Annotated in this window: 57 protein-coding genes (1 of these 57 only partly in view); 29 read left to right on the top strand and 28 right to left on the bottom strand. The window is 58.0% G+C overall.

All coding sequences use genetic code 11. The features are described from left to right. Window positions 1-294, top strand: partial view of a benzoate/H(+) symporter BenE family transporter gene (locus GOX21_RS18830; RefSeq protein ID WP_170379133.1) — the end only. 870 nt of this gene lie to the left of the window's left edge; the window shows 294 of its 1,164 coding nt (coding positions 871-1,164); its start codon lies beyond the left edge, outside the window; it ends in the stop codon at window positions 292-294. A gap of 33 nt (window positions 295-327) precedes the next feature. Beyond that, window positions 328-660 (top strand): DUF1992 domain-containing protein, encoded by a 333-nt coding sequence (locus GOX21_RS18825; protein WP_170351377.1) that lies wholly within the window; start codon window positions 328-330, stop codon window positions 658-660. Here the strand turns inward: GOX21_RS18825 and GOX21_RS18820 are convergent, their stop codons facing one another. Then, a complete protein-coding gene (locus GOX21_RS18820; protein WP_170351378.1) occupies window positions 661-1,443 on the bottom strand; it encodes a crotonase/enoyl-CoA hydratase family protein in 783 nt (260 codons plus the stop codon). Window positions 1,444-1,573: 130 nt separating this feature from the next. On the opposite strand from GOX21_RS18820, the gene GOX21_RS18815 reads away from it, so the two are divergent. Then, on the top strand, window positions 1,574-2,680 hold the full coding sequence (locus GOX21_RS18815; RefSeq protein ID WP_170351379.1) for a pyridoxal phosphate-dependent aminotransferase: 1,107 nt from the start codon (window positions 1,574-1,576) through the stop codon (window positions 2,678-2,680). On the opposite strand, the gene GOX21_RS18810 is transcribed toward GOX21_RS18815, so the two are convergent. From GOX21_RS18810 to GOX21_RS18785, 6 genes are all read right to left on the bottom strand, one after another. After that, window positions 2,613-3,887, bottom strand: coding sequence for a pyridoxal-phosphate-dependent aminotransferase family protein (locus GOX21_RS18810; RefSeq protein WP_170351381.1), 1,275 nt, complete (start codon window positions 3,885-3,887; stop codon window positions 2,613-2,615). The genes GOX21_RS18815 and GOX21_RS18810 overlap by 68 nt on opposite strands. Before the next feature lie 51 nt (window positions 3,888-3,938). Continuing rightward, entirely contained in the window at window positions 3,939-4,571 is a 633-nt protein-coding gene (locus tag GOX21_RS18805) for a bifunctional 4-hydroxy-2-oxoglutarate aldolase/2-dehydro-3-deoxy-phosphogluconate aldolase (protein WP_170351383.1), read from the bottom strand. 5 nt (window positions 4,572-4,576) lie between these two features. After that, on the bottom strand, window positions 4,577-6,382 hold the full coding sequence (gene edd / locus GOX21_RS18800; RefSeq protein ID WP_170379131.1) for a phosphogluconate dehydratase: 1,806 nt from the start codon (window positions 6,380-6,382) through the stop codon (window positions 4,577-4,579). 2 nt (window positions 6,383-6,384) lie between these two features. Continuing rightward, window positions 6,385-7,830, bottom strand: a complete 1,446-nt coding sequence (gene zwf, locus GOX21_RS18795; RefSeq protein ID WP_170379129.1) for a glucose-6-phosphate dehydrogenase — start codon at window positions 7,828-7,830, stop codon at window positions 6,385-6,387. A gap of 138 nt (window positions 7,831-7,968) precedes the next feature. After that, window positions 7,969-10,212, bottom strand: a complete 2,244-nt coding sequence (gene ptsP / locus GOX21_RS18790) for a phosphoenolpyruvate--protein phosphotransferase (protein ID WP_170379127.1) — start codon at window positions 10,210-10,212, stop codon at window positions 7,969-7,971. A 46-nt stretch (window positions 10,213-10,258) separates the two neighbouring features. Continuing rightward, complete coding sequence (locus tag GOX21_RS18785) at window positions 10,259-11,497, bottom strand: aspartate kinase (RefSeq protein ID WP_170351389.1); 1,239 nt, start codon at window positions 11,495-11,497, stop codon at window positions 10,259-10,261. Window positions 11,498-11,660: 163 nt separating this feature from the next. Between GOX21_RS18785 and GOX21_RS18780 the strand changes: the two genes are divergently transcribed. After that, window positions 11,661-12,014 (top strand): hypothetical protein, encoded by a 354-nt coding sequence (locus GOX21_RS18780; RefSeq protein WP_170351390.1) that lies wholly within the window; start codon window positions 11,661-11,663, stop codon window positions 12,012-12,014. Here the strand turns inward: GOX21_RS18780 and GOX21_RS18775 are convergent. The 5 genes from GOX21_RS18775 to GOX21_RS18755 all read right to left on the bottom strand — a co-directional run bounded on the left by GOX21_RS18775 (window position 12,008) and on the right by GOX21_RS18755 (window position 15,051). Continuing rightward, window positions 12,008-12,646, bottom strand: a complete 639-nt coding sequence (locus GOX21_RS18775) for an SDR family oxidoreductase (protein WP_170379124.1) — start codon at window positions 12,644-12,646, stop codon at window positions 12,008-12,010. The two genes, GOX21_RS18780 and GOX21_RS18775, sit on opposite strands and share 7 nt — an antisense overlap. Before the next feature lie 3 nt (window positions 12,647-12,649). Further along, the gene (locus GOX21_RS18770; RefSeq protein ID WP_170351392.1) at window positions 12,650-13,105 is read right to left on the bottom strand and encodes a DUF1178 family protein; all 456 of its coding nucleotides are present in this window, start codon (window positions 13,103-13,105) and stop codon (window positions 12,650-12,652) included. A gap of 71 nt (window positions 13,106-13,176) precedes the next feature. Continuing rightward, window positions 13,177-13,641, bottom strand: coding sequence for an NUDIX hydrolase (locus GOX21_RS18765; RefSeq protein ID WP_170379122.1), 465 nt, complete (start codon window positions 13,639-13,641; stop codon window positions 13,177-13,179). A 119-nt stretch (window positions 13,642-13,760) separates the two neighbouring features. Next, the gene (locus tag GOX21_RS18760; protein ID WP_170379120.1) at window positions 13,761-14,504 is read right to left on the bottom strand and encodes an EcsC family protein; all 744 of its coding nucleotides are present in this window, start codon (window positions 14,502-14,504) and stop codon (window positions 13,761-13,763) included. Between the two features lie 52 nt (window positions 14,505-14,556). After that, entirely contained in the window at window positions 14,557-15,051 is a 495-nt protein-coding gene (locus tag GOX21_RS18755) for a GNAT family N-acetyltransferase (RefSeq protein WP_170379119.1), read from the bottom strand. 72 nt (window positions 15,052-15,123) lie between these two features. On the opposite strand from GOX21_RS18755, the gene GOX21_RS18750 reads away from it, so the two are divergent. Next, on the top strand, window positions 15,124-15,729 hold the full coding sequence (locus GOX21_RS18750) for a flavin reductase family protein (protein ID WP_170351399.1): 606 nt from the start codon (window positions 15,124-15,126) through the stop codon (window positions 15,727-15,729). 135 nt (window positions 15,730-15,864) lie between these two features. On the opposite strand, the gene GOX21_RS18745 is transcribed toward GOX21_RS18750, so the two are convergent. After that, window positions 15,865-17,499: a SulP family inorganic anion transporter gene (locus GOX21_RS18745; RefSeq protein WP_170351401.1), complete on the bottom strand. Its 1,635-nt coding sequence runs from the start codon at window positions 17,497-17,499 to the stop codon at window positions 15,865-15,867. 206 nt (window positions 17,500-17,705) lie between these two features. Here GOX21_RS18745 and GOX21_RS18740 point away from each other — a divergent pair, with 206 nt between their 5' ends. Further along, window positions 17,706-18,578: an S-methyl-5'-thioadenosine phosphorylase gene (locus GOX21_RS18740; protein ID WP_170379117.1), complete on the top strand. Its 873-nt coding sequence runs from the start codon at window positions 17,706-17,708 to the stop codon at window positions 18,576-18,578. Window positions 18,579-18,584: 6 nt separating this feature from the next. Here GOX21_RS18740 and GOX21_RS18735 read toward each other — a convergent pair whose 3' ends face one another. After that, window positions 18,585-19,448 (bottom strand): alpha/beta hydrolase, encoded by an 864-nt coding sequence (locus GOX21_RS18735; RefSeq protein WP_368040043.1) that lies wholly within the window; start codon window positions 19,446-19,448, stop codon window positions 18,585-18,587. Window positions 19,449-19,675: 227 nt separating this feature from the next. On the opposite strand from GOX21_RS18735, the gene GOX21_RS18730 reads away from it, so the two are divergent. Next, window positions 19,676-20,692 (top strand): DUF418 domain-containing protein, encoded by a 1,017-nt coding sequence (locus GOX21_RS18730; RefSeq protein WP_170379115.1) that lies wholly within the window; start codon window positions 19,676-19,678, stop codon window positions 20,690-20,692. Window positions 20,693-20,744: 52 nt separating this feature from the next. Next, window positions 20,745-21,374: a LysE family translocator gene (locus tag GOX21_RS18725; protein WP_170379113.1), complete on the top strand. Its 630-nt coding sequence runs from the start codon at window positions 20,745-20,747 to the stop codon at window positions 21,372-21,374. A gap of 4 nt (window positions 21,375-21,378) precedes the next feature. Here GOX21_RS18725 and GOX21_RS18720 read toward each other — a convergent pair whose 3' ends face one another. Then, window positions 21,379-21,543 (bottom strand): hypothetical protein, encoded by a 165-nt coding sequence (locus GOX21_RS18720; protein ID WP_170351409.1) that lies wholly within the window; start codon window positions 21,541-21,543, stop codon window positions 21,379-21,381. Window positions 21,544-21,851: 308 nt separating this feature from the next. Here GOX21_RS18720 and GOX21_RS18715 point away from each other — a divergent pair, with 308 nt between their 5' ends. Beyond that, the gene (locus GOX21_RS18715) at window positions 21,852-22,391 is read left to right on the top strand and encodes an adenine phosphoribosyltransferase (RefSeq protein ID WP_170351410.1); all 540 of its coding nucleotides are present in this window, start codon (window positions 21,852-21,854) and stop codon (window positions 22,389-22,391) included. Window positions 22,392-22,439: 48 nt separating this feature from the next. Here GOX21_RS18715 and GOX21_RS18710 read toward each other — a convergent pair whose 3' ends face one another. The 11 genes from GOX21_RS18710 to coxB form a co-directional block, all read right to left on the bottom strand. Next, window positions 22,440-23,858 (bottom strand): FAD-binding oxidoreductase, encoded by a 1,419-nt coding sequence (locus GOX21_RS18710; protein ID WP_170379111.1) that lies wholly within the window; start codon window positions 23,856-23,858, stop codon window positions 22,440-22,442. Window positions 23,859-23,896: 38 nt separating this feature from the next. After that, window positions 23,897-24,715: an MBL fold metallo-hydrolase gene (locus GOX21_RS18705; RefSeq protein ID WP_170379109.1), complete on the bottom strand. Its 819-nt coding sequence runs from the start codon at window positions 24,713-24,715 to the stop codon at window positions 23,897-23,899. Window positions 24,716-24,816: 101 nt separating this feature from the next. Continuing rightward, window positions 24,817-25,401 carry a GNAT family N-acetyltransferase gene (locus GOX21_RS18700; protein ID WP_170351416.1) on the bottom strand — a complete coding sequence of 195 codons (585 nt, stop codon included), beginning with the start codon at window positions 25,399-25,401 and terminating at the stop codon, window positions 24,817-24,819. Further along, the gene (locus tag GOX21_RS18695; RefSeq protein WP_170379107.1) at window positions 25,401-26,663 is read right to left on the bottom strand and encodes a M16 family metallopeptidase; all 1,263 of its coding nucleotides are present in this window, start codon (window positions 26,661-26,663) and stop codon (window positions 25,401-25,403) included. Before GOX21_RS18695 ends, GOX21_RS18700 begins: the two co-directional genes overlap by 1 nt. Then, window positions 26,660-28,048 carry a threonine synthase gene (gene thrC / locus GOX21_RS18690; protein WP_170379105.1) on the bottom strand — a complete coding sequence of 463 codons (1,389 nt, stop codon included), beginning with the start codon at window positions 28,046-28,048 and terminating at the stop codon, window positions 26,660-26,662. Before thrC ends, GOX21_RS18695 begins: the two co-directional genes overlap by 4 nt. Next, entirely contained in the window at window positions 28,045-28,722 is a 678-nt protein-coding gene (locus GOX21_RS18685) for an SURF1 family protein (protein ID WP_170379103.1), read from the bottom strand. The genes thrC and GOX21_RS18685 overlap by 4 nt, the downstream gene beginning before the upstream one ends. 169 nt (window positions 28,723-28,891) lie before the next feature. After that, entirely contained in the window at window positions 28,892-29,707 is an 816-nt protein-coding gene (locus GOX21_RS18680; RefSeq protein WP_170351424.1) for a cytochrome c oxidase subunit 3, read from the bottom strand. A gap of 22 nt (window positions 29,708-29,729) precedes the next feature. Then, window positions 29,730-30,305, bottom strand: coding sequence for a cytochrome c oxidase assembly protein (locus GOX21_RS18675; RefSeq protein WP_170379101.1), 576 nt, complete (start codon window positions 30,303-30,305; stop codon window positions 29,730-29,732). Continuing rightward, complete coding sequence (locus tag GOX21_RS18670; protein WP_170351427.1) at window positions 30,305-30,466, bottom strand: hypothetical protein; 162 nt, start codon at window positions 30,464-30,466, stop codon at window positions 30,305-30,307. The genes GOX21_RS18675 and GOX21_RS18670 overlap by 1 nt, the downstream gene beginning before the upstream one ends. Further along, window positions 30,463-31,419: a heme o synthase gene (gene cyoE / locus GOX21_RS18665; protein WP_170379099.1), complete on the bottom strand. Its 957-nt coding sequence runs from the start codon at window positions 31,417-31,419 to the stop codon at window positions 30,463-30,465. The genes GOX21_RS18670 and cyoE overlap by 4 nt, the downstream gene beginning before the upstream one ends. A 76-nt stretch (window positions 31,420-31,495) precedes the next feature. Continuing rightward, window positions 31,496-32,407 carry a cytochrome c oxidase subunit II gene (gene coxB / locus GOX21_RS18660; RefSeq protein WP_170379097.1) on the bottom strand — a complete coding sequence of 304 codons (912 nt, stop codon included), beginning with the start codon at window positions 32,405-32,407 and terminating at the stop codon, window positions 31,496-31,498. A gap of 176 nt (window positions 32,408-32,583) precedes the next feature. Here coxB and tldD point away from each other — a divergent pair, with 176 nt between their 5' ends. The 5 genes from tldD to GOX21_RS18635 all read left to right on the top strand — a co-directional run bounded on the left by tldD (window position 32,584) and on the right by GOX21_RS18635 (window position 39,573). Next, window positions 32,584-34,005 (top strand): metalloprotease TldD, encoded by a 1,422-nt coding sequence (tldD, locus tag GOX21_RS18655; RefSeq protein ID WP_170351433.1) that lies wholly within the window; start codon window positions 32,584-32,586, stop codon window positions 34,003-34,005. A 228-nt stretch (window positions 34,006-34,233) separates the two neighbouring features. After that, a complete protein-coding gene (gene dprA / locus GOX21_RS18650) occupies window positions 34,234-35,361 on the top strand; it encodes a DNA-processing protein DprA (protein ID WP_170379095.1) in 1,128 nt (375 codons plus the stop codon). A 161-nt stretch (window positions 35,362-35,522) separates the two neighbouring features. Further along, on the top strand, window positions 35,523-38,141 hold the full coding sequence (topA, locus tag GOX21_RS18645; RefSeq protein ID WP_170379093.1) for a type I DNA topoisomerase: 2,619 nt from the start codon (window positions 35,523-35,525) through the stop codon (window positions 38,139-38,141). A gap of 101 nt (window positions 38,142-38,242) precedes the next feature. Beyond that, window positions 38,243-38,947 carry a CoA transferase subunit A gene (locus tag GOX21_RS18640; RefSeq protein ID WP_170362511.1) on the top strand — a complete coding sequence of 235 codons (705 nt, stop codon included), beginning with the start codon at window positions 38,243-38,245 and terminating at the stop codon, window positions 38,945-38,947. Next, a complete protein-coding gene (locus GOX21_RS18635; protein ID WP_170379091.1) occupies window positions 38,947-39,573 on the top strand; it encodes a 3-oxoacid CoA-transferase subunit B in 627 nt (208 codons plus the stop codon). Before GOX21_RS18640 ends, GOX21_RS18635 begins: the two co-directional genes overlap by 1 nt. A 41-nt stretch (window positions 39,574-39,614) precedes the next feature. On the opposite strand, the gene GOX21_RS18630 is transcribed toward GOX21_RS18635, so the two are convergent. Beyond that, window positions 39,615-40,481, bottom strand: a complete 867-nt coding sequence (locus GOX21_RS18630) for a lytic transglycosylase domain-containing protein (RefSeq protein ID WP_170351443.1) — start codon at window positions 40,479-40,481, stop codon at window positions 39,615-39,617. A 352-nt stretch (window positions 40,482-40,833) separates the two neighbouring features. Between GOX21_RS18630 and GOX21_RS18625 the strand changes: the two genes are divergently transcribed. From GOX21_RS18625 to pdeM, 15 genes are all read left to right on the top strand, one after another. Further along, window positions 40,834-41,052 carry a Flp family type IVb pilin gene (locus tag GOX21_RS18625; protein ID WP_170351445.1) on the top strand — a complete coding sequence of 73 codons (219 nt, stop codon included), beginning with the start codon at window positions 40,834-40,836 and terminating at the stop codon, window positions 41,050-41,052. Window positions 41,053-41,142: 90 nt separating this feature from the next. After that, window positions 41,143-41,355, top strand: coding sequence for a hypothetical protein (locus GOX21_RS18620; protein ID WP_170351447.1), 213 nt, complete (start codon window positions 41,143-41,145; stop codon window positions 41,353-41,355). Window positions 41,356-41,507: 152 nt separating this feature from the next. Next, window positions 41,508-42,383, top strand: coding sequence for a Flp pilus assembly protein CpaB (cpaB, locus tag GOX21_RS18615; RefSeq protein ID WP_170379088.1), 876 nt, complete (start codon window positions 41,508-41,510; stop codon window positions 42,381-42,383). 192 nt (window positions 42,384-42,575) lie between these two features. After that, window positions 42,576-43,982 (top strand): type II and III secretion system protein family protein, encoded by a 1,407-nt coding sequence (locus tag GOX21_RS18610; RefSeq protein WP_170351452.1) that lies wholly within the window; start codon window positions 42,576-42,578, stop codon window positions 43,980-43,982. Between the two features lie 16 nt (window positions 43,983-43,998). Next, window positions 43,999-44,628: an OmpA family protein gene (locus tag GOX21_RS18605; protein WP_170351453.1), complete on the top strand. Its 630-nt coding sequence runs from the start codon at window positions 43,999-44,001 to the stop codon at window positions 44,626-44,628. Between the two features lie 195 nt (window positions 44,629-44,823). After that, window positions 44,824-46,056: an AAA family ATPase gene (locus GOX21_RS18600; RefSeq protein ID WP_170351455.1), complete on the top strand. Its 1,233-nt coding sequence runs from the start codon at window positions 44,824-44,826 to the stop codon at window positions 46,054-46,056. A gap of 25 nt (window positions 46,057-46,081) precedes the next feature. Beyond that, window positions 46,082-47,515, top strand: a complete 1,434-nt coding sequence (locus GOX21_RS18595) for a CpaF family protein (RefSeq protein WP_170351457.1) — start codon at window positions 46,082-46,084, stop codon at window positions 47,513-47,515. An 11-nt stretch (window positions 47,516-47,526) separates the two neighbouring features. After that, complete coding sequence (locus tag GOX21_RS18590) at window positions 47,527-48,495, top strand: type II secretion system F family protein (RefSeq protein WP_170351459.1); 969 nt, start codon at window positions 47,527-47,529, stop codon at window positions 48,493-48,495. A 10-nt stretch (window positions 48,496-48,505) separates the two neighbouring features. Then, the gene (locus tag GOX21_RS18585; protein ID WP_170351461.1) at window positions 48,506-49,486 is read left to right on the top strand and encodes a type II secretion system F family protein; all 981 of its coding nucleotides are present in this window, start codon (window positions 48,506-48,508) and stop codon (window positions 49,484-49,486) included. A gap of 49 nt (window positions 49,487-49,535) precedes the next feature. Continuing rightward, window positions 49,536-50,075 (top strand): tetratricopeptide repeat protein, encoded by a 540-nt coding sequence (locus tag GOX21_RS18580; protein WP_226689821.1) that lies wholly within the window; start codon window positions 49,536-49,538, stop codon window positions 50,073-50,075. Between the two features lie 30 nt (window positions 50,076-50,105). After that, window positions 50,106-50,957 (top strand): tetratricopeptide repeat protein, encoded by an 852-nt coding sequence (locus GOX21_RS18575; RefSeq protein WP_170362504.1) that lies wholly within the window; start codon window positions 50,106-50,108, stop codon window positions 50,955-50,957. Between the two features lie 3 nt (window positions 50,958-50,960). Then, a complete protein-coding gene (locus GOX21_RS18570; protein WP_170379086.1) occupies window positions 50,961-51,506 on the top strand; it encodes a prepilin peptidase in 546 nt (181 codons plus the stop codon). A 117-nt stretch (window positions 51,507-51,623) separates the two neighbouring features. Continuing rightward, window positions 51,624-52,931, top strand: coding sequence for an ATPase (locus GOX21_RS18565; protein ID WP_170351466.1), 1,308 nt, complete (start codon window positions 51,624-51,626; stop codon window positions 52,929-52,931). Between the two features lie 40 nt (window positions 52,932-52,971). Continuing rightward, window positions 52,972-55,383 carry a ligase-associated DNA damage response DEXH box helicase gene (locus GOX21_RS18560; RefSeq protein WP_170379085.1) on the top strand — a complete coding sequence of 804 codons (2,412 nt, stop codon included), beginning with the start codon at window positions 52,972-52,974 and terminating at the stop codon, window positions 55,381-55,383. A gap of 41 nt (window positions 55,384-55,424) precedes the next feature. Next, a complete protein-coding gene (gene pdeM / locus GOX21_RS18555; RefSeq protein WP_170379082.1) occupies window positions 55,425-56,087 on the top strand; it encodes a ligase-associated DNA damage response endonuclease PdeM in 663 nt (220 codons plus the stop codon). A 6-nt stretch (window positions 56,088-56,093) separates the two neighbouring features. Here the strand turns inward: pdeM and GOX21_RS18550 are convergent, their stop codons facing one another. Continuing rightward, window positions 56,094-56,843 carry a LytTR family DNA-binding domain-containing protein gene (locus GOX21_RS18550; protein WP_170379080.1) on the bottom strand — a complete coding sequence of 250 codons (750 nt, stop codon included), beginning with the start codon at window positions 56,841-56,843 and terminating at the stop codon, window positions 56,094-56,096. Between the last annotated feature and the right edge of the window lie 262 nt (window positions 56,844-57,105).

Below are 57,105 nucleotides of genomic sequence, written 5' to 3'. Positions count from 1 at the left end.
TCGGCGGTGATGGCAGGCGTATTCTATTGCCTGTTTGGTGTATTCGCGGTGGCCATCACCGGGTTTGCCGTACATGCTGATCCGCTGCTGATGGGCACCCTGACAGGGATTGCGTTGATCGGAGTGCTTGCCAACGCCACCCACGCAGCGCTTGATGTTCCAGCGGAGAGGGAAGCCGCTATTTTGACATTTGCCATCACCGCTTCAGGTATCTCGGTCTTTGGTCTGGGCGCGGCAGTCTGGGGTTTGCTGGCTGGTGGCATTGCGTATCTGGTCACGAAGCGAATTCGCTAGCGGTGCTCACTCGGCTTGGGATATAGTTTGACCATGCTCGGATCGCTTGGAAAACTGATCGAACGCCAGATCAAAAAGGCACAGGCCGAGGGCCAGTTGCAGGGGCTCGAGGGTGAAGGCAAACCTTTGCCGGATCGGTCGGGTGAGGCGCAGAGTGATCCGGCCATCGCCGCTGGGCACCGGATCATGGCGCAGGCCGGTGTGCTGCCGGAAGAGTTCGAGATCAGGAAAAAGCTTGATGCCGCCCGAAAGGATTACGCCGAGTTGACCGATGCAGATGCACGTAAAGCTGCCATGGCGCGCATCGCCGATTTGGAGATGCGGTACAACATGGCCCGAGATGCGCGACGGGCCTTTATGCGCTAGCTACTTGAATTCAGGTTTTCGCCCCTGCATCTGCGCCATCACAACCTCCATCTGATCAGGTTTTCCGATCAGTTCGACCTGTTCGGCGGATTCTTCCAACAGAACCTCGGCGCGGGTCTTGGTTTCGGCCACTTCGATCAGGCGCTTGGCGGCGCGAATGGCCGAGGGACTTTTGCCCGCGATGTCTTCGGCCAGCGCCAATGCCTCGGTCAGTGGATCGTCTGACAGTTTCGTCACCAACCCCCAGTCCGCCGCCTGCTGCGCGCCGATGGGACGCGCGGTGTAGGTCAGCAGGCGCAGTACGTCCGAGCGCACCAGATGTGGCAGTAAAACCATCCCACCCATGTCGGGAATAATGCCCCACTTCATCTCCATCACCGCCAGCTTGGCGTCGGGGTGTGCGATGCGAATATCCGCGCCCAGCGCGATTTGCAGCCCGCCACCATAAGCAACGCCCTGAATGGCGCAGATCACCGGAACTGGAACACGCCGCCAGATCAGGGCAAGTTCTTGCATTTCATTCGCATCCCCGTGGCTGCGGGTCATCAGCCACTCAGTCGGGTCCATATGCGCCATCTTGGCAAAGCTGGCCATATCAAGCCCGGCGCAAAAACTCTTGCCCTCGCCCGACAGGACCACGGCGCGTGCGTCCGAGGCTGCGACCTCTTGCCCGGCAGACAGCAACGCCTTGATCATCGCGTCGTCCAGCGCGTTCATCTTGTCGCCGCGCGTCAGCGTGACATGGGCGATGTGGTCTTTGTACTCGACGGATACGCGGGTCATGCGGGCCTCCTGATCTTGTTGACCCAACCATGCCCGGAAGGTCTGCCAAGTTCCACCTCAACGTTGGGGCACTTCTGGCTGCGCGTCGCAGATGGTTGTCTGACGAGTGGGTATGGGGTTATCTCGCACCATGACTGACCCACGCTATACTCCGCTTGCCCTGTCACTGCCTGCAACCGTGCCCTTTGTCGGGCCGGAAACGCAGGAACGTCAGCGCGGCGCGCCCTTTGTCGCCCGGCTGGGGGCGAATGAAAGCATCTTTGGCCCTTCCCCCCGCGCTATCGAGGCGATGGCAGCAACGGACATCTGGAAATATGGTGACCCCGAAAGCCACGACCTGCGACATGCACTGGCCGATCATCACGGCGTAAAGCCGGAAAACATCGTGGTCGGAGAAGGCATTGATGGCCTGCTGGGTTATCTCGTGCGGTTGCTGGTTGGCCCCGGCGATACAGTTGTGACCTCGGACGGGGCGTATCCGACCTTCAACTACCACGTGGCCGGGTTTGGCGGCGCGTTGCACAAGGTGCCCTATCGTGACGATCACGAGGACCCCGCGGCGCTGTTTGCCAAAGCCGTCGAGGTGGACGCAAAACTGGTCTATCTGGCGAACCCCGACAACCCAATGGGCAGTTGGCATCAAGGCGCGGATATCCTGGCCGCGATGGAGGCCCTGCCTGCAGGATGCCTGCTGGTGCTGGACGAAGCCTATGTGGAATGCGCGCCAGAAGGCACCGCAGCCCCGGTTTCAGCCGATGATCCGCGTGTGATCCGGATGCGCACATTTTCCAAGGTGTATGGCATGGCCGGGGCGCGGGTTGGCTATGCGATCGGCGCGCCGGGATTGATCGAAGCTTTCAACAAGGTCCGCAACCATTTCGGAATGAACCGGGCTGCACAAGCGGGGGCCTTGGCGGCCTTGCAGGATGCCAACTGGCTGTCGCAAGTTCAGGCACAGATCGCTAAGGCACGCGACCGGATCGGCCAGATCGCACGGGAAAACGGCTTGGTACCCTTGCCCTCGGCCACCAATTTCGTGGCGATTGATTGCGGTGGCGATGGAGCGTTTGCCAAAGCGGTGCTTGAGGGGTTAGTGGCACAAGGGATATTTGTGCGCATGCCCTTTGCCGCCCCACAGAACCGTTGTATCCGCGTCAGCTGTGGTACGGTTACGGATCTGGATGCCTTTGCTGCAGCTCTGCCAAAGGCGCTGGCCACTGCGAAGGCCACGATTTGACCCGGGCTTTGGAGGGTTCAGCGGCCAACGCGGCAGCTGCGGCCTCAAGCGCACCCGAGCCGCGCGGGATGTTCAGGGCGGCCATGGCGGTTTCCACCCCTCCCAGCATCGCCATGACCATCTGGCCGTTCACGTGGCCCATATGCCCCAGACGGAAACAGCTGTTCTGATCCTCCATGCCCAGCCCAATGCCAAGGGTCAGGCCCAGCTGGCGCTCGGTATACTGGCGCAGTGGTGTTCCCCGCCCATCGGTCAGACGCAAGGCGGTAACCGCGTGGCTGCGATGGCCGGGGTTGGATACGTTTATCTCAAGCGCGCCACCTTCTGCCCAGACCTCGCATGCCGCCCAGATGGCCTTGGCGAGGTGATCATGGCGAGCCCAGACATTCTCGATCCCTTCAGCATGGATCATGTCGAGCGCTGCCCGCAGACCATACAGATGATGCGTCGGCGCGGTGCCGTTGAAGTATTGGTAAAACACCTGCGGGTTCACACGCGGCTGCCAGTCCCAGTATTGCGAGACGCGCGGCATCGTTGCCCGTTTGGCCTGTGCTTTGTCATTGAAGAACACAAATCCCACGCCCGCCGGGGTCATCAACCCCTTTTGGCAGGCCGACACCATGACATCGACGCCCCAGGCATCCATCTCGAATCGATCACAGCCCAGCGAGGCGATACAGTCCGCCATCAACAACGCCGGGTGGTTCAGATCGTCCAGCAACGCCCGCAACGCCGGGATATCGTTGCGGATCGAACTGGACGTGTCCACGTGAACCGCCAGCACGGCCTTGATTTGATGAGCCGTGTCAGCACGCAGGCTATCGGCGATGCGATCCATATCCCAAGGCGAGGATGCACCGAAATCGATCAGCTCGACCTCGGCGCCAACTCCGCGCGCCATCTCGGCCCATCCGTGGGTGAACAGGCCCGAGGCCGGGGCAAGCACCGTTTCCCCCGCTGCAATAACGTTGGACAGGGCTGCTTCCCAAGTGCCATGGCCGTTGGCAATATAGATGGCGACGTTGTGATCCGTGCCCGCCACGCGTTTCAGATCGCGTGTCAGGGTCGGCACCATCTCGATCAGCTCGCCGTCATAGATGTTGGGTGACGGGCGGTGCATGGCCTGAAGCACAGCGTCAGGCATGACCGAGGGTCCGGGAATCGCCAGATATTCGCGCCCCTGCGCAAGAGAGAGATGGTTTGTCATGGGATCAACCTGTTTGAATTGACGCCCAACCTAGCGCAGCAAAAAGCCGCGTCAATCCATCAGCTTTGAGGCGTCACGCGCAAGGGCTTCGATCCCGGCCCAATCACCGCTCTGCACCATCTGTTTGGGCGCAACCCAGCTGCCGCCAGCGCAGGCGACATTCGTCAGCGACAGGTAATCGCTGGCATTGGCTGGCGAAACACCACCCGTCGGACAGAACGTGATCTGCGGCAGCGGCGCGCCGATGGCTTTCAACGCGGGCGCGCCGCCAGAGGCCTCAGCGGGGAAGAACTTCAGCATGTCATAGCCTTTTTCCAGCAGGCGCATCGCCTCGCTGGCCGTGGCCGCGCCGGGCAGCAGAGGCAGGCCTTCGGCCTCACACGCTGCAATCAATACGTCTGTTGCGCCGGGCGAAACACCGAACTGCGCGCCTGCCTCTTTTGCGGCGCGTACGTCTTCGGGGGTGACCAGCGTGCCAGCGCCCACCACCCCACCGGGCACCTGCGCCATAGCCCGGATGGCATCCAGTGCCGCCGGAGTGCGCAAGGTCACCTCCAGGGCGGGTAAGCCACCTGCCACCAACGCTTCGGCCAAAGGCCGGGCTTGCGCGGCATCGTCGACGACCAGAACCGGAACGATAGGTGCCAGCTCGCAGATTTCGCGGGTTCGTTGGGTTTTTGACATGAAGATTACACTCCGAAAATGCTAGCACCCGCGTCGGCAGACCCGACGTTGTTGCGAAATACGGCGAACAGATCCCGTCCGACCCCGTGCTGATTGGCGGACAGATCCGCAGTGACCGGGGTGCGATCCAGCACACCCGGAGTGAGGATTTCCAATTCGCCTTTCACTGCGTCAACGCGCAGCACATCACCATCCTGGAGATAGGCAATTGCACCGCCCTCCAGCGCCTCGGGGCAGACATGGATCGCGGCGGGAACCTTGCCCGAGGCACCTGACATACGGCCATCCGTGACCAACGCCACCTTTTGGCCCCTGCCCTGGAGGATCGCCAGGATTGGCGTCAGTGAATGCAATTCGGGCATGCCATTGGCCTTTGGTCCCTGGAAGCGGACCACAACGATCACGTCCCCGGTGAAGTCGCCCGCCTTGAAGGCCGCCTTGACCTCGGCCTGATCATGGAAAACACGCACGGGTGCTTCGACGATCTGATGTTCGGGCGCGACTGCGGAAACCTTCATGACGGCGGTGCCCAGATTGCCAGTCAGGCGTGACAGTCCACCTGTAGGCTGGAACGGGTCCTTGGCGGGGCGGACGATCTTGTCGTTCAGACTGTGGCCCGCGCCCTCTTCCCAAACCAGATCGCCGTCTTTCAACTTGGGTTCCTTGGTGTAATTGTGCAGGCCCTGCCCTGCGACTGTCAGGGTGTCCGGGTGCAAAAGCCCATCGTCGAGCAGCGTGCCGATGCAATACCCCAAACCACCAGCCGCGTGGAAATGGTTCACATCCGCCAAACCGTTGGGATAGACCCGCGCGACCAGCGGGACAACGGCGGAAATGTCAGAAAAATCTTGCCAATCCAGCATGATACCACCCGCCCGCGCCATTGCGATCAGGTGGATCAGCAAGTTGGTCGAGCCACCGGTGGCCATCAGCCCGACGATGCCATTCACGAAGGCCCGCTCATCGAGAATCTGATAAACCGGTGTGTAATTGTTACCCAGCGCACTCAGCGACAACGCCCGGCGCGCACCCTCTTCGGTCAAGGCATCCCGCAGCGGCGTGTTCGGGTTAATGAAGCTAGAGCCCGGCAGGTGCAGGCCCATGAACTCCATCAGCATCTGGTTGGTGTTGGCGGTACCGTAGAAGGTACAGGTGCCGGGGCCGTGATAAGCAGCCATTTCGGCGGCCATAAGTTCATCGCGGCCAATTTCTCCGGCAGCGAATTTCTGGCGCACCTTGGCCTTTTCATCATTGGGCAGGCCGCTGGTCATCGGGCCTGCGGGCAGGAACACGGCGGGCAAATGGCCGAAGGCCTGCGCCCCAATTATCAGACCGGGAACAATCTTGTCGCAAACGCCAAGGAAAACAGCTGCGTCGTAGGTATTGTGGCTCAGCGCGACGCCCGTGGCCAACGCAATCACATCGCGCGAAAACAGCGACAGCTCCATCCCGGCCTCGCCTTGGGTGACGCCGTCGCACATGGCAGGTACACCACCTGCAACTTGCGCAGTGCCACCGGCAGTGCGGATCGCATCCCGGATCAGGCCAGGGTAGCGTTCAAACGGCTGGTGAGCTGAAAGCATGTCGTTATAAGCGGTAACAATACCAAGGTTTCCGGCGGCGCCGGTCGCCATCGCCTGTTGATCTGTCCCCGCCCCAGCATAAGCATGGGCCTGACCGCTGCAGGACAGATGCGCGCGAGCCGGGCCTTTGGATTTGGCCTGTTCCATCCGTTCCAGATGCGGGCCACGCAGGTCGGCGCTGCGGTCGATGATCCGCTGGGTGACGTCAGTGATAACAGAATGAACCATGGTTAACCTCCGATCTGACGCCAGCGACGTCCGTCGCGGTGCATCAGCATCAATGCTTCTTCGGGGCCCGAACTGCCCTGATCATAGCGTGCCGGGCGATCGCCGCGATCTTCCCAGCCTTGAATGATGGGATCGACCCAGGCCCAGGCGGCCTCGGCCTCGTCACCGCGCATGAACAGGGTCTGGTCGCCGCGTATGACATCCATAATCAGCCGCTCATAGGCATCCGGCGCGCTGGCCTCGACGCCCAAAGCGTCGGCAAAACTCATGTCCAGCGCCACATCAGACAGGCGGAACCCGCCTGGGCCTGGATCTTTAATGGTGGTGCGCAGGGTGATGCCCTCGTCCGGTTGCAGCCGGATCACCAGCACGTTCCCGTGCAGCGGGCCAACATTCGGAAAGATCGTATGCGGCGGGTCACGAAAGAACACGGCAATCTCGGATTCCCGCGCCCGCAGCCGCTTGCCGGTGCGCAGATAGAACGGAACACCCGCCCACCGCCAGTTGCCCAGATGTACCTTCAGCGCGATGAAGCTTTCCGTACGACTGCCGGGGTTGCCAACGTGATCGACATAACCACCCTGCCCGTGTTCGGCGCGGTATTGGCCGCGCGCGATATCTTTCTGCTCAACAGGCTCCAACGCTTCGATCACCTTGACCTTTTCATCGCGCACAGCATTGGGCGCAAATTTCGACGGCGGCTCCATCGCCGTCAGACACAAAAGCTGTACCAAGTGGTTCTGAATCATGTCCCGCATGGCACCGGACTGGTCATAATAAGCGCCGCGCCCTTCAACGCCCACAGTTTCAGCAACCGTGATCTGTACGTGGTCAATATGGGTCGAGTTCCATAGCGGTTCGAACAGGGAATTGGCAAAACGCAGGGCCATCAGGTTCTGAACCGTCTCTTTACCCAGATAGTGGTCGATCCGGTAAATCTGGTGTTCTTCGAAGCAGGTACGCAGCCCCTCGTTCAACGCTTTGGCGGACGCCAGATCATGACCAAAGGGTTTTTCCACCACGATGCGGCTGTCTGATGTGGCCAACCCGTGTTGGTTCAGCCGGTGCGCAATGCCCGAAAACAAGCCAGGCCCCACCGACAAATAGAACGCACGCACGACGTCAGGGCGCATTGCTTTGGCCAAATTCGACCAGCCGGCATCGCCTGACGCATCAACAGGGACATACGAGACCCGGCTTAGAAAGCGATCCAGAACGTCCTTTTTGAATTCCGGCGCAAACTCCGCCATCGAGGCGCGTATCTGATCGCGGAATGCATCACTGTCCATGTCCGATCGCGCCGAACCGATGATGCAGGCGTCCTCGGGCATCTGCCCGACCTCAAAGCGGTGATATAGGCCCGGTAGAATCTTGCGTTGAGCCAGATCGCCGGTCGCACCGAACAGCACCAGATCGAACGGGTTAACCGGAATTACGCGTGAAACCATCGACGGGCTCCTTCAGTTCTACCTCTGCCAACATAGCACCAGAAAGTCGCAGCACTTGTGGTTTGAGCGATGTTAACGCTAACATTTGCAAATGGCATAGGCAATGCAGATGCAGAAAGCAAGTCCGGAATTGGGATGTCAGCCCTGATTGCGCAGCCACTCCATGACGGCGGGGCGCACCGATTGCTCACCCCGGTGCCGCGCATCCGCGATGATCTTGCGCAAAGATTGCAAATCGGCCCGCAGCAACACGCTTTTGACCGGACCGATCGAGGCCGGACGCATGGACAGTGTCCGAATACCCATCGCGGCCAGGCACAGCGCCTCAACCGGGCGACCGGCATCCTCGCCGCAGAACGAAAGCGGCGTATTGGAGGAGTTGCAGCGCTCAACGATCTGCGCGATGAAACTCAGAAAGCTGACATTCAGCGTGTCATAGCGACGACGTACCAGTTCATTTTCACGGTCAGCAGCAAAGAAGAACTGCTTCAGATCATTGCCTCCGACCGAGACAAAATCGACCTCGTCAAAGAACTTTTGCGGCGCAAAGGCCAGCGATGGGGTTTCCAGCATCGCCCCAACCTCAAGCGTTTCGGGCAGGATATGACCCAGACGCTTTTCACGCTCGATGGTTTTATTGACCTCCCAGCGGGCCTCGTAAAACTCGTCGGCTTGCGCCACGAAGGGGAACATGATCGACAAGGGGCGGCCATTGGCGGCACGCAAGAGGGCCTGCAACTGCATCCGCATCACGCCGCGTTTGTCCAGACCGACGCGGATTGCGCGCCAACCCAACGCCGGGTTCGGTTCCGCCACGTGCTTCATGTAAGGCAGAACCTTGTCGGACCCGATATCCAACGTGCGAAAGATCACGCGCTTGCCTTCAGCAGCGTCCAGAACCCGTTGATATTGTGTCACCAATTCTGACCGCTTGGGCATCTGGTTGCGGATCAGGAACTGCAGCTCGGTTCGGAACAGGCCCACGCCCTCGGCCCCGGAATTATTCAATGAGGGTAGATCGGCCATCAGCCCCGCATTCATTACCAGATTGATCCGCTCCCCATCCCGCGTCACTGTCGGGGTTTCACGGATTGAGGCATAGCGTTCCTGCGCCTTGGCCTGCATCGCGATTTTATCTCGCACAGCGTTTGCCACGGTGTCTTCGGGACGCAGATGGACAATGCCCTGATCCCCATCGACCAGAATATGGTCGCCGTTCAGCGCCTCGGTCGTGATCCGGCCCACATGTACCACCAGCGGAATAGCCAACGCACGTGCCACGATAGTGGCATGACTGCCGACCGAGCCTTCCTCAAGCACGATGCCTTTCAGTGATCGACCGTATTCCAACAGGTCTCCGGGACCGATATTGCGGGCGATTAGGATCGGATCAGGTGGCAGGTCAGAGCCATTTGTATTGCCTTGCCCGGTCAGAATGCGCAGCAACCGGTTGGACAGGTCATCCAGATCAGCCAGCCGTTCACGCAAATACGGATCGGTTACCTGCCCCATCCGCGCGCGGGCCTGCGATTGTTCTTTTTCAACCGCTGCCTCGGCGCTTAGGCCCAGGGCGATGTCCTCTTCCATCCGGCGCATCCAACCTTTGGAATTGGCAAACATGCGATAAGCCTCAAGGACTTGCAGCTGTTCCTTGTCGCCGCCCTGCGAGATTTCAAGCATCTTGTCGACGCCAACGCGCAGCTCTTCGACCGCTTCATTCAGGCGTTCACGTTCGCGATGTGGATCATCGGCAATCGGGTTGGTGACCACGACGCGGGGCTCATGCAGCCAGACATGACCTTCGGCGTATCCTTCCTGTGCGGGACCACCGCTCAGCTGTACTGATTGCTGGTGCAGGGGCGACAGGGCCGCACCCTCACCGACAAAGGCGCCCAGTTCGGCCATCTCGGCCAAAACCATTGCGACGACTTCCAGCGCATAAACCTCATCCGCCGAAAACTGGCGCGCCTCGCGGGATTGCACCACCAGAACGCCCAGTTTTTCACCCAGCCGTTGAACCGGCACGCCCAGAAAAGACGAAAACCGTTCTTCGCCGGTTTCCGGCATATAGCGGAAGCCTTTGGCCGACGGCGCGTCAGGGGTATTCACGACCTTGCCAGATTGGGCGACGCGGCCAACCAGACCTTCGCCCATACGCATCCGGGTCTTGTGCACCGCTTCGGGTGCCAAGCCTTCGGTGGCGCACAGCTCCAACGTGTCTTCGTCGCGAAACAGATAGACCGAGCAGACCTCGGCCCGGATGCTGTCGGCGATCAGATGCGTAATCCGGTCAAGACGTTCCTGACCGGCGGCTTCGCTCGCCATTTCTTCGCGCAGCCGCCCAAGCAGCTTGCGGGATTCTGTTTCGGTGCCGTCCGCCATGGCCCAACCAAATTATTGTGTCAGGCGAAATCCTTGGCTGAAATGCTCAGGCCGCCTTGTCCAGTTCAAAGGCATCATGCAGTGCCTGAACCGCAAGTTCCATGTATTTCCGATCCACAAGGACGGAAATTTTTATCTCAGAGGTTGTAATGACCTTAATGTTGATCCCCTCATCCGAGAGTATCTTGAACATTTTGGCCGCAACACCCGACTGAGAACGCATTCCGATGCCCACCACCGAGACCTTGCAGACATCTTCGTCCGCAACCAGTTCGGCATAGTTCAGCTCACCCGCGTCCTTGATCGCCAACAACGCTTTCTCGGCACGCGCGACCTGATCGGTCGGGCACGAGAAGGTCATGTCGGTGCGCCCCTCGTCCGAAATATTCTGAACGATCATGTCCACGTTCACGCCCTCATCGCTGAGCGCGGTAAAGATGATCGAGGCGATACCGGGTCGGTCCGCCACCGAAACGACGGTCATCTTAGCCTCGTCACGGGAATAGGCCACACCGGCCACAACATTGGATTCCATGATATCCTCCTCGTCAACGACCAGCGTACCGGCCTCGTCGGATTGTTCTTCGAAACTTGAGAGAACGCGCAGTTTCACCTTATACCGCATCGCCAGTTCGACCGAGCGGGTTTGCAGCACCTTGGCCCCCAGCGAGGCCAGTTCGAGCATCTCTTCGAACGAAATACGGTCCAGTTTGCGCGCTTTTTCACAGATGCGCGGGTCGGTGGTATAGACGCCGTCCACATCCGTATAAATATCGCAACGCTCGGCGCCGAACGCGGCGGCAAAGGCCACGGCGGTGGTGTCCGACCCGCCCCGGCCCAGCGTGGTGATGCGCCCTTCGGGGCTGATGCCCTGAAAGCCTGCGACAACGGCCACTTTCATGCCTTCGTCGAATTTTTGGGTCAGGTTTTCGGTCGGAATTTCTTCGATCCGGGCCTGACTGTGGGCACTGGTGGTCATCAGCGGCACCTGCCAGCCCTGCCAGCTGCGCGCGGGAATATCCATTTCCTGCAATGTCAGCGCCATCAGACCGGCGGTCACATTCTCGCCCGAGGAGACCACGGCGTCATATTCACGCGCATCAAATAGGGGCGAGGTTTCGTTGACCCATCCCACCAGCTCATTGGTCTTGCCCGACATTGCCGAGACAATGACGATCACGTCATAGCCCTTGGCCACCTCAACACCGATGCGTTTCGCCGCGCGGCGGATACGGTCAAGGTTGGCAACCGACGTGCCACCGAATTTCATTACGAGTACGGGCATGGGGGTGGTCTCTCCGCGCCTTGGAATTCAGGTTCCGTGCGTCTTATGCGAGGGGGGCCGCAAGGGCAAGGGTTCAAAACCGCCCCGAATGCCGCATGGGGCTGCTTTACATCCGGCAGCGAGGCTGTCAGCCTTAGTCATCGAATTTTCCAAGAGGTTTTCCATGTTCCGCCTTGCCCTCGCAGTTGTCCTGCTGTCTTCCCCTGCCCTTGCACAGGTTTCAACTCTGGCCGCAACTGACGGCAAGAATGCTTTGGGCACTGTGCCCTGCGCCTCGGGCGGCGCACCGCTCGACAGCTGCCATGCCGAATTGCGCCACCATGACGACGGCACGACGACGTTGGCTGTGTCATTGGGCGGCGGTGAAGTGCGCAGCATCTATTTCACCGATGGCGTGCCGAATTCCAGCAGTTCACCTGCCAAGATCAGCCATGAAACACGTGGCGACCTGACCGTGATTTTCATCGACCCGGATGAGGTCTACGAAATCCCCACCGCAGCGTTGATACGTCAGTAAGCGTGGGGGCGACCGTCCCAGTTTTCGAAACAACCCGTTGTTTCCAGTGACAACGCATCGAACCTTTCAATCAGGCCCTTTGCGGCCTGATCCAGGGTGATATCGGCTTCGGGCCCGCCCATATCGGTCCGCACCCAGCCCGGGTGATAGATACCTACGGCGATTCCATCATCGCGCAAATCCGTGGCCAGATTGCGTCCCAGACTCAAGGCTGCGGCCTTTGATGCGCGGTAGATATAGCTGCCCCCCGGCGCGCGGGTGTGCGAGGCCATCGTCGATGAAATAATCGCAATCTTTCCTCGTGCGGCCCGCAAGTTCGGCAACAATGCCTGAACGGTTAGAAACACGCCTGTCACGTTGATGGCAAAGCTTTGCGCCCACATGTCGGCGGGATAGCCGTCAATGCTTTGCCCTTTGTCCAGATATACCCCGGCGTTGCAGATCAGCAAATCGACGGGTTGATCTGCCAGATACGTGGCCACGTCGGAATGTTGCGAAGGGTCGGTAACATCCAGAACCACCTGCGCACTGCCATCCCGCGCGGTGCCGGTCAGCTTGTCCCCGCGGGCCCGGTAATTGTCGGCCAGCGTTCGGCCAATGCCACGATTGACCCCCGTAATAACTACATGCACGGCTTAATTTGTCTTTCTGCTGGGAACAAAAGGCAAAGGTGCCACTGGAACCCCATCGTCGATCAGGGCCTGCGCTTCGTCCGGCTTGGCCTCACCATAGATCGCACGCTCGGGCGCATCACCAAGGTGGATTTTGCGCGCTTCGCTGGCAAAATCCTTACCCACATAGTCCGAGTTCTCTTCGACCTTGCGGCGCAGCTCGGCCAGCACCTTTTCAATGTCTGGCGCAGGGGCGGCCACATCTATCGTTTCAGCCTCGGGCATGGGGGCGATGGTCTTTGCCACGGCCTCACGGGCCGGGCGGACACGTGGGGTCATGATAGCCTTTTCAACATCCGCGCATCCACACACAGCGCAAGTCACCATGCCCGTGGATGCCAGTTTGTCGTAAGCGGCGGCCGATTGGAACCAACTGTCAAATGTATGGCCGTTGCTGCATTTCAATGCGTATTGAATCATGATCCGTCCAAATGTCGGTTGTCGAATTGATAACCACAGACATGGCAATATCAAGCCCTACCAGAGGCATCTTAGCGCATGATTGGCTCAAGTTTTTGAAACATTTGCCCAAGTTCGGGGAAATTGACGTGAACTGCGGCTTTTTTCGGCACAAACCATTGTCTCTGCCGCTGTTTGAATTCGGGAAAACACGCAGCAACCGATGTCACCAATAACGGAAAGACATCCACGACGCACAATACTGCGCCTTTTTTCTGATGACGTTTTCGATAGCAAAACTGCCCCATTGCCTGCGTGTCACACTCTCCTCGAATACCGGCCTCTTCCCACGCCTCCTGGCCTGCGGTCTGAGACGCAGTCAGCCCATCAATCAACCACCCTTTGGGAATGATCCAACGGCGTGATTTGCGCGTTGTAATCAACAGCACTTCTGGTTGCCCTTGCTCGACACGATAGCACAAAGCCGCCGATTGCTGCAGCACCGGCAGGTGCCGGGCATTGTTGGAAACATGAGGCGAAAGCCTTGCGTCAATCACGCCGAGCCGCCTTTCATATGGATATTTGCCTGTTTGCCCGCGTTGTTTTGGTTTATTTAGCGGACGCTCAAATCATCAATACCATATGCGGTGAAATTCTCCAAGCCTTTGAAGAAAAATCACATTCGGGCGGCAAGTTTGCGCACCAGTTCATCGTGGGGAATATCGGCATCGACCGCCAAACGGCGCAGGCCGAAATGAACGCGGGCAATCTGCTGGTAATACCGCGTGTAGACATAGTTGGTGCCGCCTCCGGCAATGGCCCCCAATACCGGCACGGATTGCGCCGCCAATTTCTGCCCCAACACAACTGACAGCCGCGGAGCGACCGCTGCGATCAATTTCTGCATGGCAGGTCCTGTCAAGGTCAACCTGACCGAGAAGAACCCCAGATCGGCACCGTCGTCATTGGACAAAGGCCCGGCGGCGGACAGGACACGCACGCAATCAAATTTCACACCATCTTCCGACGGATCAAACCCTTCGCGCGCAGCCGCCCCTTGTATGGCACGCAACAGCATCGCGGTCGTCGCAGGTAATTCCATCAATGCAGTGGACATTCCGCCCAACCCTCCGGCTGCACCCATGGCCGTGGTTACTGCGGTGTTGACCCAGGGATGCTGGTCCGGCACAGCCCGTCTTGACCCTTCGGCAGCATGCATTGCCAACCACAGGGCCTGTTCCGTCGCGCCCGTCAGGCCCTGCCTGATCGGTTCGGGCAATTGCTCCAACAAGGATTCTGCCGAACCTCCGAGGCTATTCAACAGCTTGACGCCCGGCCCTCCGGCCGTTCGGTAATACCCGGCCAATCGGTCCAGTTCCGCCTCAGCATCCAGCTTTTCAACAAGAACCACGTCCTGCATAAATACCTCCTGCCCAATAGACATCGGGGTTTATAGCCAAGGTTTCAATAGTTCAGCGGGTCCAACGGGTGACAAGCCCATCCACCCCGTCCCATACACCCGAGGACAATTCCAGCCCCAGAATTCGGTCCGGGTTGGTCGGAGGGGGCATTTCAATCCCATTCAGACGGGAAAACCCGAACCGGGCATAATAAGGTGCATCACCAACCAACATGACTCGATCCCAGCCCATCGCCCGGCCAGCTTCGATACCTTCGTGGATCAGAAAACCCCCAAGGCCCTCGCCTTGATGGGTCGGGTGTACGGCTACCGGCCCCAGCAGCAAGGCATCGTGATCACCCACGTGCACCGGCCAGAACCGTATGGCCCCGGCCAGAATGCCCTGCCCGTCACGCGCAACCAGAGACAAGCCTGAAACCGGCGGCACATCATCGCGCAGACGATAGGAAGACAGCGCCTCGCGCCCGGGCGCAAAGCACAGGTCATAGAGGGCTTCGACCTCCCACCAATCATCCGGCTCTTCCGGCCTGATCCCGAACTGCTGCACCTCAGCCCTCTTTTCCTTGCTGGCATTCGCCCTAGCACTTCGCTACGCCTTGGGCAAACGCTTGGAGTAGAGATGTTCTATCGACCCGAAGACGGCCACGGTCTGCCGCACAATCCATTCAACGCTGTCATTACCCCCCGTCCGATCGGTTGGATATCCACCCGCAGCCCCGATGGGATCAACAATCTGGCACCTTATTCCTTCTTCAACGGGGTCGCCTACACGCCCCCACAAGTGATGTTCGCTTCAACGGGCACCAAACACGATCAGGACGGCGGCAAGGACAGTGTTTCGAACATCGAAGCAACCGGAGTGTTCTGCGTGAACGTGGTGGCGCACGCACACCGCGATGCGATGAACGCCAGTTCCGCAGGCCTGCCCAAACATCACGACGAATTCGAACATGCTGGCCTGACGCCGGTTGGATGCGAAACCATCCCCTGCGCTCGAGTCGAGGGCGTCCCGGCTGCTCTGGAATGCAAATTGACCAAGATTGTCGATCTGCCGGGCGAGGCAAATCGGGTTGTTTTCGGAGAAGTAACCGGTGTCCACCTGCGAGACGATTGTTTGAGGGATGGAATATTCGACGTGACGACCTTCAACCCGCTCGCCCGGCTTGGATATCGGGACTATTCAGTCGTAACCGAGTTGTTCTCGCTTAGTCGCCCAGACGATTAGGAATTACAGGGGGGCGCTGCCCCCGCCGCCCTTTGGGCGCCTCCCCCGAGGTATTTTCAGCCAGATGAAGCAGGGGATCCTGTATTCATCTGGTCGCAAATACCTCGGAGCGCGAGGCAGAGCCTCGCAAAATACTCAGTGGCCGCCCAGAATGCCGGTGCGAACAGAATAATCCACCGCCAGTTGGTAATCGGGGTCATCATCGCTGTCGACCATCAGATGCCCTGCTTTGTTCAGCAGCTTGTGGCAATCGCGGCTGAGGTGGCGCAGCATGACGCGTTTGCCTGCGGCCTCGTATTTCGACGCGACGTTTTCGATGGCCTGCAGTGCGGACTGGTCCACAACCCGGCTTTCGGCAAAATCCACGATCACCGTGTCAGGATCACTTGGCACATCGAACAACTCGACAAAACCCTCGGAGGAACCAAAGAACAGAGGCCCTTGGATTTCGTAGACTTTTGCGCCTTTTTCGGTTTCCGATTCACGCGTGATGGCATGGATACGCTTGGCGTTGTTCCACGCATAGGCCAGCGCGGAGACAATGACACCAACCACAACCGCGACCGCGAGGTCTTCCATCACCGTCACCACAGTCACCAGAACGATAACGAATGCGTCCGTCAACGGCACCTTGCGCATGATCTTGAACGAGTTCCAAGCGAATGTACCGATCACCACCATAAACATCACCCCGACCAGTGCGGCCAGCGGGATTTGCTCGATAAGCGGTGAGGCAAACAAGATGAACACCAGCAGGAACAGCGCCGCCGCGATACCGGCGATACGGGTCCGGCCACCGGACTTCACGTTGATCATCGACTGACCAATCATTGCGCAGCCGCCCATGCCACCGAAGAAACCGGTAGCGACGTTGGCAACGCCTTGCGCGATGCATTCCTGCGAAGCCCCGCCGCGCTTACCGGTGATCTCTCCAACAAGGTTCAACGTCAGCAGGGATTCGATCAGGCCGATTGCTGCCAGAATGACGGCATAGGGCAGGATAATTTCAAAAGTTTCCCAGGTCAGCGGCACCATCGGGATGTGGAACGGCGGCAAACCTCCCTCGATAGACGCCAGGTCACCGACGCGAGGCACGTCCAAACCAAAGCCAATCACCAGCGCGGCAACGACAAAAATACCGGCCAGCGGCGCGGGAATGATGCGCGTGATACGCGGCATAACCCAGATCACCGCCATGGTCAGTGCGACCAGGCCCAGCATCGTGTAAAGCTGCAGACCCGAAAGCCATTCGCCGCCTCCTACGCCATGGCCGGTGTTTTCCATGGTACCGGGCACTTTGAACTGACCCAACTGCGCCAGAAAAATCACGATGGCCAGGCCGTTTACAAAGCCCAGCATCACCGGATGCGGCACCAGCCGGATGAACCGGCCCCAATGCATGGCCCCAGCGATCACTTGCAGAATACCCATCAACACCACGGTCGCGAACAAGTATTCAACCCCGTGTTGGGCCACCAGCGCAACCATTACAACGGCCAGCGCCCCGGTCGCGCCCGAAATCATGCCCGGACGGCCACCAATCAACGCCGTGATCAGACCGACCATAAAGGCCGCGTACAGACCAACCAGCGGATGTACCCCGGCAACAAAGGCAAAGGCCACTGCTTCGGGCACCAACGCCAGCGCCACAGTCAGACCGGACAGCAGTTCGATCCGCAGGCGCGAGGCAGTCAGCCCTTCGTCCGGCACCCAACGAAGATCGGGTTTAGCTATACGATTGGCAAAGCTTGCCAGCATGGCTCGGGGCATGGGACGGTCCTGTTGGTATTTTGGGTTCGCGCGAAAGGGGTCTTTTAGCGGTCAATCCCCGCAGGAGATACCGCGCCAGGTGGGACCCAGATATGCAACAGACGCATACCGGGCCATCAGCCAACACAAACCGTTGAACCCACTTGCCAAATCCTCCGCTGCCCCTCAGACAGTCTGCATCGAGTTTTTTTATTCGGAGCGCAGCCATGACCCAGACGAAAATCGCCATCATCGGCGGATCAGGTATCTACGATATCGACGGGCTGGAAAAGGCGGAATGGGTTACGGTTGAAACGCCGTGGGGTGCACCTTCGGACCAGATCCTGACGGGGGCTTTGAATGGGGTCGAAATGGCCTTCCTGCCCCGTCACGGGCGTGGCCACGTTCATTCACCGACCGAGGTGCCCTATCGCGCCAATATCGATGCGCTGAAACGGCTGGGGGTTACGGACGTGATCTCGGTTTCCGCCTGCGGGTCGTTTCGCGAGCATATGGCGCCGGGGGATTTCGTCATTGTCGACCAGTTCATTGACCGGACATTTGCGCGCGAGAAAAGCTTTTTCGGCACTGGTTGCGTCGCCCATGTCAGCGTGGCGCACCCCACCTGCCCGCGCCTGTCGGACGCTTGTGAGAGCGCAGGCAAGGCGGCAGGTATCACCATCCATCGCGGTGGCACCTATCTGGCGATGGAGGGGCCGCAGTTCTCATCCCTGGCCGAATCCAAGATGTATCGCGAGCATTGGGGATGTGACGTGATCGGCATGACTAACATGCCCGAGGCGAAACTCGCCCGCGAGGCCGAACTTTGTTATGCCTCGATCGCCATGGTGACCGACTATGACAGCTGGCACCCGGATCACGGCGAGGTCGACGTAACCGCCATTATCGCCACCCTAACCGGGAATGCGGAAAAAGGCCGGGCGCTGGTCAAGGGCCTGCCCGATCTGTTGGGGGCTGAACGCGCGCCCTGCCCGCATGGCTGCGATCGGGCATTGGAGTTTGCGATCCTCACTTCGCCCGAAAAACGCGATCCGGCGTTACTGGCCAAGCTGGATGCGGTCGCAGGCCGGATTCTTTAAACCACGCTACTGCGCAAGGGTCTGCTGCACCTCGTCCCACAAGCCATACGACCAGAGGTCGTTGTGGGTGCCGTTGGGGATGACATGAAGTTTGGCGGTGTCGCCCGACATCGCCGCCAGCGCTTGGCCGTGATGCACCGGAACGGTTTCATCCTCGGTTCCGTGGAAGATCAGCGTTGGCACCGTAACATCGCCGACAAAGTCTCGGGTGGCGAACTGATCCTTCATCAAGGCCGAAACCGGCAGAAACGGATAGCGCTCGGACGCGACATCCACAGTCGCGGTGAAGGGGGCCTCTAGCACCAGTAACTGTGCATTCGGACGCTGTTGGGCGACAGCGGCGGCCACGCCGGTGCCAAGGCTTTGACCGTGCAGGACGACGGCTGCACCCTCAGAGTCCAGTTGGTCAAACATGTGAACCCCATCTGAGATCAGCGCCAGCTCCGAGGGCTCGCCGCCACTGCCTGGAAAACCGCGATAACTGGGGGCTAGCAGGCCAAAACCACTGTTCAGGATTTCCCGCAGCCGGTCGGCCCGGTCACCCAGATTGCCGCTTTGACCGTGAAAAAACAGAACGGTCGGCGCTCCTTCGATGGCCGGTGGCGCGGACCACGCCGTCAGCACAACCCCGTCGGACATGGGCAGAGAGATCACGTCGACATCGGCCAGCCCGACCTCATCGGGGGCGGGCAATTCTCCGGATGGTTTGTATAGCAGCTCATCCTGATTGGCGTACATGTACCCCACGATTCCGGCGTAAATCACGACGCTGATCAGGATCAGAAGGATCAGCACACGTTTCAACCGCCCGTCGTTTGAGCGGGACATGTCCTTGAACGCTTTCGAATAGTCGGGATGTGTCTGCGTCACCTTCGCCTCCGATCCTTTGATAGGCCCTAGGTTGTAGGGCCAGACCGGCGTTTCAAGGACGGTACGCACGCTTTAACGCAATCTTTAACTTACTCAACCCGGGTACATTGTGACTGATGAAGGTGGCAAGGTCGCCCTGATCCTCGCAATTTGTTTATCTTAAACACGCCACTGAACCGCATTTGTGCCACAAAATCATTTCAGTACGCCCCAAACAGAGGAGCACCATGAAACGACTCGAAGCCCTGGACGCCGCCCGCTTTATTGCTTTTTGCGGTATGGTGCTGGTGAACTTCCGCATCGCGGCGCAAGTTGCGCCGGGCCACGACTGGGCGTCGGGTTTTGTCGACGCATTGGAGGGAAGGGCCGCCGCGCTGTTCGTCATTCTGGCCGGTGTAGGATTGGGTCTGTCCAGCATCCCCGCTGGTGTGCTGCTGCGGCGCGCGGCCTTTCTGTTCGTTCTCGGCCTGATCAACATGACCGTGTTCGACGCTGACATTCTGCATTTCTACGCATTGTATTTTGTGGTGGGGGCGGCGTTTCTTTCGGCCTCGGGACGTATGTTGTGGCTGGGGGCGTTGGGAATTGTTGCGCTGGCCGTTTTGGCCAACCTTATCTTTGACTATGAGCGGGGCTGGGATTGGTCCACGCTCAGCTATACCGACCTCTGGACCCTGCCCGGCTTTTTACGAAATGCAATTCTCAACGGTTGGCACCCGGTTTTACCTTGGGCTGCTTTCCTGCTGATCGGCATGGCCATCGGGCGATCACAGCTTCGCACGATCTGCTTTCAACACCGCCTGATCATGTGGGGATTTGGCGCTGCCGTATTGGCCCTGTTTCCACAAAGGTTGGTGTCCGATCCGGAATTGGTTGCCTATCTAGGCACTGCGTCGATTCCGCCAGGGCCGTTCTATATCCTGGCCAGCACCGGATCGGCGTGCGTGGTGATCGGACTGTTGCTGAAGTTATGGCCGAAGATCGAAAAACTGCGCCTTGGCTCTGCCCTGACCGCTCCGGGACGGCAGAGCCTGACCCTCTATGTGGCGCATATCCTGATCGGGATGGGATTGCTGGAGGAGCTTGGTTTGCTAAATGGCACACTCAAACCAACACAGATCGTGGTTTACGCGCTTGGGTTCTGCGCTTTGTCCTCGGGTTTTGCCCTGTTGTGGTTCCGCCGGTTCAAGCGCGGCCCACTTGAGGCATTGATGCGTCGCGTCACCGAGCCTCGAAAGGCTTGACCTCACCGTCGCGGCGGGGCTTGGTGAGGGCGAAACCAAAACGGGTAACCCCATGTCTTTTGAACTTTGGCTGGCTTTTGTGGCCGCATCGACCGCATTGCTGCTTATCCCCGGCCCGACTGTGTTGCTGGTGCTTAGCTATGCCTTATCAAAAGGGCGCAGCGTCGCCGTGGCCTCAGCCACAGGGGTGGCGGTGGGGGATCTGGTTGCAATGACCGCGTCGCTACTGGGGCTGGGGGCGCTGGTGCTAGCCTCGGCCACGTTGTTTTCTGTGCTGAAATGGGTGGGGGCGGCCTATCTTGTGTGGCTGGGCATCAAGCTACTGCGCAGCGCGCCCTCGGGCGGGTTAGAGGCGCCAGCGACCGGGCGAAATGTCACCGCACAAAGTGTCTTTGGCCATGCCGCCGCCGTTACGGCGCTGAACCCGAAATCCATTGCCTTTTTCATCGCCTTCGTACCGCAATTCCTGCGTCCGGCGGACCCATTGGGCCCGCAATTCGCTATCCTGATCGCGACTTTCGTGGGTCTGGCCTGGCTGAACGCGCTGGCCTATGCGCTGCTGGCTGACCGGCTGCGCCGGATGATCGGACGCGCCGGGGTCATCACTGCGATGACCCGGTTCGGAGGGCTGACTTTGATTGGAATGGGGGTTGCAACCGCCGTGCTGCGCCGCCCGGCCTGAGGGTTCAGCTCGCTTCGTGTTCTTTCATGAACCCACGGATAAAACGCCGTATTTCGCGTGCGGCTGATGTATCCAGCTCCCTGCACAATTCAACAAATGCGTCCCGCTCATCCTTGTCCAGGCGCAGGACCAACTGGCTGTTTTTCTTGGCAGATACCTTGCTGTCCATCTTTCCCGCACACCCTGTTCAATGCCTAAAACCACAAGCGATACACTGCATATACAATGCATAGCAATTTCAGGTACCGGCGACCTACCAACAAAACAGAGTTTTGGCAATCAACCTTCCCGCGACTCAGGCATTCCATTTACCAGTCCGGCGCGTCCATCGTGGTCACCCACCGCCCAGCATCGCTATTTCGTATTATCAAAGCTCAATTCCGCTCCCTGTCGGGAAGTCAGCGATAATCTTTCCTTGCAAGGCTGTCCCCAATGGGCCAAATACGCCCGCGTGTTTTGACGTCAGAGGGATTGGCAATGTCCAGAAACAAGTCGGTCAAGGATTACATCCGAACCATCGTCGATTTCCCGCATGAGGGGATCATGTTTCGCGACGTCACCACACTGTTCGCTGATCCGCGCGGTTTTCGTATGGCAATCGACCAGATGTTGCACCCCTACGCGGGTGAGCAGATCGACAAAGTCGTGGGCCTCGAGGCGCGCGGCTTCATACTGGGCGGTGCCATCGCCCATCAGCTGAGTGTTGGCTTCGTGCCGATCCGCAAAAAGGGCAAGCTGCCCGGCACCACCATCAGCCAGGATTACAAACTGGAATATGGTGAGGCCATCGTCGAGATTCACGATGACGCCATTCAACCGGGCGAGAAAATCCTTGTCGTCGACGACCTGCTAGCAACGGGTGGTACCGCCGCTGCCGGGATCAAGCTGATCGAACGGCTGGGGGGTGAGATCGTGTCATGCTCGTTCATTGTCGACCTGCCGGAACTGGGCGGCCGCAAGGCGTTGGAAGACATGGGTATGGATGTGCACGTTCTGTGCGAATTCGAAGGGCTGTAAACGCCCGTCATTCAATTTCCCAAAGGCAAGGCGCGGGAAGCGGCACGATCAATCCGCCCTCAAAACCGCACCCGGATTCATGATCCCCTGCGGGTCCAGCGCAGCTTTGATTGCACGCATTGCAGACAGCTTTGTCGCGCCGCCATAGCGCTCAAGATCATCGACTTTCAGACGCCCTACCCCATGCTCGGCACTGACCGAGCCACCAAAGGCCTCCACCAGATCATGCACAGCGTGTTTGACGGCCTGTCTCTCGCCATCAAACTCCGAACGGCTGTGGCCCAAGGGCGGGAACACGTTGTAGTGCAGATTGCCATCACCAACGTGACCAAAACAGTTGATGCGGAACAACCCAAGCGCGGCCACGACCTCGGCCCCGCGTTGAATGAATTCGGGAATTCGGGATATCGGGACCGAGATATCGTGGCTGGACACCGACCCGATCAGCCGGTTGGCCTCGGGGATACGCTCGCGCACGGCCCATAGGTCCATACGCTGCGCCTCGCTTTGCGCAATAACCGCCTCCCCGACGAGGCCAGCTTTGTCCGCATCGATATACAGCCTTTCCAGCGCGTCAGCGGGCGAGTGCCCCGCAAACAATCCAAGTTCGATCAGAACGCACCATTCAGGCTGCGTCTCAAATGGCTGGCGCACATCTGGCAAAACCTCGGTCAGGAATTGCAGCCCCTGCTTGTGGATCAGCTCAAAGGTGCTGACCGCTTCACCCAGTTGGTCGTGGGCCAATGATAGTAAATCGATCGCCGCTTGGGGTGAAGCGACCTGAAGCATCGCGGTTCCGACCGCCTCGGGCCGCGGAGAAAGTTTCAACGAGGCAGCGGTGATGATCCCCAATGTACCCTCCGCACCTATCAGCAGGTTACGAAGATCATAGCCGGTGTTGTCCTTGCGCAACCGGCTGAGCCCGTGCCAGATTTCACCGCTGGGCAGAACCGCCTCAAGCCCCAAACAAAGGTCGCGCGCATTGCCATAGCGCAACACGTTGACCCCACCCGCGTTGGTGGCAAGGTTGCCCCCGATCCGGCAAGATCCCTGCGCTGCAAGAGCCAGAGGGAATAACCGGTTCGCCTCTTCCGCGGCGGTTTGTACATCTGCCAGAATGGCACCTGCCTCGGCAATCAGAATGTTCTCGGTCGGGTAAACCGCCCGGATCGCGGTCATCCTCTCTAACGAGATCAAGAGGGGCGCTGGCCCGTCCGGCATTACCTGTCCGCCTACCAGCCCTGTGCCACCACCGTAAGGCACTACCGGTACCCGCTTATCCAAGGCCAATCGCACCAGCGCTGCTACTTCATCAACCGTTCGCGGTAAGGCCAACAAACCGGCATGTCCGGTAAAACGCCCCCGTGGCTCTTCCAGATAGCGTTCCGTGACCGGGCGCAAAATATCTTCACCCAGATCAGCCCGGATCAAACGGGCCAGGTTCTCATCGGCAGGATTCAGTGTCATGCCACCTCATTGCCCAAGCGAGCGCGCTCGGACAAGCCCTATTCCAGTTCGATCAGATACTGCGGCTCCAGCACGACCACTGTTGGCTGACTTGGCAGAGTACGCAGCGACACGGTGATTTCGGTTGCTCCCTTGCGTTCAACCGGAAAATCATTGCGGATATCGACTAGAAACCGGTCCAGAGAAAAGCCCGAGAACCAGTGCATCGGGATGATAACGGAACTTTTCAGCCGCTTGAGGACCGAGATCATCTCGGGCAGAGGCATCGTCGTTCCCCCATCCACCGCCGCCATAACAACATCCAGTCGCCCCAACGCCGCAAATTGTTCATCGGATGGTATATGGTGCAAATGGCCCAGATGGCCGATGCACAGCCCTTCCACCTCGAACACAAAGATCGAATTGCCGCGCTCTTCCACGCCGCCATACGCAGATCGGATATCGGTCGAGACATTGCGTACCAGCATCTCGCCCAGATCAAGGTAATGATCGATACCCTGCCCAAACTCGCCCCACCCCGGCAACACATGCGGGATTGCAGGATCGGGATGAGCGGTCCAATGAGTACTGTGCGCATGGTTCATGGTGACCACATCCGGGATCAAATCGGCACTACCAATAAAGCCGGTGAAATCCGTCACTGCGTTCAACCCGCCCTGCGTCTGGATCAGGAAAGAGGCATGGGCGATATAGCTGATCCGCACGGAAAATTCCGGGATCGGGTCCTGCCACGCCGCCTTGTGAATATACTCGATCCCCGGCGCGGCATCCGCGATGGCGATACAATGGCTCGGCCGCCGCTCCTGCGCCACAGCCCCGCCCGAGATCACCATCAATACCGCAACAATCCAGCGCATGGGGCAAGTGTAGCGCAGAACGCCAACAAGTCATGCCCCTTGTTCATCTGGCCAAAAAAGTCTCGGGGGAGGTGCGGCTGGCCGCGCCGGGGGCAAAGCCCCTACCCCGCGTCCGTCTTGCCGCGCCGATCCGACCGCAGGCTGGCATACAGGACATGTGTCCGCCACCGCCCGTTGATCTGCAGATAAGACTGCGCCACGCCCTCATATTTAAAGCCCGAGCTTTCCAGCAACCCGCGCGAGGGCTTGTTTTCGGGCAGGCACGCGGCCTCGATCCGGCTTAGATCCAGGCGAGTGAAGGCATAATGGACAATCGCGCCTATCGCCTCGCGCATATACCCGTTGCGGGCAAAGGTTTGACCGGTCCAATATCCCAGCGTCCCAGCCTGCGCCGGGCCGCGGCGCACGTTGTCCAGCGTGATCGCCCCCAGAAGCACATCATCGGATCGACGGAATAGGAACAAAGGAATCGCTGTGCCACTGGCCACTGAACGCTGCGCCCAGTAGACGCGATTGGTGAAAGATTTGCGCGTCAGATGATCCTTAGCCCAGATCGGCTCCCACGGGGTAAGGAATTCTTGGGACGCTCGCCGCAGCGCCGCCCAATCGTTGAAATCAGAGTGAACGGGCGGGCGCAGGCTTAGGCGCTCGGTCTCGAGTTTCAGCTTGCGTCTGCCCAACAGCATCACGCCGCACGCCTCTCCTGCAATTCTGCCAGCGTGGGCGCGGCGGAAACTGGACCGTAGAGCGCCAAGGCCGCCGGCGCCTGAAGCGCCATCTTTTCTGCAAACGCACGAACATCCCCGGTGCTGACCGCATCGATCTTGGCGACCGTATCCTCAAGCGACGGCACCCGGTCCCAAATCTGAACCAGACGCGCCAGGCGTTCCGCCCGGTTTGATGGGCTTTCCAGCCCCATCAGCATCCCGGCTTTCATCTGCGCGCGGGCGCGGGCAACCTCTTCGGCGCTCATGTCTTCGGCGGCACGCTTCATCTCATCGATGGTAATCGTGGCCAGCTCTGCGACCTGATCCGCCGAGGTGCCTGCGTAGATCGTTGTTGTTCCGGTATCAGCATAGGCCCCGGTCTGCGCAAAGATCGTGTAGCATAGGCCACGTATCTCGCGCACCTCCTGAAACAGGCGCGAGGACATGCCGCCACCCAAAGCGGTGGAGTAAATCTGTGCCGTATAGATCTCATCGTCGCGGTAGCCGGGGCTTTCCAACGCGAGTGCGAAATGGGCTTGTTCCAGCTCTTTCTCTTGTCGCGCTTCGCCGCCGGTGAAGCGGGCCGTTTCAGGAACCAGCCCTTTGCGCGGTTGCAGATGGCCAAACATCTCTTCGGCCATTTTCATCAGTGCATCGTGATCCACGGCACCCGCGGCAGACAGGATCATCTGCTCGGGGCCATAATGCTCGGCGACAAAACCCGACAGGTCCTCGCGCGAAAACGCGCTGACCCGCTCAGTCGGGCCCAGAATGGTGCGACCCAGCGGTTGATCGTGATAGCTCTGCTCTTGCAACCAGTCAAAAATCACGTCGTCCGGCGTGTCATAAGCCTGGCCGATCTCTTGCAGGATCACGCCGCGCTCGACCTCGATCTCGCGCGGGTCAAAGACAGGGTTCAGAACGATGTCACCAATCACGTCCATCGCCAGCGCCACATCGTCTTTCAGAACGCGTGCGTAATAGGCCGTCACCTCGCGCGAGGTATAGGCGTTGATATACCCGCCCACATCCTCGATCGCTTCGGCGATCTGCAGCGCAGACCTGCGCTCAGTTCCCTTGAACGCCATATGTTCAAGGAAATGGGCAATACCGTTCTGCTCGATCCGTTCATGCCGCCCACCGGCTGTTACCCAAATGCCGATGGCCGCCGATTGCAGCCCCGGCATATGTTCACTGACGATACGAAAGCCGTTCTTCAGTTGGTCTTGTCTGACAGTCACTCAGCAATATGCCTTTTGATATGATCCTCAATGGCACCCAGATCATTGGCGATGCGGGTCACCCGTTCCGGACGTTCATACAGATCAGACATGCGAGAGGGAAGAGGCGGATGTACGTCACTCGCCTTCTCAACCGCCGCCGGGAATTTCGCCGGATGTGCGGTGGCCAAAGTGATCATCGGAACGTCAGCCGCACGGTGATCTTCGGCGACCTTGATACCGACCGCGGTGTGCGGGCAAACCAGCTCGGCGCTGTGGGCCAATGCGGATTTGATGGTGGCCAGTGTTTCATCCTCGGACACCCGGCCCGAGTCGAAATTCTCGCGCAGTGCTTCCATCGCGCCCTGACTGACGTTGAAGCCGCCATTCTTCAGCTCATCCATCAACTGCGATACAGCGCTGCCATCCTCGCCATAGGCATAGTACAGCGCACGTTCAAAGTTCGAGCTGACCTGAATATCCATCGACGGGCTGATCGAAGGAATGGTGTCGCCCTTGAAGTACCCCTGCCCCGAAAGGCAGCGATGCAGAATGTCGTTCTGATTTGTGGCCACAACCAACCGATCTATGGGCAGCCCCATGCACTTGGCGATATAACCGGCAAAGATGTCACCGAAATTGCCGGTAGGCACAGTGAAGCTGACCTTGCGATGCGGTGCCCCCAGGCTGGCCGCAGCCGAGAAATAGTAGACCACCTGCGCCAACACGCGGGCAAAGTTGATCGAGTTCACGCCCGCCAGTTTCACCCCATCGCGAAATTCGAAATCGTTGAACATGTCCTTTACGGCAGCCTGACAATCGTCAAAGTCGCCATCAACGGCCAATGCATGCACATTGCTGTCTGCCGGCGTGGTCATCTGGCGGCGTTGCACCTCGGACACACGACCATGGGGGAACAGAATGAACACGTCCACGGCATCCAGCCCCCGGAACGCCTCAATCGCGGCCGAGCCCGTATCGCCGCTGGTTGCGCCCACGATGGTCACACGTTCACCGCGCCGCTTCAGGGCCACCTGGAACAGTTGCCCGATCAGTTGCATGGCAAAGTCTTTGAACGCCAGTGTCGGACCGTGGAACAACTCCAGTAGGAAGTGGTTTTCGTTCAGCTGCTTCAGTGGCGCACGGGCATCATGACCAAAGCCTTCATAGGCGCGGGCGATGATCGCCTTGAACTCATCCTTGGCAAAGGACCCGCTGACATAGGGCCACATCACGCTGAACGCGATTTCCTCATAGGGCAACCCTGCCAATGCTGCGATCTCTTCCTGGCTCATCACCGGAATTTCGGCAGGCAGGTACAGGCCACCATCGCGGGCCAGCCCGGTCAACATCGCCTCTTCAAAGGTCAGTTCAGGCGCTTGGCCACGGGTCGAGATGTATTTCATTGCTCTTCACTTTCAGAAGGGGCGCGATTGCGCCACAGGAAATAACCGGTCATCGCGGCCCAGACCAGAGCCAGACCAAACCATGTGATTGCATATTGCAGGTGGTCATTGGGAATACCCGCAGTGTCGACAGGCAGGGGCGTCACGCCCGGGTCAGTTTGTGAACGGGCGACAAGAAGCACCGGTTCAGCCCCCAAAGCAGCGGCCAGATTGGGCACGTCGCGGGCAAACCAGATATTGCTTTCCATGTCCGGTTCGGGTGTGTACCCGTCGACCTCGTCGGGCCAATGCAGATTACCCGTTACCTCCATCTGACCCACCTGCCGTTCAGCCTGCTTGGCAGTGGTCGGAACAAACCCCCGGTCTACAAGAATTGTTCGGTCTTCAGTGCTGAAACGCTGAATAATGCGGTAACCTGCGCCGACAAGTTTGACCGAAACCAGAACATGGATTTCCCCGGGCACCATCTCACCAGAAATCGTTACCGGCAAGTACTTGTCATCCTCAGGAGAAACGCTGTCGCGTAAGGCAACCGGTGCTGCCGTGATGCGGGTATCAATCTCGGACAGAACACCCTGTTTCCATGTCAGTCGCTGCATCTGCCAGAAGCCCAGAGACAACAGGATCGCCAAACCGGCAATACCAAATATCAGCAGGAACAGGATGCGGCGCATATCGGGACCAGATTTCGTTACCTAAAGGCTCGGGTTGAACCGGCGCCTTGTTAAGGGTGCCACGTGCAAGATTGCAACCACGCAATTGTATCGGGCGCAATCTTGCGCCTCGGAAATAGAAAAAGCCGCCCCTTGGGGCGGCTTTTGCAATTGGATCGCCTGACCGGCGTTAAATCAGCGGAGCCTGACCCCAGATGTAGACAGCGAAGAACAGGAACAGCCAGACGACATCCACAAAGTGCCAGTACCAGGCTGCCGCTTCAAACCCGACGTGTTTTTCAGGGGTAAAGTCACCGCGTAGCGCCCGGATCAGGCAGACCGACAGGAAGATGGTACCGATGATCACGTGGAAACCGTGGAACCCGGTGGCCATGAAGAAGTTCGAATAGAACTGATCGTCGCCGAATTTCCAGCCTTCGTGCGCCAGCAATTCATAATATTCAAAGCCCTGCAGGGCGGTAAATGCGATACCCAGTACGATACCGATAGCCAAACCGTTGATCAGCGCCTTGCGGTCATTGTCATGCACCAGCGCGTGGTGCGCCCAGGTGATCGCACAGCCCGACAACAGCAGAACCAGCGTGTTGATCAGCGGCAGGTGGAAGGGGTCAACCGCGTGAATATCCGGCTGGATGTACTCGGTGCCAGCATAGTCGTACATCGGATACATGCGGTGTTTGAAGAACGACCAGAACCAGGCGAAGAAGAACATAACCTCGGACATCACGAACAGGATGAAACCATAACGCAGACCGATGCGCACAACCGGCGTGTGGTCGCCAGCGCGGCTCTCGGCCACAACCTCGGACCACCAGGCGAACATGGTGTAAAGAACGGCCACCAGACCGGCCCAGAACACAAACGGTGTAACACCGTGCATCCAAAGGACGGCCCCGAACAGCATCACAAAGCCACCGATCGCGCCGATCAGCGGCCAGATCGACGGGGCCAGAATGTGATAATCATGGTTTTTTGCGTGTGCCATCAGCGTCCCTCACCTACAGGCGTTAGTTCGTATTTGTATCTGCCTGCTCATCCAAGGCGGCGTAGCCCTCGGGCAGGTCTATTTCGTAGAATGTATACGACAGTGTAATCGTATGCACATATTTGGCTTCCAGATCCTCGACCATTTCTGGATCGACGAAGAAGGTTACCGGCATCTGCACCCGCTCACCGGGTTGCAGCACCTGCTCTTCAAAACAGAAACAGGCGATTTTCTGAAAATACCCACCGGCCGAATACGGCGCGACGTTGTAAGACGCCTGCCCGGCAATCGGACGGTCGGTCGGGTTGTGGGCTTCGTAAAAGGCCAATCCGGTCTCACCGATGCGCACTTCCATCTCACGCTCGACCGGTTTGAACTCCCACGCCATGCTTTTGGCTTTCGAGGCGTCAAAGCGGACGGTGACCTTGCGGTCCAGAATATCCTCGGGCGCGGTTTCGGCCACACCAACCGTACCGCCAAAACCAGTGACCCGGCAGAACCAGTCGTAAAACGGCACCGCCGCCCACGCCAAACCGCCCATCAGCACGACCACACTGACCGTCTGCATCACTGTTTTTTGCGGACCGGACAAGGCCATCAGTTCTGAACCTCTTGTGTCGGCTGACCCAGGCCAGTGCCGGAGACTTTTACGATCGTTAGCCCAAAGATGATCACAATGAAGGCAGCCAGCGTCAGACCCACCCCCAGATTGCGGTTGAACCGGCGCTGGTGCAGTTCATGGCTTTTGCGCAGACTCATGACCAACCTCCCAATCCATAGGGTTTCAACAACGCCTCAGCCAGAATCGCGCCGAAGTGCAGGAACAGGTAGAGCAGCGACAGCTTAAAGAATGAGCGCTCGACCTTGAAGTTATCTGCCTCTGAGTCATCCTCGGTGCGACGCGAGATCTGCCACGCTCCGCGCAGGAACAGGGCGTTCATCACAACAGCAACGGTCAGATAGATCGGGCCACCGATGCCCGAGAAGGACGTGCCAACCGCCAGCAGCGCCAGCAGTACGGTGTAAACAAGAATGTGCCAGCGCGTCGCGCGGCGGCCGTGTGTCACGGTCAGCATTGGCACACCCGCATCGTCGTAATCCGAGCGCATGAACAGCGCCAGAGCCCAGAAATGTGGTGGAGTCCACATGAAGGTCAAGGCAAACATCAGCCACGGCTCAAGCGTCATCGACCCCGTGGCCGCGACCCAACCGATTACCGGAGGGAAAGCCCCTGCCGCACCACCGATCACGATGTTCTGCGGCGTCGAACGCTTTAGCCACATCGTGTAGACCACGACATAGAAAAAGATGGTGAAACCCAGGAAGGCTCCGGCAAACCAGTTCGTTGCCAGACCCAGCATGATCACCGACAGGCCAGACAGCGCCAGCCCAATGGCCATGGCCTCGCCCGCCTCGACCTTGCCGGACGGAATCGGACGGCCTTTGGTGCGCTTCATCACCTTGTCAATGTCAGCGTCCCACCACATGTTCAGCGCACCCGAGGCACCACCACCGATGGCAATGAACAAGATGGCGCAGAAGCCGACAAAGGGATGGACCAGCACAGGCGCCGCCAGCAGACCGACAAGCGCCGTGAACACCACCAACGACATGACCCGCGGCTTCAGCAGGGCGAAATAGTCGCCAAAGCTGGCCTCGTCCGCGCGGGTCTGCGCTGTCACGGTGCTGGCATTGAAGCTTGCGTCGCTCATGTCGGGTCCTTTTGGGGTGAAAGCTGCGCGATCACCGCGCAGCCTGCATCATGTATTCTTCCGGCCAATGCCCGGATCAGTTCGAGGCAACCTGATAGGCCGCAGGCTGACCTGCGTACTCTTCCAAAGCGCTTTGCAGCCATTGCTCATAGGCCTCTTCGCTGACAACCTTGACGGTGATCGGCATGTAAGCGTGGTCCTTTCCGCACAGTTCGGAACACTGACCGAAATAGATGCCTTCCTTGTCAGCCTGGAACCACAGCTCGGCCAGACGACCCGGTACGCCGTCCTGCTTTACGCCAAAGGACGGGATGGTCCAAGAGTGGATCACGTCCGACGCAGTCACCTGCATGACGATGATCTTACCGACCGGCACAACAACGGCCGTATCGGTGGCCAGCAGCCACTCATCATCGCTGTAACCGGAATCAGCCAGCTTAGCGCGCATCGCATCATCCAGAACGAACGGCGTTACGTCGGCATCCGCCGGGCGGGCACCTTCGTCCAGAGTTGCGGGGTGACCCAGCAGATAGCTGTCGAACGCAAAATCGTGATCAACATATTCGTAGGTCCAGTACCACTGGTTGCCCACCACCTTGATTACCACGTCACCTTCGGGAATTTCCTGCTGTTTGAACAGAACCGGAAGTGAGAACGCACCGATAAAGACCAGAACCAGGATCGGCCCCAGGGTCCAAGCAATTTCAACCGGGGTATAGTGCGAGAATCGCGCCGGTGTCGGGTTTGCGCGCTGATTGTAACGCATGATGCAGTAGACCAGTAGGCCCGCGACCAGCAGACAGATGACGGTGATGATCACCAGAATCATCGCGTCCAGTCTGTGAATCCCCACGGCAAGGTCTGTAGCTGCAGGCTGGAAATTTACACCGCCGGCAACCGGCTTGCCAATAATCTCAAGCTCCTGAGCCATGGCGGGAAGGCTGGAGAGGGCTGTTGCAAGCCCGGAAAGCATCAAAGCGTTCTTCATTTTCTGTCCTGATCGTCTGATCTTAGCTTCTCTGGCGAAAAGGTGTGAATCAGTCGCACCTCTCCCGTTGTCTTTGGCCGCGTTAAAAACCATATTCCGGCGGGTAGATAAAGCAAAATGCTTGCGTCAAACAGACGCTATTTTTGATCTGGATCAAACTCGAAAGGTCCCAACCGATGCCCAACGACCCGTTTCGCCCGTTTGAAAGCGTTCTTCCGCAGGACGAAGCGCTTGCAGTTTTGCAGTCGGCCACCGCCGGGGCCGTGGATGGCGAGCTGTTTGTCGAGCGGCGAAAATCCGAGTCTCTGGTCTTTGATGACGGGCGTTTGAAGACAGCGTCCTATGATGCTTCCGAAGGATTCGGCCTGCGTGCTGTGCAAGGTGAGGTGGCGGGCTATGCACATTCTACCGACGTTTCGATCCCGGCATTGAAGCGCGCCGCTGAAACCGCGCGTCTGGCTGTTGGCGACGGCGGCGGCACCTTGGCCGAGGCGCCCCGCGCCACCAACACGCGGCTTTACACGGACGAAGACCCGATCGAATCGGCAAGTTTCCCGGTGAAAATTGAAACCCTGCGCGAAATCGACGCCTTTTCCCGCGACCTCGACCCTCGCGTCGTGCAAGTCAGCGCCACGATCGCCGCCGCTGTGCAAGAGGTCGAGATCCTGCGCCCCGACGGGGTTCTGGTGCGCGATGTGCGTCCGATGACCCGCCTGAACATCTCGGTCATTGTTGAACAGAACGGCCGCCGTGAAAGCGGCTCGGCCGGGGGTGGCGGACGCGTTGGTCTGGATGGCCTCATCGACCCGACAGACTGGCAGGACAAAGCACGCGAGGCGCTGCGGATCGCTTTGGTCAATCTGGACGCCATCCCTGCCCCGGCGGGCGTGATGGAGGTGGCCCTGGGCCCCGGCTGGCCCGGTATCTTGCTGCACGAGGCCATCGGACATGGGCTGGAAGGCGACTTTAATCGCAAGGGCAGCTCGGCCTTCGCGGGCCTGATGGGACAGCAGATCGCGTCAAAAGGCGTCACCGTCGTGGATGACGGCACGATTGCCGACCGACGCGGATCAATCACTGTAGATGACGAAGGCACGCCCAGTTCGCGGACAGTGCTGATCGAGGATGGCGTTCTGACTGGTTATATGCAGGACCGTCAGAATGCGCGTCTGATGAATGTTGCGCCCACCGGAAACGGGCGGCGGCAAAGCTATGCGCACAAGCCCATGCCACGAATGACCAATACGGTGATGTTGGGCGGCAACGCCGATCCTGCTTCGCTTGTGGCCGATATCAAAGACGGTATCTGGGCCGTGGGCTTTGGTGGTGGGCAGGTGGATATCACCAACGGCAAGTTCGTGTTTTCCTGCACCGAGGCGTACCGCGTTGAAAACGGCAAGATTGGCGCCCCGGTCAAGGGTGCAACCCTGATCGGCGACGGACCCTCCGCCCTGAACCGCATCCGGGGATTGGGCAATGATATGGCGCTTGATCCGGGTATGGGCACCTGTGGGAAAGACGGCCAATGGGTGCCGGTAGGTGTCGGCCAGCCAACCGTTCTGATGGACGGCCTGACCGTCGGCGGATCTGCTGCCTGACACAGAATCGGTCACCGGCAAGGTTAACGCCACGTGTGGACAATCAATCGATATTGATGCCTGTCTGAGAATTTCCATCGGGCAGGCATTTTATTTTCCTGTTTGTTATCTGACAGTTACACCAAACACGCTATCAATTCTGGGAAATTTTCTGAATAATTTGACAAGATTTACAAGCTGTTAACCCCCTCAGTCGTAAACCAGTTCTGCAATCAGGCGGAGCAACGGATGACCGAAGAGCAGCTTTCTTCCTATCACCCCACACTCCCACCCACCACGGAAGAGGACCGGTTCTCCTGGCTTCGTCTGTTGCGCTCGCGCAAGGTCGGCCCGGCGACGTTTCGTCGGCTGCTGCGCGAACAGGGCTCAGCGCAGAATGCGCTGGCCGCGCTGCCTGAAATGGCACGTGCCGCCGGAATTAAAGGGTATGAAATTTGCCCGCCTGGCGTGATTGAGGCGGAGCTCAAGGCCGCAAAAGCCGCAAACGCGCGGCTATTGTGCCTTGGGTCCGCTGATTTCCCCACTGCCCTGAACGATTTGTCCGATGCCCCACCGATGCTTTGGGCCATTGGCGACGTATCCGTGTTGCGCAAGCCCTCAATTGCGATGGTCGGTGCGCGCAATTGCTCGTCTTTAGGGGCGCGGATGGCGCGTGGCCTGGCAACCGACCTCGGAAAACAGGGATATGTCGTGGTCTCGGGCCTGGCCCGCGGGATTGACACCTCGGCGCATTTGGCGGCGCTGAATACCGGCACGGTGGCGGTCATGGCCGGCGGCGTAGATGTGATTTATCCTGCGGAAAACACCGATCTGGCAAGGGACATCGCCCAATCTGGCCTGCGCCTGTCGGAACAGCCCATGGGCGTGACACCGCAAGCCCGGCACTTTCCCCGTCGTAACCGCATTATCTCGGGCCTGGCACAGGCTGTTGTGGTGGTTGAAGCGGCAGCAAAATCCGGCAGCCTGATCACCGCACGCGACGCGCTGGATCAAGGGCGCGAGGTCCTGGCAGTACCCGGCCATCCTTTCGATGCCCGCGCCGCCGGTTGCAATCTGCTGATCCGCGACGGGGCCACTCTGGCGCGGTCCGCCGAAGACGTTATCGAAGCGTTGCCAAAACAACAGCCCGAAATATTTAAGGTCCCAGTTCCCGAAATAGCACCCGAACCGGCCGCGTTGGGTGCCACACTGCATCGCGAAATTCTGGCCCGACTTGGCCCGTCGCCTATCGCCGAGGACCAGTTGATCCGCGACATCGCAGCCACGGCAGGCGAGATTGGTCCGGCGCTGGTTGATCTGGAATTGGACGGGCGCATCCAACGTCAGCCCGGTGGGTTGCTGTCACTAACGGCCTGAGCAAGCGTCTCACGCCCCGCGCTGATTTTTTGAAGGCTATCGCGCTGAAATCGCCGTAAAATTCACGTATTTAAAGGAACGCATTGACAATTCGCTCTTGCCCTACACATCTTGCACGATCATAGAAGGCGCCCAATCCGTCGAGCGAGGTTTCCCCTTAAATGCCTGTTGTTGTTGTAGAATCCCCGGCCAAAGCCAAAACAATCAACAAATACCTTGGCCCTGATTACACTGTCCTGGCATCTTATGGTCATGTTCGCGACCTGCCCCCCAAGGACGGTTCCGTCGACCCCGAGCATGAATTTGAGATGAAATGGGAGGTCGGCAACGACAGCCGTAAACATGTCAAAGCCATCGCCGACGCGCTGAAGGAAGACAATGCCCTGATCCTTGCCACTGACCCCGATCGTGAGGGTGAGGCGATCAGCTGGCACTTGCAAGAGGCGCTGACCAAGCGCCGTTCGATCAAAAAGGATACGCCCGTCAGCCGCGTGACCTTCAACGCCATCACCAAAGACGCGGTGACCGAGGCGATGCAGAACCCGCGTGAGGTCGACATGCCGTTGGTCGAGGCGTATCTGGCCCGCCGCGCGCTGGACTATCTGGTCGGGTTCAACCTGTCTCCGGTTTTGTGGCGTAAACTGCCCGGCGCGAAATCGGCAGGACGTGTGCAATCGGTCTGTCTGCGCCTGATCGTCGAGCGCGAGATGGAGATCGAAGCGTTCAAACCTGTCGAATACTGGTCGGTGCGTGCCCTGTTTGAAACGCCACGCGGTCAGACCTATGAGGCACGCTTGGTCACTCTGGCGGGCAAAAAGCTGGACAAGCACGACTTGGCCAATGCCACTCAGGCGGAACTGGCGGTTCAGGCGATCACCAGCCGCGCGCTCAGCGTTAACTCGGTCGAAGCCAAGCCCGCCGCGCGCAACCCCAGCGCACCGTTCATGACCTCGACCCTGCAACAAGAGGCCAGCCGCAAGTTTGGCATGGGTGCCCGCCATGCCATGCAGGTGGCGCAGCGGCTGTATGAGGCGGGTTACATCACTTATATGCGGACCGATGGTATCGATATGGCGCCCGAAGCCGTGGCCGCCACCCGTGATACAATTGCCGACCGGTATGGCGCGGAATATGTGCCGGACAGCCCACGCATGTATAAGAACAAGGCCAAGAACGCACAGGAAGCGCACGAGTGTATCCGCCCAACGGACATGGCGCGGGATGCCAAGGCACTGAAGGTGACGGATGAGGATCAGCGCAAGCTGTATGACTTGATCTGGAAGCGCACCATCGCCTGTCAAATGGCCGCCGCGCGTCTGGAAAGAACAACGGTTGAGGTTGGCAGCGCCGACGGCCAGGTTGGCCTGCGTGCCACCGGTCAGGTGGTGCTGTTTGACGGCTTCATGCGCGTGTATGAAGAGGGCCGCGATGATGTGGCCGATGACGACGAGAAGCGCCTGCCGCAGATTATGCATGGCGATCCGGCACCCTTTGCCAAGACATCGCTGAAGGATCAGTTCACCAAGGCTGAGGACAAGGCCGCCATCCTGTCCGACAACGAATCCGTTCTGGCCCTGCAACACCACACCCAGCCGCCGCCGCGCTATACCGAGGCCACCTTGGTCAAGCGGATGGAAGAGCTGGGGATCGGGCGCCCCTCGACCTATGCCTCGATCGTGACCACGATTCAGGACCGGGAGTATGTACGCAAGGACAAGAACCGTCTGATCCCCGAAGAAAAAGGCCGGATCGTTACGATCTTTCTGCTGAACTTCTTTCGACAATATGTGGGCTATGAGTTCACAGCCAATCTGGAGGAACAGCTGGATGATGTCAGCGCCGGTGGCCGCGACTATAAAGAACTGCTGGGCAAGTTCTGGCGTGATTTCTCGGCCGCCATTGGCGAGACATCGGAATTGCGTATTTCCGAGGTGTTGGACAAGTTGGACGAGGCACTGGCGCCGCAACTGTACCCCCCGCGCGAGGATGGGTCTGATCCGCGTATCTGCCCGAAATGCGGCGTGGGACAACTGCACCTGAAGACCTCGCGCACGGGCGGGTTTGTGGGTTGCGGCAACTATCCCGAATGCACCTATACCCGTCCCATCGCGGGCGAAGGGGCCGAAGGCGACGAACGTCTGCTGGGTGAGGATGCGGGCGATGAGATTTGGCTGAAATCCGGCCGGTTCGGTCCTTACGTTCAGCGCGGCGAACCCACGCCCGAGAACAAGAAGCCGCCGCGCGCGTCCCTGCCCCGCGGGTGGAGCAAGGATGACATGGATCTGGACAAGGCGCTGACGTTGCTGTCCCTGCCCCGCCAGATCGGCGAACACCCCGAGGGCGGTATGATCAGCTCGAATTTTGGGCGGTTTGGACCGTATCTGATGCACCAATTGCCCGAGGAAGCAAAACCGGTCTATGCCAACCTCAAAGACCCCAACGATGTGTTCGAGATCGGTATGAACCGCGCAGTTGAAATGCTGGCCGAGAAGCGCGCCAATCCAGGGCGCGGACGCAGGGCCGCCGCCAAACCGCTCAAAGAGCTGGGCGAGCACCCCGATGGCGGCGCAATGCAGGTTCTTGATGGGCGGTATGGGCCATACGTGAAGTGGGAAAAGGTCAATGCCACCATTCCCAAGGATATCAAGCCTGAAGACGTGACGCAGGAAATGGCCATTGAGCTGGTCAATGAGCGGGCTGCCAAGAAGGGCACCAAGAAAAAGGCCGCACCCAAGAAAAAAGCGGCAGCCAAGAACACAACCAAGAAGGCGGCCACCTAAGGGTGGCTAGGTAGAAATACCACCACCCCCTTGGATTCGTTGACTTCCCCGTGACGTGGCGGCACAACCTGCCCATCACCATGTCATTGGGGGAGTTTTCCATGAAGAAAGTCTATGCCAATGCCACCGAAGCGCTTGATGGGGTGTTGTCGGATGGCATGATGATCGCGGCAGGCGGGTTCGGCCTGTGCGGTATTCCTGAATTGCTGTTGGAGGCGATCAAGGAGTCGGGCGCTCAGGACCTGACCTTTGCCTCGAACAATGCGGGCGTCGATGATTTCGGCATCGGCATCTTACTGCAAACCAAGCAGGTCAAAAAGATGATCAGCTCATATGTCGGCGAGAACGCGGAATTCATGCGTCAGTACCTGGCGGGTGAGTTGGAATTGGAATTCAACCCGCAAGGCACTCTGGCTGAGCGTATGCGTGCCGGTGGTGCCGGTATTCCCGGCTTCTATACCAAGACAGGTGTAGGCACCGTGATCGCTGAGGGTAAGGAGCATAAGGACTTCAACGGCGAAACCTATATCATGGAAGAAGGCATCTTTGCCGATCTGGCCATCGTCAAGGCATGGAAGGCCGACGACACCGGCAACCTGATCTTTCGCAAGACCGCCCGCAACTTTAACGTCCCCGCAGCGACTTGCGGCAAGGTCTGCATCGCCGAAGTTGAAGAGATCGTGCCACGCGGTTCGCTGGATCCCGACCAGATCCACTTGCCCGGCATCTACGTGAACCGGATCATTCAGGGCGATCACGAAAAACGCATCGAACAGCGCACCACCCGCAAGAAGGAGGAAGCATAATGCCCTGGGACCGCAATCAAATGGCCGCCCGCGCGGCGCAAGAGCTGGAAGACGGCATGTATGTGAACCTCGGCATCGGGATTCCGACGCTGGTGGCGAACTATGTGGGTGATAAGGACATCACTCTACAATCCGAGAACGGCATGCTGGGCATGGGCCCCTTCCCGTTCGAAGGTGAAGAAGACCCCGACCTGATCAACGCCGGAAAACAGACGATCACTGAATTGTCGCGCACGTCCTATTTCGACAGCGCCACATCCTTTGCCATGATCCGGGGCGGCAAGATTGCTGCAGCGGTTCTGGGCGCTATGGAGGTTGATGAGGAAGGTGATCTGGCCAACTGGATGATTCCAGGCGTTCTGGTCAAAGGCATGGGCGGCGCGATGGATCTTGTCGCCGGTGTTGGCCGCGTGATCGTTGTGATGGATCACACTAACAAGCACGGCAAGTCCAAGCTGCTGAGGAAATGCACCCTGCCCCTGACTGGAAAACAAGTGGTGGATCGCATCATTACCAATCTGGGTGTTCTGGATGTGGTCGGCGGTGGCCTTAAGATCGTCGAAATCGCCGAAGGTGTAACCGAAGACGAGATTCGCGCCGCCACCGAGGCCAAGATCGTCAACTAATCCACTAGATTGAAAAGGCCCGCCAGTTCTGGCGGGCCTTTTCAATTCAATGTCTGGAACACACAGCCATCCGAAATCAGCTCGGGCGGGGTTGAACAAAGGGCCTTGGCGATCTGAAAGGCCGCAAGGACTTTGGGCACGTAATCCCGCGTCTCGGCATAAGGGGGAACTCCGCTGTGCTTGCGCACAGCACCTTCACCCGCATTATATCCGGCCAGCACCAGGATCGGATCATTTCCAAATTCTTCCATCAACCAGTTCAGGTATTTCACACCGCCCGAGATATTCTGAGACGGCTGCAAGCTGTCCTTAACACCAAATCGTTTGGCGGTGGCTGGCATCAACTGCATCAACCCCTGCGCCCCGGCTGAGCTGACCGCATTCTCACGACCTGCTGATTCAACCGAAATCACGGCCAGCACCAAAGCCGGCGATACATTTGTTCCTACGGTCGAGCGCAGAATCTCGATCCCTTGTTGTTGCGCAATGTTCTGGAGCGTCTGCAAACGCGGTGAGGCCACATTGGTCGCGGCCAGCGCGTTTATGGCTGCATCCAACCGCCAGGCTCCTGCTTCGGCCAAAGCAGGTGAGATTTTATCCCAGAAAGCCTTGTAAGACCCGACCGGCTTGTTTTGCGATCCAGTCCCTGGAACACTTGGGGGTACAACCTTGGCGCGTTTGACGATCTCGGGAATAACGAGCTCAGCCCCGGTGCTGGGCGCGAAGGGCGCCGATGCATGTTCTTCGGGCGAAATCTGAACAGTTATCTTGGGTCGCGTCCCCGGTTTGGGGGGCTTTACTCTTTTATATACGCCCCTGGGTTCAACTTCATTCGCGATAGCGGGCAAGGGCCCTGACATCATCAAAGCCAACGTGCCGGCGCAGATCATTGCGTCCCGGAGTTTCATTTTGCCTGCCTCATGTTTTTTCTTTTACGGGATTTGAACCGCGAATCCCGTTGTAAAGCCAGAGAAACACGTCGAAATGGGGCAATTTCGCCTCATTTGGCGCAATTTTGCATCGGCAGCACAGAACACCCCAATCGGTAACGAATTTTTATTTGTTTATTTTCAATAGCTTGAAGAAAAAACTACCAAAAAGTTAAGCGGAAAAGAAAAAAAATGGTGTTTAGCCCAATTCCTGCCACGCCTGACAGGCAATCATAGTGCCATACCGAGACGGTCGGGAGCGGACTGAGAGAGAAAGCTCTGATAGACCCCGAGGTTTATTTGACTTTTGATCCTTTAGGAGGGACGTAACATGATCAAGTTCATCAAGAACTTCCGCAAAGACGAAGACGGCGCCGTAACAGTTGACTGGGTCGTTCTGACTGCAGCTATCGTTGGCCTGGCCGCAGTTGCTTACAGCGCGATCGGTGATGGCACCGCAGCTCTGTCGGGCAAAATCGGTACCGAAATCAACGGCACCACGGTTGAAGACATCAAAACCAAGTTCGGCACGACGACCTCCGGCGGCTAATAGAAACGCCGGTAGAGATTTATATGGTGGGGCCATGCTTGCTTAGGCTTGGCCCCTCTTTTTATGCAATATCCCTAAAGTGGTACTCCTATGCTGAAGAGACTTGCAAAATTTTCTCACCAAGAGGACGGGGCCGTAACGGTTGATTGGGTCGTGCTGACAGCCATGCTGGTTGGCTTTGGCTCTTTCATCGGTCTTTACATCGCAGATCCTGTGCAAAACCTGGACGCAAAAAATGGTGCCGCAGTCTCTGCGGTTGAGGTTCAAGACATACGCACAAAGTTTTCCGCCACCAGCCCCTGATGCGGAAACGCCTCAGAATGAGTGCGGAATTACAATCACGAAATTAATCGAGATTGTCCCCCTTTTCGACACAATTTAACATTACGAAGAAATGGACTTCGTCGTAATGTCGCGGCGAACAAACCAAAATAGAACAATACGAGGGGACGTGAATGCGTGCAGTATTTGGACTTGTCCTGATTGTCGGGGTGGCTTTGGCCGGAGGCGCCGTCTATTTGGCGCGCGACTACATCGCACAGCATCAGGACCAACTCGCCCGAGAACGCCTGGCCGCGCAACAAGCGTTGGAAAATGCGGCCCTGGAAGGGACCACTGGCGTTCTTGTATCCAACCGAGCCATGAAATACGGAGAGCGCCTGGCCAAGGAAGACGTTCGTGTCGTCAACTGGCCTGACGAAGCAATCCCGGAAGGCAGCTTCGTGGACATGGCCGTTTTGTTTCCTGAAGACGCTAAGGGAGACCGATTCGTCCTGAGAGCGATGGAAAAAGACGAGGCCCTCATGGAGGTCAAAGTCACCAATCCTGGGGAGGCTGCAGGTCTGACCTCACGGATAGAAAAAGGTAAACGCGCTTTTGCGATCAGCGTTGATGTTGCGTCTGGTGTTTCTGGCTTTTTGCGCCCTGGTGATAGTGTAGATGTGTATTGGACCGGAACCGTTAACAGCAACCTTCAGGCTGGAGTCGGCGAAATCACCCGCCTGATTCAGACCAACATCGAATTGGTCGCGATTGACCAGTCAGCGGGATCAGATCTGACGGGCACAACAATTGCGCGTACTGTGACAGTAGCCGCCACCCCAGAAGAAATCGCGGCTTTGGCCCAAGCACAAAACACAGGTCGCTTGTCATTGGCCTTAGTTGGGGTGCAGGACGACACAATCGCAAGTGCGGTTGAAGTGGACCAGCGAAAACTGTTGGGAATCAAAGAAGCAGCCCCTGCCCCGGTTCAGGCTGAAGAACGGAAATGCTACACGAGAGTTCGACGTAGCGGAGAAATTGTGCAAACCGAAATTCCTTGCACAAACTGACGTTAAATCAGAGATTTACCAATACAAGCCGCGCCAACTGCGCGGCTTGTTTCGTTATGCATGTTGCGCATTGTCCACATAAGGAAAATTCCAGAAACCCTTGATTATTGCAATAAATTCGTAATTCGCGCAGTGTTACCTGACATAGGGCATAGACCCAAAAAACGAGGCGTGATCGGAGAGGCAGGTCACATGACAATACGTACTTGGATCAGCGCAACCCTTATGGGGTTGGCGCTTATAGTTGGTCCGGTCGGCCATACGGCCTGGGCTGAAACTTTGCGCGTGGTAAAGAATGGTTCAGCGGAAACGCTGGACGTTCCGATGAACCGCGCAATTGTGGTGGAAAGCGAAGAACCTTTCGCCGAACTTAGCATTGCTAATGCCGGAATCGCCGATATCTCGTCGCTTTCGGATCGCACTATTTATGTGCTGGGTAAGGCACCGGGTCTGACTACGCTGACCCTGTTTGACGGCGCGGGTAACCTGCTGGCAAATGTTCGGGTTCGCGTATCGCCGGATGTATCTGAATTCAAAGAGCGTTTGGTTCAGATTTTGCCAGGTGAACAGATCGAAGTGCGCACAGCCAATGATGGCATCGTCCTTTCGGGAACGGTTTCCAGCGGCGCAAAACTGGCGCGGGCACTGGAACTGGCCGAGCGTTACGCGCCCGAGCGTGTTTCGAACCTGATGTCAGTCGGGGGCGTACAGCAAGTCATGCTGAAAGTACGCTTTGCCGAGATGAACCGCTCGGTGGCAAAAAGCCTGACCGCTTCGCTGGGCTTCGGCGGCGGTGACGTGACAGGTGGTTTCAACACCCTCAACAATGCGGGTGCTCTGGCCAACGCACTGAACGACAACATCCCCATACTTCAAACAAACACAGGCGCCATCCTGTTCGGCTTTGGGGCCGGATCGACGCAGGTGCGTTTGTTGCTGGAAGCATTGGAGGCCAAAGGTCTTGCCCGCAGTCTGGCAGAGCCAAACCTGTCTGCCCTGTCGGGTCAGGAAGCAACCTTCCTTGCCGGCGGTGAAGTTCCCATTCCGGTGCCGCAAGAAGATGGTGTTATTGCCATTGAATACAAGACGTTCGGCGTTGAAATCGACTTTATTCCGCGCGTTGTGGATGGCGATCTGATCAATCTTGAGCTTGCCGCCGCCGTGTCCAGCATTGACACCAGTTCAGACTTTACTATCCAAGGCGATACAGTTCCTAGCTTTGTCACTCGTCAGACCAGCACGACGGTTGAATTGCGAGATGGTGAGAGCTTCGCAATCGCGGGGTTGATTCAAGATGACTTTGCAGACCTGAACAGCCAAGTTCCCTGGGTCGGTGATATTCCGGTGCTGGGAGCGTTGTTCCGCTCTGCGGAATACCAGCGCCAACAAAGCGAACTGGTTATCATAATCACTGCGCATCTGGTTTCGCCGACACGTGGTGAAGCGCTGGCATTGCCAACAGATCGGGTCAAGCCGCCCAGCGAATTTGATCTGTTCGTGAACGGCAAAGTCGGTCGTACAACGCGCCCGGGTGCCGGCGCAGCCTCGGAAGTGGCCAAGCAGGACTTTGGCAGCTCCTACGGCTACGTTCTGGATTGATAGGAGGATAGGACCAATGCAGAAGTGGATAATCACACTGGGTCTTTCGGTTGCTGTCGCCGCTTGCACGCGTGAAGCCGGGTATGAAGTTGATCAAGGTGCTTTCGGGAATGCGACCCTGAACAATACCCAGGTCATGAACGGCGAACTGACCTATGCCCAAATCCTGGGTCAGCGGTTCGCGGCCGAGGTTCCGACGCAGATCAACTTTGCCTTTGACAGCGCAAAGCTGGACGAAACGGCTCAGCGGGTTCTGTTGCGGCAGGCTGCGTGGATCAAACAGTTCCCCGAAGCGCGGTTCCGGGTCTATGGCCATACCGACGCCGTCGGTTCGACTGGTTACAACAAGGCACTGGGCCAGCGACGCGCCAATGCGGCGGTTGCCTTCCTGACACAGCAGGGCATCTCGCGCTCACGTCTTGAGGCTGTCGTTTCCTTCGGCAAGTCACGCCCGTTGATCGATACCCCGAATCGCGATCGGCGCAACCGCCGCACCGTGACCGAGGTTTCGGGCTTTGTGGATCGCAACCCGCTGGTTCTGGACGGCAAGTATGCCGCCATCGTCTATCGCGAATATGTACAAAGCGCGACGTACGAGGCGCAACTGCGTAGCCAGACACGAGTTGGCGATACAACCGAACAATAAGTCGGATTTGGGCGACATCGTCGCCCATTTCCCTACAATTGGTTCTTTTGCGCCTAAATCTTGCCTAAGTTCCAAGCCAAATTTTCAACAATTAGGTGACCTGCGGCCAAATCTGGCCGCGACGGGGCAAGAGCGAACCAGACAGAATCTTCGGGTTCTCTGGGTTGGTCGGCTCTCGCGACAAGGATTGTGTTAATGACGAGCGCATCGCCACAAGATGATAAAAACGCCATTCTGGCCTGCACCATCAGCCGTGACGTCCAGAATTTCGACCTTCTGATCGAAGATATGGAGGTTGCACTGGGAGAACGATGGGGTGATCTCGGTTTTGCCGAAGCTCTGGCATTCTTCAGCCAACCTGATGCCGATTCTTTGGAGTTTGTCGCCTTGGCGATTGACGGCGAAGATGAAGACAACCTGTCCTTGATGGGTGAGATCATCACGCGAGCCAAAGAAAAGAAGATCAAAATCGTCCTGATCGCCGAAGACGTCACTCCCGCGTCTCTACACCAACTGTTGCGCAAAGGCGCGGACGAGTTCGTCCCCTACCCTCTGCCCGAAGGCGAATTGCAGGAAGCTATCGCCCGGATGAACCAGCCCGATCCAGTTGCAGTACAGCAGGCCGCTGCACCTTTGGCGCAAGGTGAATCGAAAGAAGGGGCCCTCTTTGTGGTCCACGGACTTGCCGGAGGCGTCGGTTCCACCACTATGGCAGTCAATCTGGCCTGGGAATTGGCCACCGTATCGGACAAAGACGCGCCATCAGTCTGTCTGTTGGATCTGGATCTGCAATTCGGCACAGTTTCGACCTATCTGGATTTACCACGGCGCGAAACTGTCTTTGAAATGCTTTCGGACACATCGCTGATGGATGACGACGTATTTTCTCAAGCGTTGCAAACCTATGAAGAGAAACTGCAAGTTCTGACAGCGCCATCGGACATGGTGCCGCTCGATCTGATCACACCCGAAGATATTCAGCGCGTGATCGAAACAGCCCGCCGGAACTTTGATTATGTGATCGTGGACATGCCCTCGACGCTGGTTCACTGGTCTGAAACCGTTCTTCAGGCCGCACATGTGTATTTCGCCATGATTGAACTGGACATGCGCTCGGCTCAGAACGCGCTGCGCCTGAAACGTGCACTGCAGGCCGAGGAATTGCCTTTCAACAAATTGCGCTTTGCTCTGAATCGGGCGCCGAAATTTACCGATCTGAACGGCAAAAGCCGGGTCAAACGAATGGGTGAAAGCTTGGGTATCTCCATTGACCTGCAATTGCCGGATGGCGGCAAGCCGGTCATGCAGAGTGGCGACCACGGACAACCGCTGGCCAATGCAGCCGCCAAGAATCCGCTGCGTCGCGAAATCGCGAAGCTTGCGAAATCGCTTCATAGTTTGGGCAGCAGCGACGCTGAGGCCGCGTAACCAGTCCTAAAGGGAGAGAGCCGCCGTGTTTTCACGTTACAAGAAACAGCCCGAAGCGCAGCCGGTTCAAACTCCGGCCGCGACACCTGAACCTGTTGCGGAAAAAAAGCCCACTGCTAATGCCGTCGCTCGACGGCCCGTGCAGAAAAAGGCGGCCGAACCGGTGGCCGGAGATCGCGATCGCAAGCGCAAGGAACGCCTTGGCGAGATCAAGATCGAACTGCATCGCGAACTGTTGGAAAACCTGAACCTAGCGGCGCTCGAAAATGCAGGCGAATCCGAGTTGCGCGCGGAAATCAGCTCGATTGTCAGCGAAATTTTGGAAACCCGGAACATTGTTCTGAACCGCGAGGACCGCTCGCAGTTGAATAAGGAACTGTATGACGAAGTGACGGGTCTTGGCCCGCTTGAAACCTTGCTGCAGGACGATACTGTCAACGATATTCTGGTCAACGGTCCGCAACAGATCTTTGTGGAACGCGACGGTAGGCTGGAAATCAGCGACATCACCTTTAAAGACGAAAAGCACCTGATGCGGATCATCGACAAGATCGTGTCCGCTGTGGGACGTCGTGTCGATGAATCCAACCCTTACGTTGACGCTCGCTTGGCTGATGGTTCGCGTTTCAATGCGATGGTGCCGCCGATTGCCGTGGATGGATCGCTGGTCTCAATTCGTAAGTTCAAAAAAGACAAGCTGGGCATCGATGACCTGGTGAATTTCGGTGCCTTTACCGAAGAAATGGCCGCTTATCTTCAGGCCGCCGTGTCAACCCGTCTGAACATCATCGTTTCAGGTGGTACGGGTTCGGGTAAAACCACCACACTGAACGCCTTGTCCAGCTTCATCGATGACGCAGAACGCATCCTGACAATCGAGGATACGGCGGAACTTCAGCTGCAACAGACCCATGTGGGTCGGATGGAAAGCCGTCCGCCAAACGTCGAAGGCAAAGGTGAGGTCAGCCCGCGCGACTGTCTGAAAAACGCCCTGCGTATGCGTCCCGACCGCATTATCGTGGGTGAGACGCGTGGCGCCGAGGTGATCGACATGTTGCAGGCCATGAACACCGGCCACGACGGTTCGATGACCACGATCCACGCCAACTCGGCGCGCGACGGGATTTCGCGCCTGGAAAACATGATCGCGATGGCCGGTATCGAAATGCCAATCAAAGCGGTAAGAAGCCAGATTTCGTCTGCTGTGAACCTGATCGTGCAGGCCAGCCGTTTGCAGGATGGTTCGCGTCGGATGACCTCAATCACCGAGATTACGGGCATGGAAGGCGATGTGATCTCGATGCAGGAAATCTTTAAATTTCAACGTGTTGGACTAACACCGGACAACAAAATCATCGGTCACTTCACAGCGACCGGCGTGCGCAGTCACTATTCTGAGCGCTTCCGCCTGTGGGGCTTTGACCTGCCCGCTTCGGTCTATGAACCAACGAATATGTAGGAGATCTGGCAATGCAACTGCCTGTTGAGGCGCTCATCTATGTCGTGATCTTCGTCGCGGTGTTCGCCCTAGTCGAAGGCATCTATCTGGTGGCTTTCGGCAAATCCATCAGCCTGAACAGCCGTGTAAACCGGCGTCTGGACATGCTCGACAAAGGTGTCGGGCGGGAACAAGTGCTGGAACAGCTGCGCAAGGAAATGCAGCAGCATATGAAAACGCAGAGCATCCCGCTCTATTCGCTGTTGGCTGACAAAGCGCAGAAGGCAGCTATTGCCTTCACCCCGAAACAACTGATCATGGTCATGATCCTTTTGTCAGGCTTTGCTTTCGTCGGCCTGAGCGTCGGCACCGCAACGGAAATGGTTCTGCGGGTGGCATTGTCGGTCTTTATCGGTGTTGGCGGTGTCTACACCTGGGTGAGCCGGAAGGCCGGTAAACGCATGGGCATGATGGAAGAGCAACTGCCTGACGCGGTTGAATTGATGGTCCGATCCCTGCGCGTGGGCAACCCATTTGTGTCGTCTATTCAGATTGTCGCAAACGAAGTACAGGACCCACTGGGAACCGAGTTCGGTGTAATTGCCGACGAATGCGCATATGGCCGGGACGTGGGGGAGGCGCTGAGTGATCTGGCTGAACGTCTGGACATGCAGGACCTTCGCTTTCTGGCGGTGGCCGTGGGTATTCAACAACAGTCAGGCGGTAACCTTGCTGAAATTCTGGCTGGTCTGGCCAAGGTGATCCGCGCCCGTTTCCGCCTGTTCCGGCGTGTAAAGGCGATCACCGCCGAGGCAAAATGGTCCGGCAAGTTTCTGTCAGGGTTTCCCCTTTTCTGCCTGCTGTTCATCATGGTGACAGATCCCAATTACTATGACGACGTGGTTGATCATCCCCTGTTCATCCCGGCCTGTTTCTTCGTGGGCATCATGCTGACGCTGAACCTGATCGTGATGCGCGTTCTTACCAACATCAAGGTCTGAGGGAATTGCAATGGAAGTTCTGGCCCCAATCAACGACCTGATCAAACAGTACCTTGGCGAATTCGGTCCACTTATCGTGATCGGCGTTTTGGGTCTGGCGATGATCTTAATCGCTGTCACTCTGATGCTGAACCAACCAGAGGACCCTCTGAAAAAGCTGCAAAAATCCACTGCCGCACCAAAACACGATAAGAAATCCAAAAAGGACAAGCTTCGCAACACCAGCCGCAACGAGCAGCTTGAAAAGTTCGCAACATTCCTTGAGCCGCAAAACGAAGCCGAACTGTCGGCAATGCAGCTAAAGCTGCGGCAAGCCGGATATCATTCAAAGGATGCTGTGCGTTTCTTCCACTTTGCACAATTTGCGCTGGGTATTATCGGCATTCTGGTCGGCGTCATGTTGGTTACCGTACTGTCGGGTGGCCAGGAATTCACCGGTCAACAGATGGCTCTTAGGGTTCTGATTCCGGCAGGTGCAGGATATTTTCTGCCGCGCTACTGGATCACCCGGCGTGTTGCCGAACGTAATGAAGCAATTGTCGCCGGTTTTCCCGATACCCTGGACCTTATGCTGGTCTGCGTCGAGGCCGGACAATCTCTGGATCAAGCCATTGTACGGGTTGCACGTGAGATGAAGGCCTCCTACCCCGATATCGCGCAAGAGTTCGAAATTGTCGCTTATGAATTGAAGGCTGGTAAGGACAAGGACACGGTTTTGCGTGACTTCGGAACCCGCTGCGGCGTGCAAGATGTCAGCTCATTCGTGACCGTCATGATCCAGTCCGCGACGTTCGGCACCTCGATCGCCGAAGCGCTTCGGGTCTACGCTGGCGAAATGCGCGACAAACGGGTCATGCGCGCCGAAGAAGCCGCTAACAAGTTGCCAACCAAGATGACTCTTGCCACAATGATCCTGACGGTGCCGCCTTTGCTGGTTATTCTGGTCGGACCTTCGGCAAAAGGAATCGCTGATTTTGCGGCGGGTAATTAATAACCCAAATTTAGTAGGCTTCAGGCGCATCCACGACGGTATACGCCACATGCTAAAGGCCGCCATGGTGATCGCCATGGTGGCCTCTTGCACTGAGACAGGGTCGTCAGATGATCTGGACGTCCCCGGAATTGACCCTAAAGGTCAAAGGGCGGACGAAATTACGGTGGGAAACCGGTTGATGGCCGCCGGGGAATACGAGCTGGCGCTGGATTCTTTTGCCCGCGCCGCATTGGATCAGGGGATGACAACACAAATCCTGACGGCGATGGGCACGGCCAATCTGGGACTCAGACGTCTAGGACAGGCCGAAACCCTACTGCGACGGGCCGTCAAGGACAATCCTGACTGGCCAGTTGCTTGGAACAATCTAGGCGTGGTGCTGGTCGAAAAGGGCGAATATCCCGAGGCCGCGCAGGTTTTCAAGCGGGCATTTGCGCTGGACAATGGCGAAAGTGACGCAATCCGGGACAATCTGCGCTTAGCGCTCGCAAAAATGGAAAATCCTGTTAATACTACGGCAGAAGAACAAGAATATACGTTGGAGCAGCAAGGCGACGGGCAATTCAAGCTGCGCAAGCTCCCGTAAAACAGGCAAGAGCAGTAAGGGACGCAAAAAATGCGCCAACAATTCTTGATTGCGCCAATCGTGATGTGCGGGCTGATCCTTTCTGCCTGCGAAAAAGAAACCGAGGAAGAAAAGGTCGAGCGCACCTATCAGGAGGTCAACGTCATTGACGAGACCAACCTGAACGAGGTCTTGCTGACCGCCGCCGATCCAAATGAGGCGGTCACCTACTTTCAAGGCGCCGCCGCCAAAAATCCGGGTCGGATCGACCTGCAGCGGGGACTGGCGATTTCCTTATCTCGTGCGAAACGGTCGACCGAAGCCGTCGCCGCCTGGAAAAAGGTGACGACGATGAAAGGTGCCGGAAACGTCGACAAGCTCGAATATGCTGACGCGCTTGTCCGCGCCGGCAATTGGGGGCAGGCCAGATCGGTTCTGGATACCATTCCACCCACTTATGAAACCTTCAAACGGTATCGGCTTGAAGCGGTGGTCGCAGACTCCAAACAGGATTGGAAACGCGCAGACCACTTTTATGAAACCGCGGTCGGCCTGACCACGCGCCCCGGTGGTGTCATGAACAATTGGGGTTATTCCAAGCTGACACGCGGCCAGTTTGCCGAAGCCGAACGCCTATTTACCGAGGCGATCCGTCAGGACAAATCCCTGTTCACCGCCAAGAACAATCTGGTTCTGGCCCGAGCTGCGCAAGGAAATTACAGCCTGCCGGTTGTTCCCATGACACAGGTGGAACGCGCTAGGCTGCTGAACACGATGGGTATCTCTGCGGTCAAGCAAGGGGATGTGGCGACAGCCAAAAACCTGTTCCGCGAAGCCATCGCCACCCATCCACAGCATTTTGACGAGGCTGTCCGCTCGCTGCGCGCGCTTGAGGATGCCTGATTGATGAGTATTCCCGCGTTTGCTGCGCTGTGGTTTCTTCCGTTTGTTCTGCCGATCTGCTTTTACGTGGCGTTCACAGACTTGCGGGACATGCTGATCAAGAACCACGCCGTTGTTGCGCTGGCCGTCATTTTCGCCATTGTCGGGTTGTTTGTGCTGCCCCCGTGGTCCACCCAGTGGACCTCACTAACGATCTGGTCGTTCTCGGTGACACTTCCCCCATATGTCTGGCACTTGCTGCATATTGTGACCGTGCTGATCTTGGGTATTCTGTTTAATGCCGCTGGCGTTTTGGGTGCCGGGGATGCCAAGTTCATGGCCGCCGCCTCACCTTTTGTCTGGTCTGGGGATTGGGTTCTGGTGATGTTTATTCTGGCAGCCACCACGCTTGCTGCCTTTGTCACGCATCGACTGGCCATGCATACCGCGTTGCGCAACGTTGCGCCAAATTGGGAAAGCTGGAACAGGAAGAAGCACTTTCCAATGGGCCTGCCTCTTGGTGGCAGCCTGGCTATTTACCTGATCTTAGGCACTGTTTACGGCTCGTAAACTATCATTAACGCGCCTTGTCGCCGCCTTGGTACTGCCACAAAGCCGGGCCAGATTTCCCCTAAGCGGCCCTTATAGGGGCCATTGGCGTGAATACTGGATAGACGGGCGACGCTCATGAATATGCAGACAACTTCGGTAATGGCCCCCCCTGCCCCAAAGGGTTTGGGCGAAATGAGACTGCCCATCGTCATGATGCGCGATATCATGTTGAAAACGATCTTTCGCAAGAATGTAGACACTGTGTCCGAGATCGCCGTGGCGATTTGTCTACCAGGCTCCGTCACACAGGAACTGATCGACATGGCCCGCGAGCAAAAGCTGATCGAGGCCACCGGCACCCTGAATGCCAACAGCGGCAATGAGATGGGTTATCAGCTGACTGATGCCGGCAAGGCCCGCGCGCTGGACGCGTTGAGCCAGTCAGAATATTTCGGCGCCATGCCCGTACCGCTGGACGTCTACCGCGAACAGGTGAAACGCCAGTCGATCCGCAACATTCAGGTGACCCGCGACCAGCTGATTGGCGCAATGGGCCACTTGGTTCTGCCCGACAGCCTGCTGGATCAATTGGGCCCGGCGGTCAGCGCCGGTCGCTCGGTCCTGATGTATGGCCCTCCGGGCAACGGTAAATCCTCGATTTCAAACGGGATTCGCGATGCACTGGGCGATAATGTCTATGTGCCTTTCGCCATCGAATATGCCGGTCAGGTGATTACGGTTTATGACCCGATCGTTCATACTGCGATTGAACAGGAGCCAGACGATCCCAACAGCCTGCGCCGCCGCAAACGGTTCGACACACGCTATGTTCAGTGCGAACGTCCAACCGTGGTTACAGGTGGTGAATTGACGCTGGGTATGTTGGATCTGGTTTATAACCCCACAGCGCGAACCTATCAGGCCCCTTTGCAGTTGAAATCGACCGGCGGCATCTTCATCGTGGACGACCTTGGCCGTCAGCAGGAACCGCCGCAGGCCCTGATTAACCGTTGGATTGTTCCGCTGGAAGAGAACAAGGATATCCTTGGCCTGCAGTCGGGTGAAAAGTTCGAAGTTCCCTTCGACACGCTGGTCATCTTCTCGACCAACTTCCACCCGAATGAAATCTTCGACCAAGCGGCCCTGCGCCGGATCTTCTTCAAGATCAAGATCGACGGCCCGAACCAGGAGAACTTCCTGAAAATCTTTGCCATGGTGGCGCGTAAACGCGGCATGCCGCTTGACGAAGCTGCTCTGGTCCATCTGTTGAAGGTTAAATACCCGACCATCAACAATATCTATGCGAATTACCAGCCGATCTTCCTGATCGACCAGATGATCTCGATCTGCGAGTTTGAGGGCATCCCTTATCAGATGAGCCCTGACCTGATCGACCGCGCATGGTCCAACATGTTCGTCAAGGACGAGACCATCGTCAAATAACGCCGTGCCATTTCGATAAAGGGCCGGGTAATCTGCGCGTATGACGCAGATTCCCGCCCGGATCGCATCTTGGTTTGCCGCCAAGAGCTGGTCCATTCACCCACATCAATACGAAATGTTCAACCGGGCCTTGGACCCGGCCACGTTGTTGATCGCGCCGACCGGGGGCGGTAAGACAATGGCCGGGTTTTTGCCGACATTGGCGGAACTTGCAGATGGCACGCATGAGGGGTTGCACACGATTTATGTGTCTCCGCTCAAGGCACTGGCCGCTGATATCCGCCGCAACCTGCGCGGCCCTGCGGATGAGATTGGCCTACACATTCGGATCGAAGACCGCACCGGCGACACCTCGGCTACGCAGAAAAAGCGGCAGCGTGTAGACCCACCCCATATTTTGCTGACCACCCCTGAAAGCTTGGCCCTGCTGACCTCATACGAGGACGCGCCTCGGATGTTTGCGGGAGTGCAACGGGTGATTGTCGACGAAATCCACGCATTGGCCGAAAGCAAGCGAGGAGATCAACTGATGCTGGCCTTGGCGCGGCTGCAAACCCTGTGCCCTGACCTGCGCCGGGTCGGTCTTTCAGCTACGGTCGAGGACCCGCAGGCCATCGCGCACTTTCTGGCCCGGCACCCGGACCCTTGTCAGATTGTGCAGGCCGACCCCGGACCTGATCCGGATATCCGCATGCTGGAAACGCAGGAAATGCCCCCCTGGTCCGGCGGTGGTGCAGCTTATTCGATCCCGGCGGTGCTCGAGCAGATCAAACAACACAAAACGACGCTGATTTTCCACAACACCCGCGCACAGGCCGAGATTTTCTTTCACAATCTGTGGCTTGCCAACGATGACGGCCTGCCCATCGGCATTCACCACGGCAGTCTGGACCGGCAGCAACGCGAGCGGGTCGAGGCCGCCATGGTGCGGGGCGACCTGCGCGCCATAGTATGTACCGGCAGCCTGGACCTTGGCATCGATTGGGGTGACGTGGACCTTGTGATCCAAATTGGTGCGCCTAAAAATGTCAAACGACTGGTGCAACGGATCGGGCGGGCAAACCACCGCTACAACGCGCCCTCCAAGGCCCTGCTGGTACCTGCCAACCGCTTTGAGGTGGTGGAATGCGTCGCGGCACTTGAGGCCGCCAGAGCGCATGATCTGGACGGTGAACCGCGCGGCTCTGGCCCCCGCGATGTGCTATGCCAGCATATCTTGATAGCGGCTTCGGCAGGCCCGTTCGACGCCAGCGCGCTTTTTACGGAAATGACCACAGCGGGGCCATACGCGCATCTGTCACGCGATGAATTCGACGCCTGTCTGGAATTCTGCGCGACCGGAGGTTACGCCCTACGCGCCTATGATCGCTGGCAGCGCTTGCAACAGCGCGCAGACGGACAAATGCAGCTGCGCGACCCGCGCGCAGCGCAGCGTATCCGCATGAACTTGGGCACTATTCAGGACACCGACACGCTGAAGGTACGTTTGAAACGCAACCGCGGAGGCAAACCGCTGGGTGAAGTGGAAGAGGCCTTTGCTGCCTCGCTAACGCCCGGAGATACCTTTCTGATCGGGGGGCAGATTGTCCGCTATGAGGGCCTGCGCGAGATGGTGGTTGAGGTCAGCCGCCGTGCGGACAGAAAACCGAAAGTTGCTGTTTTTGCGGGCACGAAATTCGCCACCTCGACGCAGTTAAGCGACCGGGTTCTGCGGATGTTTGCCCAGCCGGATTGGCCGCAACTGCCTAAACACACTGCCGACTGGCTGTCTCTGCAGCGCGACATGTCTCGCCTGCCTCAACGCGACCGGCTGCTGATCGAGAGCTTTCCGAATGACGGGCGCGAGAATCTGTGCGTCTACGGTTTCGCTGGCCGCAACGCACAGCAGACGCTGGGCCTATTGCTGACCAAACGTATGGAGGAAACCGGGCTCGCCCCGCTGGGTTTTGTCGCAACCGATTATGCCACACTAATCTGGGGGCTGGATGCAGTGACCGACCCGCGGCCACTGTTTCAACTGGATGCCCTGCGTGACGGGCTTGAGACTTGGTTGGCCGGAAATGCCGTGATGAAACGGACCTTTCGCGCCTCGGCCACGATTGCTGGGCTGATCGAACGGAACATGGGCGGTCAGCGCAAAAGCGGTCGTCAGGCGACGTTCTCGTCGGATATCCTTTATGACACCTTGTTGAAATACGACCCGGATCATTTGTTGATGCAGATCACCCGCGAAGAGGCCATGCGCGGGCTGGTGGATTTCGGGCGGATCGAAGCGATGATCGCCCGGATCGGAGACCGTATTGATCTGCTGCGGCTGGATCGCGTATCGCCTCTTGCCGCCCCTTTGTTCCTTGAGGTCGGCAAGGTTCCGGTCAAGGGCGCGGCCGAAGAACGCCTACTGGCAGAAGAAAGCGCGCGGTTGATGCAAGCCGCCGGGTTAACACGTGATTGATACGGCTTGCGTCCGGAGGTGAAACACGCAAAGAACGGATCATGAACGAAGTGGCGATTTCTTTTGCGGGACAGACCCTGAAGGCATTGGGATCTGGGGCCTTGTGGTGGCCGGATCAGCAATTGCTGTGCGTATCCGACCTGCATCTGGGCAAGTCTGAGCGCATCGCTCGGCGGGGCGGCCCGAGTCTGCCGCCTTATGACAGTCAAGAAACCCTGAACCGGCTGGCTGTGGATATTGCCAGAACCAATCCTGCCACCGTGATCTGCCTGGGCGACAGCTTCGACGATCTGAAAGCTTCGGCCGCAATGCAAGCGGAAGAACAGCGTGATATCACGGCCCTGCAGGCTGGTCGGCGCTGGATCTGGATCGAGGGTAATCACGACCCCGGTCCGATTGATCTGGGCGGTACGCATCTCTCCGAGTGTAAGATTGCCCCGCTGACTTTCCGCCATATCGCGCAGGCACCAGCGCAAGCCGAGGTGTCAGGCCACTACCACCCCAAAGCACGTCTGAACGCGCGGGGTCGAACCATCACCCGGCCCGCCTTTTTGGTGGACAAGACGCGGCTGATCCTACCGGCCTACGGCACATATACTGGCGGGTTACGCAGTACGGATCATACATTGGACGCTTTGATGGATGGTCAGGCCATAGCCATACTCACCGGATCGCATCCTCGGGTCATTCCAATGCCCAGATAGAGTGGCTTAGATAAGGCCGTCTAGCTCTAGCCCCGGTTTGTATTTTCGGCTGATCGGAACCAGATCGGTGTTCTTCAGACGCAAGAAGGTTTTTCCGTCCAGCTTTTCAACCCCGACAATGGCATCGTCTGCCACCCAATGGGAACGATGCGTACAGTGGCCGGGTACCGGTTCCATCTCGGCGATCGCATCAGTCAGGCGGGATCGGATGGTGAATGTCCCCGCTGAAGTCACAACATCAACCGCATGGTCGCGGACTGTCAGTCGATAGATCTGACCGGAAAACGACTCTGGCAAACGCTTGGTCAGGCGTGGCGAGGGTGGCGCGATCTGATCCTGCACCGGCTCATCAACGTGACTATACCCGCGCACCAGGACCAGCCCGGTTGCAAACAGGGCACCATAAGGGGCCACCGCCAGAACATCCGGCGCCTGTTGCCCCCCGGCAGAGAACAGCAGATATGACATAAGCCACATAGATGGCACGAACAGAACCAGAATGAAGAAAACCAGCGCAATGTCACGCCAGCTGAAATGGGCTTCTGCGAAAAATTTCCGGCTCACGCGTCTGACGATCCAGGTCACGCACAGGGCCAATCCCAGTACACCGATCCAGAAAACAAGCCGCTGGGGATAGGTCAGGTAGATGGCCGGAAAAGGCTGGAACGCACTGGCCAACAAAGGCGGGAAACCAACGCCTGCAATCACTCGGCGTAACGTGAATTCGGCCAGAATTGGTCTGGGCACTTCGGTCATACATACTCAACAAACAAGACTACAGGTTCCAGCCCAACACCACACGGCTTTCACCAATCTCTCGTAACCGGCTGGAATAGCTTACTTATCACCAATTTACCGGACATTCAAACCCGGCCCTTGAAACTTAATTCAATCTTCAGAAAGCAAATGGACCAAAAAGCGTTTGCTCTTCGGTCCATTTGTTCAAATTTATTTTCCCTGAGATCAAGCTGTCAGGCCTTCGGGCTCTGGCAAGGCATTGGCGCGGCAGCAGGCGGTC

It is taken from the genome of Ruegeria atlantica, from assembly GCF_013032005.1.
Lineage (GTDB): Bacteria > Pseudomonadota > Alphaproteobacteria > Rhodobacterales > Rhodobacteraceae > Ruegeria > Ruegeria atlantica_A.
The sequence above is the reverse complement of the archived record's forward strand: the minus strand, read 5'-3'. Positions and strand labels throughout refer to the sequence as shown.

Bases quoted from the DNA above. Each gene is read 5' to 3' on its own strand.
- GOX21_RS18710 (WP_170379111.1), bottom strand. From the start codon at position 23,858: ATGACACTGAATCCTGCCGATGAGAACCTGGCCCGTTTGATCCGGGCT.
- GOX21_RS18750 (WP_170351399.1), top strand. From the start codon at position 15,124: ATGTTCTATCGACCCGAAGACGGCCACGGTCTGCCGCACAATCCATTC.
- GOX21_RS18570 (WP_170379086.1), top strand. From the start codon at position 50,961: ATGAGTATTCCCGCGTTTGCTGCGCTGTGGTTTCTTCCGTTTGTTCTG.
- ptsP (WP_170379127.1), bottom strand. From the start codon at position 10,212: ATGGCGGACGGCACCGAAACAGAATCCCGCAAGCTGCTTGGGCGGCTG.
- GOX21_RS18585 (WP_170351461.1), top strand. From the start codon at position 48,506: ATGGAAGTTCTGGCCCCAATCAACGACCTGATCAAACAGTACCTTGGC.
- GOX21_RS18580 (WP_226689821.1), top strand. From the start codon at position 49,536: ATGCTAAAGGCCGCCATGGTGATCGCCATGGTGGCCTCTTGCACTGAG.
- dprA (WP_170379095.1), top strand. From the start codon at position 34,234: ATGACCGAAGAGCAGCTTTCTTCCTATCACCCCACACTCCCACCCACC.
- GOX21_RS18810 (WP_170351381.1), bottom strand. From the start codon at position 3,887: ATGACAAACCATCTCTCTCTTGCGCAGGGGCGCGAATATCTGGCGATT.
- cyoE (WP_170379099.1), bottom strand. From the start codon at position 31,419: ATGAGCGACGCAAGCTTCAATGCCAGCACCGTGACAGCGCAGACCCGC.
- cpaB (WP_170379088.1), top strand. From the start codon at position 41,508: ATGCGTGCAGTATTTGGACTTGTCCTGATTGTCGGGGTGGCTTTGGCC.
- GOX21_RS18725 (WP_170379113.1), top strand. From the start codon at position 20,745: ATGTCTTTTGAACTTTGGCTGGCTTTTGTGGCCGCATCGACCGCATTG.
- GOX21_RS18760 (WP_170379120.1), bottom strand. From the start codon at position 14,504: ATGCAGGACGTGGTTCTTGTTGAAAAGCTGGATGCTGAGGCGGAACTG.
- GOX21_RS18815 (WP_170351379.1), top strand. From the start codon at position 1,574: ATGACTGACCCACGCTATACTCCGCTTGCCCTGTCACTGCCTGCAACC.
- GOX21_RS18640 (WP_170362511.1), top strand. From the start codon at position 38,243: ATGAAGAAAGTCTATGCCAATGCCACCGAAGCGCTTGATGGGGTGTTG.
- GOX21_RS18700 (WP_170351416.1), bottom strand. From the start codon at position 25,401: ATGCTGTTGGGCAGACGCAAGCTGAAACTCGAGACCGAGCGCCTAAGC.
- edd (WP_170379131.1), bottom strand. From the start codon at position 6,382: ATGGTTCATTCTGTTATCACTGACGTCACCCAGCGGATCATCGACCGC.
- GOX21_RS18805 (WP_170351383.1), bottom strand. From the start codon at position 4,571: ATGTCAAAAACCCAACGAACCCGCGAAATCTGCGAGCTGGCACCTATC.
- GOX21_RS18740 (WP_170379117.1), top strand. From the start codon at position 17,706: ATGACCCAGACGAAAATCGCCATCATCGGCGGATCAGGTATCTACGAT.
- GOX21_RS18770 (WP_170351392.1), bottom strand. From the start codon at position 13,105: ATGATTCAATACGCATTGAAATGCAGCAACGGCCATACATTTGACAGT.
- GOX21_RS18635 (WP_170379091.1), top strand. From the start codon at position 38,947: ATGCCCTGGGACCGCAATCAAATGGCCGCCCGCGCGGCGCAAGAGCTG.
- GOX21_RS18685 (WP_170379103.1), bottom strand. From the start codon at position 28,722: ATGCGCCGCATCCTGTTCCTGCTGATATTTGGTATTGCCGGTTTGGCG.
- thrC (WP_170379105.1), bottom strand. From the start codon at position 28,048: ATGAAATACATCTCGACCCGTGGCCAAGCGCCTGAACTGACCTTTGAA.
- coxB (WP_170379097.1), bottom strand. From the start codon at position 32,407: ATGAAGAACGCTTTGATGCTTTCCGGGCTTGCAACAGCCCTCTCCAGC.
- GOX21_RS18680 (WP_170351424.1), bottom strand. From the start codon at position 29,707: ATGGCACACGCAAAAAACCATGATTATCACATTCTGGCCCCGTCGATC.
- GOX21_RS18715 (WP_170351410.1), top strand. From the start codon at position 21,852: ATGTCCAGAAACAAGTCGGTCAAGGATTACATCCGAACCATCGTCGAT.
- GOX21_RS18610 (WP_170351452.1), top strand. From the start codon at position 42,576: ATGACAATACGTACTTGGATCAGCGCAACCCTTATGGGGTTGGCGCTT.
- GOX21_RS18590 (WP_170351459.1), top strand. From the start codon at position 47,527: ATGCAACTGCCTGTTGAGGCGCTCATCTATGTCGTGATCTTCGTCGCG.
- GOX21_RS18625 (WP_170351445.1), top strand. From the start codon at position 40,834: ATGATCAAGTTCATCAAGAACTTCCGCAAAGACGAAGACGGCGCCGTA.
- GOX21_RS18670 (WP_170351427.1), bottom strand. From the start codon at position 30,466: ATGAGTCTGCGCAAAAGCCATGAACTGCACCAGCGCCGGTTCAACCGC.
- GOX21_RS18675 (WP_170379101.1), bottom strand. From the start codon at position 30,305: ATGGCCTTGTCCGGTCCGCAAAAAACAGTGATGCAGACGGTCAGTGTG.
- GOX21_RS18565 (WP_170351466.1), top strand. From the start codon at position 51,624: ATGAATATGCAGACAACTTCGGTAATGGCCCCCCCTGCCCCAAAGGGT.
- GOX21_RS18630 (WP_170351443.1), bottom strand. From the start codon at position 40,481: ATGAAACTCCGGGACGCAATGATCTGCGCCGGCACGTTGGCTTTGATG.
- pdeM (WP_170379082.1), top strand. From the start codon at position 55,425: ATGAACGAAGTGGCGATTTCTTTTGCGGGACAGACCCTGAAGGCATTG.
- GOX21_RS18820 (WP_170351378.1), bottom strand. From the start codon at position 1,443: ATGACCCGCGTATCCGTCGAGTACAAAGACCACATCGCCCATGTCACG.
- GOX21_RS18705 (WP_170379109.1), bottom strand. From the start codon at position 24,715: ATGCGCTGGATTGTTGCGGTATTGATGGTGATCTCGGGCGGGGCTGTG.
- GOX21_RS18780 (WP_170351390.1), top strand. From the start codon at position 11,661: ATGTTCCGCCTTGCCCTCGCAGTTGTCCTGCTGTCTTCCCCTGCCCTT.
- GOX21_RS18825 (WP_170351377.1), top strand. From the start codon at position 328: ATGCTCGGATCGCTTGGAAAACTGATCGAACGCCAGATCAAAAAGGCA.
- GOX21_RS18620 (WP_170351447.1), top strand. From the start codon at position 41,143: ATGCTGAAGAGACTTGCAAAATTTTCTCACCAAGAGGACGGGGCCGTA.
- topA (WP_170379093.1), top strand. From the start codon at position 35,523: ATGCCTGTTGTTGTTGTAGAATCCCCGGCCAAAGCCAAAACAATCAAC.
- GOX21_RS18605 (WP_170351453.1), top strand. From the start codon at position 43,999: ATGCAGAAGTGGATAATCACACTGGGTCTTTCGGTTGCTGTCGCCGCT.
- GOX21_RS18575 (WP_170362504.1), top strand. From the start codon at position 50,106: ATGCGCCAACAATTCTTGATTGCGCCAATCGTGATGTGCGGGCTGATC.
- GOX21_RS18600 (WP_170351455.1), top strand. From the start codon at position 44,824: ATGACGAGCGCATCGCCACAAGATGATAAAAACGCCATTCTGGCCTGC.
- GOX21_RS18560 (WP_170379085.1), top strand. From the start codon at position 52,972: ATGACGCAGATTCCCGCCCGGATCGCATCTTGGTTTGCCGCCAAGAGC.
- tldD (WP_170351433.1), top strand. From the start codon at position 32,584: ATGCCCAACGACCCGTTTCGCCCGTTTGAAAGCGTTCTTCCGCAGGAC.
- GOX21_RS18720 (WP_170351409.1), bottom strand. From the start codon at position 21,543: ATGGACAGCAAGGTATCTGCCAAGAAAAACAGCCAGTTGGTCCTGCGC.
- GOX21_RS18730 (WP_170379115.1), top strand. From the start codon at position 19,676: ATGAAACGACTCGAAGCCCTGGACGCCGCCCGCTTTATTGCTTTTTGC.
- GOX21_RS18745 (WP_170351401.1), bottom strand. From the start codon at position 17,499: ATGCCCCGAGCCATGCTGGCAAGCTTTGCCAATCGTATAGCTAAACCC.
- zwf (WP_170379129.1), bottom strand. From the start codon at position 7,830: ATGGTTTCACGCGTAATTCCGGTTAACCCGTTCGATCTGGTGCTGTTC.
- GOX21_RS18785 (WP_170351389.1), bottom strand. From the start codon at position 11,497: ATGCCCGTACTCGTAATGAAATTCGGTGGCACGTCGGTTGCCAACCTT.
- GOX21_RS18550 (WP_170379080.1), bottom strand. From the start codon at position 56,843: ATGACCGAAGTGCCCAGACCAATTCTGGCCGAATTCACGTTACGCCGA.